49 protein-coding genes (1 of these 49 only partly in view) are annotated in these 47,522 nt (G+C 64.9%); 17 read left to right on the top strand and 32 right to left on the bottom strand.

From position 1 onward, the window contains the following. Window positions 1-2 precede the first annotated feature (2 nt). A complete protein-coding gene (locus IQ24_RS18365; RefSeq protein WP_145399737.1) occupies window positions 3-1,211 on the bottom strand; it encodes an acyl-CoA dehydrogenase in 1,209 nt (402 codons plus the stop codon). Window positions 1,212-1,416: 205 nt separating this feature from the next. Beyond that, window positions 1,417-2,046, bottom strand: a complete 630-nt coding sequence (locus tag IQ24_RS20450) for a hypothetical protein (RefSeq protein WP_242008326.1) — start codon at window positions 2,044-2,046, stop codon at window positions 1,417-1,419. 54 nt (window positions 2,047-2,100) lie between these two features. Between IQ24_RS20450 and IQ24_RS18360 the strand changes: the two genes are divergently transcribed. Next, window positions 2,101-3,858 carry an OmpA family protein gene (locus IQ24_RS18360; protein WP_242008325.1) on the top strand — a complete coding sequence of 586 codons (1,758 nt, stop codon included), beginning with the start codon at window positions 2,101-2,103 and terminating at the stop codon, window positions 3,856-3,858. A gap of 79 nt (window positions 3,859-3,937) precedes the next feature. On the opposite strand, the gene phoB is transcribed toward IQ24_RS18360, so the two are convergent. The 8 genes from phoB to IQ24_RS18320 all read right to left on the bottom strand — a co-directional run bounded on the left by phoB (window position 3,938) and on the right by IQ24_RS18320 (window position 12,502). Continuing rightward, a complete protein-coding gene (gene phoB / locus IQ24_RS18355) occupies window positions 3,938-4,630 on the bottom strand; it encodes a phosphate regulon transcriptional regulator PhoB (RefSeq protein WP_145399735.1) in 693 nt (230 codons plus the stop codon). Window positions 4,631-4,634: 4 nt separating this feature from the next. After that, on the bottom strand, window positions 4,635-5,357 hold the full coding sequence (gene phoU / locus IQ24_RS18350) for a phosphate signaling complex protein PhoU (RefSeq protein WP_145399734.1): 723 nt from the start codon (window positions 5,355-5,357) through the stop codon (window positions 4,635-4,637). A 19-nt stretch (window positions 5,358-5,376) separates the two neighbouring features. Continuing rightward, window positions 5,377-6,174, bottom strand: a complete 798-nt coding sequence (pstB, locus tag IQ24_RS18345) for a phosphate ABC transporter ATP-binding protein PstB (RefSeq protein WP_145399733.1) — start codon at window positions 6,172-6,174, stop codon at window positions 5,377-5,379. Window positions 6,175-6,194: 20 nt separating this feature from the next. Beyond that, a complete protein-coding gene (gene pstA, locus IQ24_RS18340) occupies window positions 6,195-7,565 on the bottom strand; it encodes a phosphate ABC transporter permease PstA (RefSeq protein WP_145399732.1) in 1,371 nt (456 codons plus the stop codon). After that, window positions 7,562-9,022, bottom strand: coding sequence for a phosphate ABC transporter permease subunit PstC (gene pstC / locus IQ24_RS18335; protein WP_145399731.1), 1,461 nt, complete (start codon window positions 9,020-9,022; stop codon window positions 7,562-7,564). Before pstC ends, pstA begins: the two co-directional genes overlap by 4 nt. Window positions 9,023-9,091: 69 nt before the next feature. Further along, the gene (locus tag IQ24_RS18330) at window positions 9,092-10,105 is read right to left on the bottom strand and encodes a substrate-binding domain-containing protein (RefSeq protein ID WP_145399730.1); all 1,014 of its coding nucleotides are present in this window, start codon (window positions 10,103-10,105) and stop codon (window positions 9,092-9,094) included. A 151-nt stretch (window positions 10,106-10,256) separates the two neighbouring features. Beyond that, entirely contained in the window at window positions 10,257-11,357 is a 1,101-nt protein-coding gene (aroC, locus tag IQ24_RS18325) for a chorismate synthase (RefSeq protein ID WP_145399729.1), read from the bottom strand. Between the two features lie 74 nt (window positions 11,358-11,431). Continuing rightward, window positions 11,432-12,502 carry an NAD(P)/FAD-dependent oxidoreductase gene (locus IQ24_RS18320; protein WP_145399728.1) on the bottom strand — a complete coding sequence of 357 codons (1,071 nt, stop codon included), beginning with the start codon at window positions 12,500-12,502 and terminating at the stop codon, window positions 11,432-11,434. A 192-nt stretch (window positions 12,503-12,694) separates the two neighbouring features. Between IQ24_RS18320 and IQ24_RS18315 the strand changes: the two genes are divergently transcribed. Continuing rightward, complete coding sequence (locus IQ24_RS18315; protein ID WP_145399727.1) at window positions 12,695-14,545, top strand: calcium-binding protein; 1,851 nt, start codon at window positions 12,695-12,697, stop codon at window positions 14,543-14,545. A 148-nt stretch (window positions 14,546-14,693) separates the two neighbouring features. Here IQ24_RS18315 and carB read toward each other — a convergent pair whose 3' ends face one another. After that, window positions 14,694-18,026: a carbamoyl-phosphate synthase large subunit gene (gene carB / locus IQ24_RS18310; protein ID WP_145399726.1), complete on the bottom strand. Its 3,333-nt coding sequence runs from the start codon at window positions 18,024-18,026 to the stop codon at window positions 14,694-14,696. 314 nt (window positions 18,027-18,340) lie between these two features. Here carB and IQ24_RS18305 point away from each other — a divergent pair, with 314 nt between their 5' ends. Next, complete coding sequence (locus tag IQ24_RS18305) at window positions 18,341-18,988, top strand: TetR/AcrR family transcriptional regulator (RefSeq protein WP_145399725.1); 648 nt, start codon at window positions 18,341-18,343, stop codon at window positions 18,986-18,988. Window positions 18,989-18,991: 3 nt separating this feature from the next. Here IQ24_RS18305 and IQ24_RS18300 read toward each other — a convergent pair whose 3' ends face one another. From IQ24_RS18300 to IQ24_RS18275, 6 genes are all read right to left on the bottom strand, one after another. After that, window positions 18,992-19,711 (bottom strand): sulfate/molybdate ABC transporter ATP-binding protein, encoded by a 720-nt coding sequence (locus tag IQ24_RS18300; RefSeq protein ID WP_145399724.1) that lies wholly within the window; start codon window positions 19,709-19,711, stop codon window positions 18,992-18,994. Between the two features lie 18 nt (window positions 19,712-19,729). Next, window positions 19,730-20,629, bottom strand: a complete 900-nt coding sequence (gene cysW, locus IQ24_RS18295) for a sulfate ABC transporter permease subunit CysW (RefSeq protein ID WP_242008323.1) — start codon at window positions 20,627-20,629, stop codon at window positions 19,730-19,732. Beyond that, window positions 20,622-21,455, bottom strand: a complete 834-nt coding sequence (gene cysT, locus IQ24_RS18290) for a sulfate ABC transporter permease subunit CysT (protein ID WP_145399723.1) — start codon at window positions 21,453-21,455, stop codon at window positions 20,622-20,624. The genes cysW and cysT overlap by 8 nt, the downstream gene beginning before the upstream one ends. Before the next feature lie 3 nt (window positions 21,456-21,458). Continuing rightward, window positions 21,459-22,601 (bottom strand): sulfate ABC transporter substrate-binding protein, encoded by a 1,143-nt coding sequence (locus IQ24_RS18285; RefSeq protein ID WP_242008321.1) that lies wholly within the window; start codon window positions 22,599-22,601, stop codon window positions 21,459-21,461. A 280-nt stretch (window positions 22,602-22,881) separates the two neighbouring features. Continuing rightward, window positions 22,882-23,244, bottom strand: coding sequence for a cell division protein ZapA (locus IQ24_RS18280; RefSeq protein WP_145399722.1), 363 nt, complete (start codon window positions 23,242-23,244; stop codon window positions 22,882-22,884). A 3-nt stretch (window positions 23,245-23,247) separates the two neighbouring features. Continuing rightward, complete coding sequence (locus IQ24_RS18275) at window positions 23,248-23,829, bottom strand: hypothetical protein (protein ID WP_199756636.1); 582 nt, start codon at window positions 23,827-23,829, stop codon at window positions 23,248-23,250. A 207-nt stretch (window positions 23,830-24,036) separates the two neighbouring features. Here IQ24_RS18275 and hisB point away from each other — a divergent pair, with 207 nt between their 5' ends. Further along, window positions 24,037-24,624, top strand: a complete 588-nt coding sequence (gene hisB / locus IQ24_RS18270) for an imidazoleglycerol-phosphate dehydratase HisB (RefSeq protein ID WP_145399721.1) — start codon at window positions 24,037-24,039, stop codon at window positions 24,622-24,624. Then, window positions 24,624-25,253: an imidazole glycerol phosphate synthase subunit HisH gene (gene hisH, locus IQ24_RS18265; protein ID WP_145399720.1), complete on the top strand. Its 630-nt coding sequence runs from the start codon at window positions 24,624-24,626 to the stop codon at window positions 25,251-25,253. The genes hisB and hisH overlap by 1 nt, the downstream gene beginning before the upstream one ends. 60 nt (window positions 25,254-25,313) lie before the next feature. On the opposite strand, the gene IQ24_RS18260 is transcribed toward hisH, so the two are convergent. Continuing rightward, complete coding sequence (locus IQ24_RS18260; protein ID WP_145399719.1) at window positions 25,314-25,700, bottom strand: DUF2147 domain-containing protein; 387 nt, start codon at window positions 25,698-25,700, stop codon at window positions 25,314-25,316. 181 nt (window positions 25,701-25,881) lie between these two features. On the opposite strand from IQ24_RS18260, the gene hisA reads away from it, so the two are divergent. From hisA to IQ24_RS18240, 4 genes are all read left to right on the top strand, one after another. Beyond that, window positions 25,882-26,598, top strand: coding sequence for a 1-(5-phosphoribosyl)-5-[(5-phosphoribosylamino)methylideneamino]imidazole-4-carboxamide isomerase (gene hisA / locus IQ24_RS18255; protein WP_145399718.1), 717 nt, complete (start codon window positions 25,882-25,884; stop codon window positions 26,596-26,598). 250 nt (window positions 26,599-26,848) lie between these two features. Next, the gene (locus IQ24_RS18250; RefSeq protein WP_145399717.1) at window positions 26,849-27,214 is read left to right on the top strand and encodes a hypothetical protein; all 366 of its coding nucleotides are present in this window, start codon (window positions 26,849-26,851) and stop codon (window positions 27,212-27,214) included. Between the two features lie 230 nt (window positions 27,215-27,444). After that, window positions 27,445-28,206 carry an imidazole glycerol phosphate synthase subunit HisF gene (gene hisF / locus IQ24_RS18245; protein ID WP_145399716.1) on the top strand — a complete coding sequence of 254 codons (762 nt, stop codon included), beginning with the start codon at window positions 27,445-27,447 and terminating at the stop codon, window positions 28,204-28,206. Beyond that, complete coding sequence (locus IQ24_RS18240; RefSeq protein ID WP_145399715.1) at window positions 28,203-28,517, top strand: phosphoribosyl-ATP diphosphatase; 315 nt, start codon at window positions 28,203-28,205, stop codon at window positions 28,515-28,517. Before hisF ends, IQ24_RS18240 begins: the two co-directional genes overlap by 4 nt. Here IQ24_RS18240 and IQ24_RS18235 read toward each other — a convergent pair. The 4 genes from IQ24_RS18235 to IQ24_RS18220 form a co-directional block, all read right to left on the bottom strand. Further along, window positions 28,511-29,470: a GNAT family N-acetyltransferase gene (locus IQ24_RS18235; RefSeq protein WP_158637568.1), complete on the bottom strand. Its 960-nt coding sequence runs from the start codon at window positions 29,468-29,470 to the stop codon at window positions 28,511-28,513. The two genes, IQ24_RS18240 and IQ24_RS18235, sit on opposite strands and share 7 nt — an antisense overlap. Before the next feature lies 1 nt (window position 29,471). Further along, the gene (gene rnd, locus IQ24_RS18230) at window positions 29,472-30,644 is read right to left on the bottom strand and encodes a ribonuclease D (RefSeq protein WP_199756639.1); all 1,173 of its coding nucleotides are present in this window, start codon (window positions 30,642-30,644) and stop codon (window positions 29,472-29,474) included. Between the two features lie 139 nt (window positions 30,645-30,783). Then, complete coding sequence (tgt, locus tag IQ24_RS18225; RefSeq protein ID WP_145399712.1) at window positions 30,784-31,914, bottom strand: tRNA guanosine(34) transglycosylase Tgt; 1,131 nt, start codon at window positions 31,912-31,914, stop codon at window positions 30,784-30,786. A gap of 43 nt (window positions 31,915-31,957) precedes the next feature. Beyond that, window positions 31,958-32,716 (bottom strand): GNAT family N-acetyltransferase, encoded by a 759-nt coding sequence (locus IQ24_RS18220; RefSeq protein WP_145399711.1) that lies wholly within the window; start codon window positions 32,714-32,716, stop codon window positions 31,958-31,960. 113 nt (window positions 32,717-32,829) lie between these two features. Between IQ24_RS18220 and msrB the strand changes: the two genes are divergently transcribed. Next, window positions 32,830-33,222: a peptide-methionine (R)-S-oxide reductase MsrB gene (gene msrB, locus IQ24_RS18215; protein ID WP_145399710.1), complete on the top strand. Its 393-nt coding sequence runs from the start codon at window positions 32,830-32,832 to the stop codon at window positions 33,220-33,222. Continuing rightward, window positions 33,219-34,220 carry a P1 family peptidase gene (locus IQ24_RS18210; RefSeq protein WP_145399709.1) on the top strand — a complete coding sequence of 334 codons (1,002 nt, stop codon included), beginning with the start codon at window positions 33,219-33,221 and terminating at the stop codon, window positions 34,218-34,220. Before msrB ends, IQ24_RS18210 begins: the two co-directional genes overlap by 4 nt. On the opposite strand, the gene IQ24_RS18205 is transcribed toward IQ24_RS18210, so the two are convergent. Further along, window positions 34,193-34,648: an outer membrane protein assembly factor BamE gene (locus IQ24_RS18205; RefSeq protein WP_145399708.1), complete on the bottom strand. Its 456-nt coding sequence runs from the start codon at window positions 34,646-34,648 to the stop codon at window positions 34,193-34,195. The genes IQ24_RS18210 and IQ24_RS18205 overlap by 28 nt on opposite strands. A gap of 117 nt (window positions 34,649-34,765) precedes the next feature. On the opposite strand from IQ24_RS18205, the gene IQ24_RS18200 reads away from it, so the two are divergent. Next, on the top strand, window positions 34,766-35,281 hold the full coding sequence (locus IQ24_RS18200; RefSeq protein ID WP_145399707.1) for a YceD family protein: 516 nt from the start codon (window positions 34,766-34,768) through the stop codon (window positions 35,279-35,281). 21 nt (window positions 35,282-35,302) lie between these two features. On the opposite strand, the gene betA is transcribed toward IQ24_RS18200, so the two are convergent. From betA to betI, 3 genes are all read right to left on the bottom strand, one after another. Continuing rightward, a complete protein-coding gene (gene betA, locus IQ24_RS18195; RefSeq protein ID WP_145399741.1) occupies window positions 35,303-36,955 on the bottom strand; it encodes a choline dehydrogenase in 1,653 nt (550 codons plus the stop codon). A gap of 78 nt (window positions 36,956-37,033) precedes the next feature. Beyond that, entirely contained in the window at window positions 37,034-38,473 is a 1,440-nt protein-coding gene (gene betB / locus IQ24_RS18190; protein WP_199756638.1) for a betaine-aldehyde dehydrogenase, read from the bottom strand. Window positions 38,474-38,475: 2 nt separating this feature from the next. Further along, complete coding sequence (betI, locus tag IQ24_RS18185; protein WP_145399705.1) at window positions 38,476-39,045, bottom strand: choline-binding transcriptional repressor BetI; 570 nt, start codon at window positions 39,043-39,045, stop codon at window positions 38,476-38,478. Between the two features lie 117 nt (window positions 39,046-39,162). On the opposite strand from betI, the gene choX reads away from it, so the two are divergent. Genes choX through choV form a run of 4 tightly spaced genes read left to right on the top strand, consistent with a single transcriptional unit; the run spans window position 39,163 to window position 42,970 of the window. Then, entirely contained in the window at window positions 39,163-40,116 is a 954-nt protein-coding gene (gene choX / locus IQ24_RS18180; protein WP_145399704.1) for a choline ABC transporter substrate-binding protein, read from the top strand. After that, the gene (locus tag IQ24_RS18175) at window positions 40,113-41,048 is read left to right on the top strand and encodes an alpha/beta fold hydrolase (protein ID WP_158637567.1); all 936 of its coding nucleotides are present in this window, start codon (window positions 40,113-40,115) and stop codon (window positions 41,046-41,048) included. The genes choX and IQ24_RS18175 overlap by 4 nt, the downstream gene beginning before the upstream one ends. A 58-nt stretch (window positions 41,049-41,106) precedes the next feature. After that, window positions 41,107-41,958 (top strand): choline ABC transporter permease subunit, encoded by an 852-nt coding sequence (choW, locus tag IQ24_RS18170; RefSeq protein WP_145399702.1) that lies wholly within the window; start codon window positions 41,107-41,109, stop codon window positions 41,956-41,958. Then, window positions 41,951-42,970, top strand: a complete 1,020-nt coding sequence (gene choV / locus IQ24_RS18165; RefSeq protein WP_145399701.1) for a choline ABC transporter ATP-binding protein — start codon at window positions 41,951-41,953, stop codon at window positions 42,968-42,970. Before choW ends, choV begins: the two co-directional genes overlap by 8 nt. A gap of 12 nt (window positions 42,971-42,982) precedes the next feature. On the opposite strand, the gene IQ24_RS18160 is transcribed toward choV, so the two are convergent. Next, the gene (locus IQ24_RS18160; RefSeq protein ID WP_242008319.1) at window positions 42,983-43,909 is read right to left on the bottom strand and encodes a DMT family transporter; all 927 of its coding nucleotides are present in this window, start codon (window positions 43,907-43,909) and stop codon (window positions 42,983-42,985) included. A 36-nt stretch (window positions 43,910-43,945) separates the two neighbouring features. Further along, window positions 43,946-44,545, bottom strand: a complete 600-nt coding sequence (locus IQ24_RS18155) for a LysE/ArgO family amino acid transporter (protein ID WP_145399700.1) — start codon at window positions 44,543-44,545, stop codon at window positions 43,946-43,948. 87 nt (window positions 44,546-44,632) lie between these two features. On the opposite strand from IQ24_RS18155, the gene IQ24_RS18150 reads away from it, so the two are divergent. Beyond that, window positions 44,633-45,496, top strand: a complete 864-nt coding sequence (locus IQ24_RS18150) for a LysR family transcriptional regulator ArgP (protein ID WP_145399699.1) — start codon at window positions 44,633-44,635, stop codon at window positions 45,494-45,496. A gap of 40 nt (window positions 45,497-45,536) precedes the next feature. On the opposite strand, the gene IQ24_RS18145 is transcribed toward IQ24_RS18150, so the two are convergent. The 4 genes from IQ24_RS18145 to fumC all read right to left on the bottom strand — a co-directional run. Beyond that, window positions 45,537-46,277, bottom strand: a complete 741-nt coding sequence (locus tag IQ24_RS18145) for a YebC/PmpR family DNA-binding transcriptional regulator (RefSeq protein ID WP_145399698.1) — start codon at window positions 46,275-46,277, stop codon at window positions 45,537-45,539. Between the two features lie 38 nt (window positions 46,278-46,315). After that, a complete protein-coding gene (locus tag IQ24_RS18140; RefSeq protein WP_145399697.1) occupies window positions 46,316-46,579 on the bottom strand; it encodes a ribbon-helix-helix domain-containing protein in 264 nt (87 codons plus the stop codon). Then, complete coding sequence (locus IQ24_RS18135) at window positions 46,572-46,751, bottom strand: DUF4169 family protein (RefSeq protein WP_145399696.1); 180 nt, start codon at window positions 46,749-46,751, stop codon at window positions 46,572-46,574. Before IQ24_RS18135 ends, IQ24_RS18140 begins: the two co-directional genes overlap by 8 nt. Window positions 46,752-47,064: 313 nt before the next feature. Beyond that, window positions 47,065-47,522, bottom strand: partial view of a class II fumarate hydratase gene (gene fumC, locus IQ24_RS18130; RefSeq protein ID WP_145399695.1) — the final stretch only. Its footprint extends 940 nt past the window's final position; 458 of the gene's 1,398 nt are visible here — the last part of the coding sequence; the start codon falls outside the window, past its right edge; it ends in the stop codon at window positions 47,065-47,067.

Raw genomic sequence — 47,522 nt, 5'->3', positions numbered from 1 at the left:
CCTCAGAAGAACGCCTGCAGCCCGGTGATGGCGCGTCCCAGGATCAGCGCATGGACGTCATGCGTGCCCTCATAGGTGTTCACCGTCTCGAGGTTCGCCGCATGCCGCATCACCTGGAACTCCTCCGAGATCCCGTTGCCGCCATGCATGTCCCGCGCCACCCGCGCGATCTCCAGCGCCTTGCCGCAGTTGTTGCGCTTGATGATCGAGATCATCTCGGGCGCCGCCTCCGCCGCATCCAGAAGCCGACCCACCCGCAGGCTGGCCTGAAGGCCAAGCGCGATCTCGGTCGCCATATTCGCCAGCTTCAGCTGGAACAGCTGCGTATTGGCCAGCGGCCGCCCGAACTGGTGCCGGTCCAGCCCATATTGGCGCGCGGCATGCAGGCAGAACTCGGCCGCCCCCAGCACGCCCCAGCTGATGCCGTAGCGCGCCCGGTTCAGACAGCCGAACGGGCCCTTCAGCCCCTCGACGCCGGGCAGCAGCGCGTCCTCGCCAACCTCGACATCCTGCAGCACGATCTCGCCGGTGATCGAGGCGCGCAGGCTCAGCTTGCCGCCGATCTTCGGCGCCGAAAGCCCCTTCAGCCCCTTCTCCAGCACGAAGCCGCGGATCTTGCCGCCATGCGCCTCGGACTTGGCCCAGACCACGAAGACATCCGCGATCGGCGCGTTCGAGATCCACATCTTCGAGCCGTTCAGCACATAGCCCCCGGCGGTCTTCTTCGCCACGGTCTTCATGCCGGCGGGGTCCGAGCCCGCGTCCGGCTCGGTCAGGCCGAAACAGCCGATGAACTCGCCCGAGGCCAGTTTCGGCAGGTATTTCTGCCGCTGTTCCTCGCTGCCATAGGCATAGATCGGGTACATCACCAGCGAGGATTGCACCGACATCATGCTGCGATAGCCCGAATCGACGCGCTCGACCTCGCGCGCGATCAGGCCGTAGGCGACGTAAGAGGCGCCGATGCCGCCGTATTCCTCAGGCACGGTGACGCCCAGCAGGCCCATCGCACCCATCTCGCGGAAGATTTCCGGGTCGGTCAGCTCCTCGCGATAGGCGTCGATGATGCGCGGCTGCAGCCGGTCCTGCGCGTAAGACCGCGCCGCGTCCCGCAGCATCCGCTCTTCCTCGCTCAGCTGATCCGAAAGCCGGAAAGGGTCCTCCCAGTCAAAGCGGCCAAGATCAGGGGCGTCTTTCGCGGTAAGGGCCATTCTGTCCTCCTTTGTTGCTTTCCGGATAGGGCATCGGCGGGCCCCTGCGCAATCCCGCCAGCATCACAGGGCGCTCACGGTCTTGTTCCGGAACCGGCGCCATGACGAGCGGGTTTCTGATCCAATCCAACACGCATTCTTCGGAAAAGGAACCGGTATGCGCAGAATTTACAAAACCACGACGGCACTCGCGGCCTGTCTGACCCTAATCGTGCCGCAGATCGCAGCCGTCCCCGCAATGGCCCAGAATGATGAGAGCCCCCTGCCCCTGCGCCGCAATCAGCAGCAGCAGAACGGTGGCGATCAGGGCGGCCAGTTGGGTGATGAGAGCGCGGTGCGCGCGCCTCAGGGCAAGAAAGAGCAGCAGGCCGAGCAGCCGCAGCCACGTCGCCAGCAGCAACAGCAGCAGGCCCAGCCGCAGGTCGAACAGCCGCAGCCGCGCCGCCAGCAGCAACAGCAGCAGGCCCAGCCGCAGGTCGAGCAACCGCAGCCGCGCCGCCAGCAGCAACAGCAGCAGGCTCAGCCGCAGGTCGAACAGCCGCAGCCGCGCCGCCAGCAGCAACAGCAGCAGGCCCAGCCGCAGGTCGAGCAACCGCAGCCGCGCCGTCAGCAGCAACAGCAGCAGGCCCAGCCGCAGGTCGAGCAACCGCAGCCGCGCCGTCAGCAGCAACAGCAGCAGGCCCAGCCGCAGGTCGAGCAACCGCAGCCGCGTCGCCAACAGCAACAGCAGCAGCAGGCTCAGCCGCAGGTTGAACAGCCGCAGCCGCGTCGTCAGCAGCAACAGCAGCAGGCCCAACCGCAGGTCGAGCAGCCGCAGCCGCGTCGCCAGCAGCAACAGCAGCAGGCTCAGCCGCAGGTCGAGCAGGCTCCCGCCGCGCGTGAGACGGCCGTGACGCCGCCCGCCGCGCCGAAACCGCGCGCCCAGCAGCCGGTTGTCGAGGCCGAGCGTCCGCAGGTCGCTCCGCGCCCCGATGCGGAAGCGCCCAATCCGCGTCCGGCTCAGGCCGCCGATGATGCCGCACGCGCTGCGGCCCAGCAGGAGGCCGGGACGCCGCCTGCCGCGCGCCCGGCCACCGACGAATCCGCCATCCGTCGCGCGCTGGAAGAGAATGCGCAAGAGCAACCGGCGCCGCGCCCGCAGGTTCAGGGCCAGCAAGCCCAAGGCCAAGGTCAGGCTCCCGCTGTCGAGCCCTCGCAGCGACCGATCCCGACGCCGGGTCAGCCTCAGGGTCAGCAGGCGCAGGGTCAGGCCCCGGCCGTGGAAATCACCCCCGGCCAGCAGGCTGGCGGTGGCGCACCCGCGCCGCGCCCGGTGCTGCCGAACCCGCGCGGTGAGCCCGGTCCAGCTGCCGCCGCGCAGCAAGAGGTCACGCCCGGCAACGGGAATGGCAACGGCAACCGTCCCGGCAACGGTCCGGTGGTCGAGACCGCCGACCCGACCAACCCTGAGGACATGCGCCGCATCCTTGAAGAGCAGGCCCAGGGTGGCCAACGCAGTCAGGGTGCCCCTGCGGTCGTTCAGGAGGTCGCGCCCGAAACCCGCGTCAAACCCAATGACGTCGCAATCCGTGCGGCGGAAGAAGTGTCGCCGGTGACGGCGGCTGCGCTTGAGGCAGGGGCGGCAGCAACCGGCCAGATGCAGGAAACCGCAATCACGCCCGAGAACATCCGCACCTCGGATGAGGATTTCCGCAACCGCGTCGGCCAGCCCGTCGTCGAGGCGCCGGGCCAGCAGGAATATCGCGACAACAATGATGACGATGACGACGATCATCTGGGCGATATCGCCAAGCTGCTGCTGTCGGGTGCCGCGGGCATGGCCGTCGGCTCGATGCTGGGCAACAACCGTCAGGTCGCGCTGAACACCGGCGACCGGGTGGTCGTCTCGCTGCCCGATGGCAGCCAGCAGGTCATCCGCGACGACAACGCGCTGCTGTATCAGCCCGGCTCGAACGTGCAGACCGAGACCTTCGACGATGGCTCGACCCGCACGACCGTGCTGCGCGAGGATGGCAGCCGCGTGGTCACCATCCGCGACGCGAATATGAACGTGTTGCGCCGGACGCTGATCAGCCCCAACGGGCAGGAGACGCGCCTGATCAACGACACCGAGGCGCAGCCGGTCCAGATTTCGACCCTGCCTGCCCCGCCGCCGGTGCAGATCTATGACCGCCCGCTGAACGAAGAGGAGTTGCGCGCCGCGCTGAACCGCGAATCCGCCGTCGACCGTCGCTTCTCGCTGAGCCAGATCCGCGACATCCCCGAGGTGCGTTCGCTGGTGGCGCCGGTCGACATCCCGTCGATCACCTTCGACACCGGCTCGGCCGCGATCACGCCGGATCAGGCGAAGCAGCTGTCGACGCTGGGCAATGTCATCAAGGAGGCGGTGGCCTCGAACCCGGGCGAGATCTACATGATCGAGGGCTATACCGACGCGATCGGGACGGGTGCCGCAAACCTTGCGCTGTCGGATCGCCGGGCCGAGTCGGTGGCGCTGGCGCTGACCGAATACTTCGATGTGCCGCCCGAAAACCTTGTGGTGCAGGGCTATGGCGAACAGTTCCTGCTGGTCCCGACCGATCAGGCCGAGCGGATGAACCGCCGCGTCGCCGTGCGCCGGATCACCCAGCTGATCGCCCAGAACTGATCGGGCATCGACGGACAAAGGAAAACCGCGGGGGCGACCCCGCGGTTTTTTCATCTCATACGGCCCGTTCGCCCGTGGCCTAGCCCAGCGAATAGCCGGTGCCGCGCACCGTGCGGACCGGGTTTTCCCCGCCATTCGTCATCAGCGCCTTGCGCAGGCGGCCGACATGGACGTCGATGGTGCGGGTGTCGACGTAGATGTCGCGGCCCCAGACGCGGTCCAGAAGCTGCTCGCGCGTCCAGACCCGGCCGGGCTTCTCCATCAGCGTCGAGAGCAGCCGAAACTCGGTCGGCCCCAGATGCAGCGGATGGCCACCCCGGAAGACGCGGTGCTCGGCGGCATCAAGGATGATGTCGCCATGGGTCAGCCGCTCGCCCATCGAGGCTGGGCGCGTGCGGCGCAGCTGCGTGCGCAGGCGCGCCATCAGCTCGACCACCGAATAGGGTTTGACCACATAGTCATCCGCGCCGGTTTCCAGCCCGCGCACGCGGTCGCCTTCTTCGGAGCGGGCCGACAGCATGATGATCGGGATCTGGCGGGTAGCCGGGTCGGCCTTGACCCGGCGGCAGATCTCGATGCCGCTGACATTGGGCAGCATCCAGTCCAGCACGATCAGATCGGGCTGTTCCTCGGCCACCAGAAGCATCGCCTCGTCGCCGTTCTCGGCCATCACGACCTGAAATCCTTCGGCTTCGAGGTTGTATTTCAAAACCTCGCGCTGCGCGCCTTCGTCCTCGACCACGAGCACGCAAGGTTGCTGCTGAGATGCCATGGCGTCAGTCCTCTCCTTCGTTCAGTCCGGCCCGGGTGACGCTGTCACTTTTCGGGCGCGCGTCATCGGGCATTTCGCCGGTCGCCAGATAGATGACCTGCTCGGCGATGCCGGTCGCATGGTCGCCCATGCGTTCGATGTTCTTGGCGATGAAATGCAGATGCATGCAGGCGGTGATGTTGCGCGGGTCTTCCATCATATGGGTCAGGAATTCGCGGAACAAAGCGTTGTACATCTGGTCGACTTCAAGGTCGCGCTGGCGCACGTCAGCGGCCAGGGCGGCGTCGCGCTGGATATAGCTGTCCAGCGCATCCTTCATCATCGTCTCGACCGTCGCCGACATGCGGCGCAGCGCAATGCCCGCGCCGTCGATGGCGGGCATATGGACCAGCACATGGCTGCGCTTGGCGATGTTCTTGGCGTAATCGCCCACGCGCTCCAGAATGGCCGAGACCTTGATCACGGTCAGCGCGGTGCGCAGGTCGGTCGCGGTCGGGGCACGCAGCGCGATCAGCCGCGCGGCCTCTTCGTTGACCTGAGCCTCCAGCGCATCGATGGCCTTGTCGCGGCGGCGCACCTCTTCGGCAAGCTCTTCATCGCGGGTATCAAGGGCGATGGCGGCGTCGTGGATCGCGCTTTCGACCATGCCGCCCATCTTGACGACCAGCGCCTGGACGGTTTCCAGATCGCGGTCGAAGGCGGAAGAAATATGGCGTTCGTTGTTCATGGTTTCCTGCTCCTCGAGGTCAGCCGATCCGGCCGCTGATGTAGCTTTCCGTGCGCGGATCGCGGGGCCGGGTGAAGATCTCGTCGGTGTTGCCGTATTCGACCAGGTTGCCCAGGTGGAAAAAGGCGGTCTTTTGGCTGACGCGGGCCGCCTGCTGCATCGAGTGCGTGACGATCACCACCGAATAATCCGAGCGCAGCTGGTCGATCAACTCCTCGACCTGGCTGGTGGCGATCGGGTCGAGGGCCGAGCAGGGCTCGTCCATCAGCAGGACCTCGGGCTGGGTCGCCACCGCGCGTGCGATGCACAGACGCTGCTGCTGGCCGCCCGAAAGCCCGGTGCCGGGTTCGTGCAGACGGTCCTTGACCTCATTCCAAAGCGCGGCGCCGCGCAGCGACTTCTCGACGATCTCATCGAGTTCGGCGCGGGTGCGGGCCAGACCGTGGATGCGCGGGCCATAGGCCACGTTGTCAAAGATCGACTTCGGGAACGGGTTCGGCTTCTGGAACACCATGCCCACCTTGGCGCGAAGCTGCACCGGGTCAACGCGGCGGTCATAGATATCCTCGCCGTCCAGCTCGATCCGGCCTTCGATGCGGGCGATGTCGATGGTGTCGTTCATGCGGTTGATGCAGCGCAGGAAGGTCGACTTGCCGCAGCCCGACGGACCGATGAAGGCGGTGACGGTCTTGTCCAGGATCTCGACGTTGACGTCCTTGATGGCGTGTTTGTCGCCATAATAGACCTGCACGTCCTTGGCCGAGATCTTGATGTCCTTCTGGTCCACGGCGCGCTCCACAATACTCATGTCGTTCATTTCGGTTTTCCTCGTGGTCCTTACCAGCGGCGCTCGAATTTGCGGCGCAGATACACGGCAAGAAGGTTCATACACAGCAGGAACACGAGCAGGACGATGATCGCCCCGGATGCACGTTCCATGAAAGCAGGGTCGGCGCGCTGCGTCCAGTTATAGACCTGCACCGGCAGCGCCGAGGCGGGTTGCTCCAGCCCGGCGCCGACCGGCCAGGGAGCCTCGGGGAAGTTCTTGACGAAGGCCACCATGCCGATCAGCAGCAGCGGCGCGGTCTCGCCCAGAGCCTGCGCAAGGCCGATGATCGTGCCCGTCAGGATGCCCGGCAGCGCCAGCGGCAGGACGTGGTGAAAGACCGACTGCATCTTCGACGCGCCCACCCCAAGTGCCGCATCGCGGATCGAGGGCGGCACGGCCTTCAGCGCCGCGCGGGTCGAGATGATGATCGTCGGCAGCGTCATCAGCGTCAGCACCAGACCGCCCACCAGCGGTGCCGATTGCGGCAGGCCCATGAAGTTGATGAAGGCCGCCAGACCCAGGATACCGAAGACGATCGAGGGCACCGCCGCGAGGTTCGAGATGTTCACCTCGATCACATCGGTCAGCCGGTTCTTCGGCGCGAATTCCTCAAGATAGATCGAGGCGGCAACCCCAATCGGCACGGCCAGAACCAGCACGATCAGCATCATGTAAAGCGATCCCAGGATCGCGATGCCGACGCCCGCCGCTTCCGGACGCTGGTCCGAGGCGTCGGGGCTGGTCAGGAAGCCCCAGTTCCATTCGGTGGCCAGCAGGCCCCGCTGCTTCAGCGCATCGGCCAGTTGCAGCTGCTGGGGCGAGGTATTGGCGTCGCGCGCCGCACTCTCCATGCTCACGCGGCCCTTGTAATAGCCGTCGACGCGGCCATTCACCAACACGCGGGCGTCGATGGTCTGGCCGACCAGTTCGGGATCGGCCAGCACGCGATTGCGCAGCTGCGCCGAGGCCTCTTTCGAGATCAGGTTGCTGACGTCCTTGGCCGAGATATCGGCAATGGCGATGCCCTTGTCCGCAATGGCCGTTTCCAGCGATTGCTGCAGGATCTTGCCATAGGTCAGGGTCAGGACGGATTTCATCTGCTCGGGGTCGCGGTTGCCCTGCTTGTCAAGCTGCGCGGCGTCCAGCGTCACCGGGATTTCCAGATAGGTCTGGCGGAAGGCGCCCAGACCGTCCGACAGGATGGTGAACAGCAGGACGATCAGCGCGATCACCGCGATGCCGATGGCGGTCAGGCCATAGGCGCGGAAGCGGGCCTCGGCGGCGTTGCGCGCACGGGTGCGCCCATCGGCCTTCATCAGCGAGCCCGAGCGTGCGGGGGCTTTGTCCGAGCCTTGGCCGGGGAAGGTTGCGTCACTCATTCATACTGCTCCCGGTACTTGCGCACGACATAGAGCGCGACGATGTTCAGCCCCAGCGTCACCACGAACAGCGTCAGGCCAAGGGCGAAGGCGACCAGCGTTTCGGGTGCGGCGAAATCGGTGTCGCCGGTCAGCTGGCTGACGATCTTGACGGTGATTGTCGTCATCGCCTCGAACGGGTTCAGATCCAGCTTCGCGGCGGCCCCTGCCCCCATGACCACGATCATCGTCTCGCCGATGGCGCGGGACGCGGCCAGAAGGATGGCGCCGACGATGCCCGGAAGGGCGGCGGGCAGCACGACCTTGCGCACGGTCTCAGAGGGCGTCGAGCCAAGGCCAAGCGCGCCGTCGCGCAGGCTTTGGGGCACGGCGTTGATGATGTCATCCGAGAGCGAGCTGACGAAGGGGATCAGCATGATGCCCATGACCAGACCGGCCGTCATCACCGAGGAACCCGAGTTCCCGAGGCCCAGAGGTTGCGCAAAGTAATCGCGCAGCATCGGGCCGACGGTGATCAGCGCGAAGAGGCCGTAAACGATGGTCGGGATGCCCGCGAGGATCTCGATCAGGGGCTTGGCGACCGAGCGCAGACGGGGCGAGGCGTATTCCGACATATAGATCGCCGCGAACAGCCCGATCGGAACCGCCACCGCCAGCGCGATGAACGAGATATAGAGCGTGCCCCAGACCAGCGGCAGGATGCCCAGCTGCGAGCCGCCGCCGAATTTCGGCGACCAGGTGGTGCCGAAGAAGAAGTCCTGCCAGGGATACTGGCTGAAGAAGTTGCCGCTTTCGAACAGCATCGACAGCACGATGCCCAGCGTCGTGAAGATCGCGATGCTGGCCGAAGCGATCAGCATGCCCTTGACGAAGCTCTCGACCACATTGCGGGCGCGGAAGGCGGGGTTGATGCGCAGATAGGCGAAGGCGAAGCCGCCCAGACCCAGCACCAGCGCGGCGATGCCAAGGATCGTGTTGCCCATGCGCGAGGTCGCCACATAGTCCTGCGCGGCCGTAAGCACGGTCGCGTTGACGCTGGTCGCCAGCGGCAGCTGCGCCGCCGTCATCTTGGCCAGCGCGTCCTTGTTTTCCAGCGTGAGGCCGGTGACCTCATCCGCCGTCAGGACCTTGCGCGAGATGGCGCGGTCCAGCGAATTCGCCGTCCGCAGCACGTCCGAGACGAAGAGGCTCTGGTTCGAGACCTCGGCGCTGGCGGCTTCCGGCACTTTTCCAAGCGCCGATTGCAGCACCAGCGGAGGCTGCACGAATTGCCAGATCAGAATAAGCACAAGGGCTGGAATCGCCGTGAAAAGGGCGACATTCCAGCCGTAATAATTGGTACGCGAATGAAGGCGCCGCGTATCACCGCCAGCCTGCGAGACAGCTCGCATGCGACCAATGATATACCCCACCACCGCAAGAGCGATGACGCATGACGCGATCCAGCTAACGGGCATGATGGCCTCGGATCTTTGGGTTCGGATGGGTGGAACGGGCGAGGCCTCTGGCCCCGCCCGAAGAAGTGCTTACTGCATCGTGACTTCGTCAGCGACCGCCTGCTGGACGGTGGCCAGCTCGGGGTCCGACACGAGGCCATAGGCGGCCAGCGGGCCCTCGGGGCCAGCGATCTCGTCCGAGACGAAGAATTCAGCGAATTCTTTCAGGCCCGGGACAGTGCCGATATGGGCTTTCTTGACGTAGAAGAACAGCGGGCGCGAGACCGGGTATTCGCCCGAGGCGATGCTCTCGGTCGAGGGCGTGACGCCCGACATGGTCGCCACTTTCAGCTTGTCGGTGTTGTTCTCATAGAAGGACAGGCCGAAGACGCCGATGCCGTTCTTCGCCGAGGCGATGCGGGCCAGGGTCTCGGTATAGTCGCCGTCGATGTCGACCGACTTGCCATCGGTGCGCAGCGCGACGCAGGCTTCCTTGGCTTTTTCTTCGCCGAAGACTTCGGCGGCGCCAGCTTCTTCACAGCCCGCGTGGATCACCTTCTCTTCGAAGACTTCACGGGTGCCGTGCTTGGTGCCCGGCACGAAGGCCAGGATTTCCTGGTCGGGCAGCTCGGCGCGGATTTCGTTCCACTTGGTGTAGGGGTTCTTGACGACCTGACCGTCCTTGACGACCTCGGCGGCCAGCGCGTTGAACCAGTCAGCCGGGGTGAAGGCGAAGTCGTTCGAGCTGGTGTCGCTGGCGAAGACGATGCCGTCATAGCCGATGCGGACTTCCATGATGTCGGCGACACCGGCGGCGGCGCAGGCCTCGCGCTCGGAGTCCTTGATCGGGCGCGAAGAGTTCGCGATGTCGATGGTGTTTTCGCCCACGCCTTCGCAGAACTTCTTCAGACCTGCCGACGACCCGCCCGATTCGACCACGGGGGTCGGAAAGTCGGTGTTCTCGCCGAAGGCTTCGGCGACGATGGTCGAATACGGCAGCACCGTCGACGAGCCGGCGACCTGGATCTGATCACGGGCGGCAGCGGCCGTTGCCGATGCAGCAATGACGGCAAGGGCAGAGACGGTGAATTTCACGGATTTCATAGGATCTCTCCTGACAGCTTCGTTGGGCTTGGTTCAGCCTGTCAGACCCCTAAAGGCCCGCTGCGACGCTTATGCGAAGAAATTGTAACAGCTATGCGACAATTCACGATTCGCTAAGATTTTCCACAGCGGTCCGTTTTCTCCCGGCGTTTCAGCCGATTTCACCGCGATTTCCGCCGGTCTGGGCACGGTCCAGCATCAGGTGATCCAGAATGACGCAGGCCGCCATCGCCTCGGCGATCGGCACGGCGCGAATCCCCACGCAGGGATCGTGACGGCCCTTGGTGATCAGGTCGATCTCATCGCCCTTCGAGTTGATCGTCTGGCGCGGCGTCAGGATCGAGCTGGTCGGCTTGACCGAGAATCGCACCACAATGTCCTGCCCGGTCGAGATGCCGCCCAGAATGCCACCCGCATGATTCGACAGGAAGCGCGGGCCGTCATTGCCCATGCGGATCTCATCGGCATTCTCGGTCCCGGTCAGGGCGGCGGCCCCCATGCCCTCGCCGATCTCGACGCCTTTGACGGCATTGATCGACATCATCGCGGCGGCCAGATCGGTGTCGAGCTTGGCATAGATCGGCGCGCCAAGGCCGGGCGGGCAGTGCCTGACCAGCACCTCGATGGCGGCACCGACGCTGTTCTGCGCCTTGCGGATGCCGTCCAGATAGCTTTCCCATTCCGGGACTGCGGCGGCATCGGGCAGGAAGAACGGGTTCTGGCCGATCTGGCCTGCGTCAAAGCGGCTGCGATCCAGATGCAGCGTGCCCATCTGGACCATATAGCCGATGATCTGCAGGTCGGGCAGCAGGTCGCGCAGCACGGCCTGCGCCACGCCGCCCGCCGCCACCCGCGCCGCCGTCTCGCGCGCACTGGATCGCCCGCCGCCGCGATAATCGCGGATGCCGTATTTCAACTGATAGGCAATATCGGCATGCCCGGGCCGGTAGGCCTGCGCGATGTCGCCGTAATCCTTGCTGCGCTGGTCGGTGTTCTCGATCATCAGCTGGATCGGCGTGCCGGTGGTGCGGCCTTCAAACACGCCCGACAGAATCCGGACCTGATCGGGTTCCTTGCGCTGCGTGGTGAAGCGCGAGGTGCCGGGTTTGCGCCGGTCAAGGAACTGCTGGATGAACGCCTCGTCCAGCTCGATCCCGGGAGGGCAGCCGTCGACCGTCGCGCCAAGCGCGGGCCCGTGGCTTTCGCCCCAGGTGGTGAAGCGGAAAACGCGACCGAATGTGTTGAAGCTCATATTACCCTGCCCTTTCGCCCCTGCGATAGCCGCCACGGGGCGAAGGGGCAACGGTTATCCTTGGAGGGCCGGCCTCAGCGGAAGCGGGCCGGGTCCAGCCGCCGCGCCAGTGTCGCATCGGTCGGACGGCCCAGCACGGTATCGGCGATGAAGCTGGCCGCCGCCGCCGAGGACTGGAACCCATAGCCGCCCTGCCCCGCGAACCAGATGAAATCGGGCTGATCCGGGTCACGCCCATAGGCCGGGCTGCCGTCAGGCGCGAAGCTGCGCAGACCCGCCCAGCTGGCGATCATCCGCGTGACGGGGAAGCGCATCATCGCCTCATAGCGCGCGAGCCCCTCGGCCAGCACCATGTCATCGGGCCAGGCATCATGCGGCTCGGCCGGGTCGGCCTCGCTGGGCGAGACGATCATCGCACCCGCGTCGGGCTTGGCATACCAGCCCTCGTTCATGCCCAGAAGCATCGGCCAGCCCGAGACATCAAGCCCGCCCGGTGCCGGAATGCGCGCCATCGAGCGGCGCTTGGGCTGGATGCCCAGCGGGGCAACCCCGGCCATGCGGGCGATCACATCCGCCCAGGCGCCCGCCGCATTCACCAGCACCCTGGCCGAAAATTCGCCCTGCCCGCTCGTGACCTGCCAGCGCCCGCCCTGCCGCATCACGGCGGCTACCGGCGCGCCGGTCAGGATCTCAGCCCCGTGGCTGCGGGCGGTCTTGCGATGGGTCTGGATCAACAGGTCGGTGTCGATATCCTGCGCGTGATCGGCCTTTGCCGCCCGCGCCACGCGGGCCGGGTCCAGCGCCGGAAAGGCGGCGACCGCAGCCTCTGGGTCGATCAGGGGCATGTTCATCTGATCGGCCTCGGCATCGAAGGCCTCGATTTCCTCCGGTGCGGCCACCAGCATCACGCCGCGCGGCGACAGCACCCCCATCGCCCCAAGCTCAGCTCCCGAGGCAAGGCTGAGTTCCACGATGGCGGGCGGGCCGTAATGCGGCTCATAAAGCGCGGCCGAGCGGCCCGAGGCGTGATAGGCAAGGCTGGTTTCCGCCTCAAGCAGCGCGGTTGTGCCATGAGGGGCCAGTCGGGCGGCCGCCGAGACACCCGCGATGCCGCCACCGATGATCAGAAAGTCGACGTTTTTCATGGCGACAGCCTGCCTTGGACGCAGGCGTCGTCAAGGGAAAAGCGCGCGTCTTGGGTGATTTGGCCGACATAGACGCAGGCACTGATTTTTCGCGGAAACGCCGTTCGGCTTTCACGCCCGATTCACGGGGCATGTGTCAGCGTCATCCGCGTTCGGGACACGTCATCTGCAGTTTAAACGGTGGAGGAGAAGATGGGACTGTTTCCCATTACCATTTTAACCAACGGCAACGACACCTATCACGGCAACGACAACAACAATACCGTCTGGGCACTGGAGGGGAACGACTGGGTCGATGGCCATGCCGGGAACGATATTCTGTCCGGGGCCGCGGGGAATGACACGCTTTGGGGCGATAGCGGCAATGACACGCTGACCGGCGGCACGGGTCGAGACACGCTCTATGGCGGGTTGGACAACGACTCCCTCGACGGAGGAGAGGACAGCGACTACCTGGACGGCGGCAGCGGCAATGACATCCTGCGCGCCGGACCGTCCTCGTGGTTCACCTCGGATACAATCTATGGCGGCGCCGGGAACGACACGATCTATTCCTCGGGCCGTGGCTATTACAACGGCGACGCAGGCAATGACTACATCTATGCGGGCGATGGCCTTGCCGAGACTTTGATCGGCGGCAGCGGTTACGACTGGCTCAACACCAGCCTGGTGAGTGCCAATTACCGGGTCGATCTGGCAACCGGGGCCACGAATTTCTTGGGTGAATACTTCATCGAGTTCGAAAGCCTCTCTACCGGCACGGGCAATGACACGCTTCGTGGCACCACGGACGCCAACTACCTTAATTCCAGCGATGGCAACGACTACCTCGACGGCATGGGCGGGCACGACACGCTGTCGGGTGGCGCGGGCAACGATCTTCTGCGCGTCCGAGACGACGGCTATTACTTTGGCTCGGACGGGAACGACACGATGCAGGTCGTCACGATGGGTTCGGCCTATCTGAATGGCGGTGACGGAGTCGACTGGCTGGACACCCGCTCCTACAGCGGCAATTATTCCATCAACCTTGAAACCGGTGCGACCAATCAGGGCAACTCGGCCGATAATCTGGAAAATCTGTTGCTGGGCAATGGCGACAACTCGGTCGAAGGATCGTCGGCCGACAATCGGATCATGGGGGCCAGTGGTGACGACTACATCCACGGCAGGGCTGGCAATGACTATCTTGTCGGCGCTGCGGGCAATGACACCATTCATGGCGGCGGCGGCGATGACTTCATCGCGGGCGGTGACGGCGACGACCAGTTGTTTAGCTGGGGCGGCACCGACACGATCAACGGCTTCACCGGCAACGACCTGATCGGCTCGGCCGGGTTCGGGGTCTTCGACGGTGGCGCGGGCAACGACACCATTCGCGCAGGCGGCGGCCTGACCGAGACGCTGATCGGCGGCGCCGGGATCGACCTTGTCGACATCAGCAGCGCGGTTGGCAACTACGTCCTGAACATGGCCACCGGGGCCACACAATATGCCACCGAATTCTTCACCGGGTTCGAGAATGCACGCATGGGCGCGGGCAACGACCGCGTCACCGGAACAGCCGTCGCCAATGTCATCGAGGGCGGAGCGGGTGCCGACACGCTCTCGGGCCTGTCCGGGCTGGATACGCTGCGGGGCGATGCCGGGAATGACCGGCTGATCGGCGGTCTTGGGCAGGATGTGCTGACCGGCGGCGCAGGAAATGATGTCTTTGCGTTCACGATGGTCGCGGATAGTCCGGTCGGAGGCTTTGATACGATCCTGGACTTCCAGGGGGCCGGAGACCAGCCCGCAGGCATGGCCGAAGATCGCATCGACCTCTCGGGGATCGATGCCAATGCGCTGGTCGCAGGCAATCAGGCCTTCGTCTTCAACGGGACGAGCGCGGGCGGAGCCGGGCGGATGTGGCTGGAAAACGTGGGCACCGACACCTGGCTCAGGGCGAATGTCGACGGCACCCCGGGCTATGAGATCTCGATCCGGATCGCTGATGGCAGCGTGCTGGCGGGCTATTACGACGCAGGAGACTTCATCCTGTGATCGGTACTGTCGTCAAACCTGTAGGTTTGAATGCGATGTTTGCTGAGTAAACCGTTTCCGGTTCGTGTTTGGTTAAATGGTCACATGGTAGAAGGGGCGCGGCGGTTTCCCGTTGCGCCCCTTTCTTGTTCCATCCCGGCGAAAAGCCTCAGGCTTGCAGCGCGCGGACGCCCACCTCGCCTTCGCCACGCGACTTGATGGCGGCGACGGCCGCGATACTGCCTGCGGCGGTGGTGAAATAGGGGATCTTGTCATAAAGCGCGACCGCGCGGATTTCGCGCGAATCCGCGATGGCCTGCGCGCCCTCGGTGGTGTTCAGGACCATGGCGATATCGTCGTTCTTCATGCGGTCGACGATGTTCGGACGGCCCTCATAGACCTTGTTGACCTGCTCGGAGGCGACGCCCTGCGCGTTCAGGAAGGTCGCGGTGCCGCCGGTCGCAACCAGCGTGAAGCCCATGGCGACCAGATCGCGGGCGGCATTGGCCAGATCCTCGGTCTTGTCGGCATCCTTCACGGAAATGAAGACGCGGCCCGCATCGGGAAGCTGCACCCCTGCCCCCATCTGCGCCTTCAGGAAGGCTCGGGCGAAGGTGCGGTCCCAGCCCATGACCTCGCCGGTCGAACGCATTTCCGGCCCCAAGAGCGTGTCGACGCCGGGGAAGCGGGCGAACGGCAGCACGGCCTCTTTCACCGAATACCAGGGGGTGTTCGGGTCAGCCAGCGTCATCGGATCGGCGAAGGGCAGCGGATCGTCGGGGCCGACGCCTGCCGGATAGGGCGCGCGTGCCGGGAAAGCCTGCATCGGCTCACCCGCCATCAGGCGCGCGGCGATCGACGCAATCGCGCTGTCGGTGGCCTTGGCGACGAAGGGCACGGTGCGCGATGCGCGCGGGTTCACTTCAAGGACATAAATCGTGTCGTCCTTGATCGCGAATTGCACGTTCATCAGGCCCACGACGTTCAGCGCCTTCGCCATTTCGACGGTCTGCCGCTTCAGCTCGGTGATGATCTCGGGGCTGAGCGTATGAGGCGGCAGCGAGCAGGCCGAGTCGCCCGAATGGACGCCCGCTTCCTCGATATGCTCCATGATGCCCGCGACGTGGACAGTCTTGCCGTCCGAGAGCGCATCGACATCGACCTCGATCGCACCCGACAGATAGCTGTCGAGCAGCACCGGGCTGTCACCCGAGACCTGCACGGCCTCGCGAATGTAGCGGTTCAGGTGATCCATATCGCGCACGATCTCCATCCCGCGCCCGCCAAGGACGTAGGAGGGGCGGATGACCAGCGGGAAGCCCACATCGGCGGCGATGGCCAGAGCCTCGGCGTCGGTGCTGGCGATGCCGTTGATCGGCTGCTTGAGGTTCAGGTCGTTCAGCAGCTTCTGGAAACGCTCACGGTCCTCGGCCAGGTCGATGGCGTCGGGCGTGGTGCCGAGGATCGGGATACCCTCGGCCTCCAGCGCATTGGCGAGCTTCAGCGGCGTCTGGCCGCCGAACTGGACGATGACGCCGTGCAGCGTGCCATTCTCCTGCTCGATGCGCAGGATTTCCAGCACATGCTCCAGCGTCAGCGGCTCGAAATACAGGCGATCCGAGGTGTCGTAATCGGTCGACACGGTCTCGGGGTTGCAGTTGATCATGATCGTCTCGTAGCCGATGTTCGACAGCGAGAAGCAGGCGTGGCAGCAGCAATAGTCGAACTCGATCCCCTGCCCGATCCGGTTCGGACCGCCGCCAAGGATGACGACCTTCTTGCGATCCGAGGGGCGCGCCTCGTTTTCGACATCGCCCATCGCGGGGGCTTCATAGGTCGAATACATATAGGGCGTCTGCGCCTCGAATTCGGCGGCGCAGGTGTCGATGCGCTTGAAGACCGGATGCAGGCCCTGCGTGCGGCGGGCCTTGCGGACCTCGGTTTCGGATTTGCCGACAAGCTTGGCCAGACGGGCATCGGTGAAGCCCATCATCTTCAGGTGACGCATGCCCTCGACATCGCTCGGAAGGCCGCCCGCGATCACGGCTGCCTCGGCCTCGATGATCTCGCGCAGGCGCGACAGGAACCACGGATCGAAGCTGGTCGCGTGCTGGATTTCCTCATCGGTCAGCCCGTGGCGCATCGCCTGCGCGATCAGGCGCAGCCGGTCGGGGGTCTGGGCCGAGATGGCCTTGATGATCGCCGATTTCTCGGGCGCGCCGGGGATCTCGATGTCGTCGAGGCCGGTCAGGCCGTTCTCCATCGAGGTCAGGGCCTTTTGCAGCGACTCGTGGAAGGTGCGGCCAATCGCCATGACCTCGCCCACCGATTTCATCGCGGTGGTCAGTTCGGGCTTGGAGCCCGGGAATTTCTCGAACGCGAAACGCGGGATTTTGGTCACGACATAGTCGATGGAGGGCTCGAACGACGCGGGCGTCACGCGGGTGATGTCGTTGTCCAGCTCATCCAGCGTATAGCCGACGGCCAGCTTCGCGGCGATCTTGGCAATCGGGAAGCCGGTGGCCTTGGACGCCAGCGCCGAGGAGCGGCTGACGCGGGGGTTCATCTCGATCACGACCATGCGGCCGTCTTTCGGATTGATCGCCCATTGCACGTTCGAGCCGCCGGTTTCGACGCCGATCTCGCGCAGCACGGCAATCGAGCCGTTCCGCATGCGCTGGTATTCGCGGTCGGTCAGGGTCAGCGCCGGGGCGACCGTGATCGAGTCGCCCGTGTGCACGCCCATCGGGTCGACGTTTTCAATCGAGCAGACGATGATGGCGTTGTCGTTGCGGTCGCGCACGACCTCCATCTCGTATTCTTTCCAGCCCAGCAGGCTTTCGTCGACCAGCACCTGCGCGACCGGCGAGGCATCAAGGCCCGAGCGGATGATCGCCTCATAGTCGTCGCGGTTATAGGCGACGCCGCCGCCCGTGCCGCCCAGCGTGAAGGCGGGGCGGATAATCGCGGGCAGGCCGATGTGGTCGAGCGATTTCATCGCCTCGGCCACGCCTGCGGAAATGTCGAACTTGCCGTTCGGCAGTTTCGGGGCCGAGATGATGTCGGCCTTGGGGTTTTCCAGCCCGATGCGGTCCATCGCCTCGCGGAAGAGCTTCCGGTCTTCGGCCATCTCGATGGCGGCGCGCTGCGCCCCGATCAGCTCGACCCCATAGCGGTTGAGCACGCCCATATCCGCCAGCGCCAGCGCCGTGTTGAGGCCGGTCTGCCCGCCCATCGTCGGCAAAAGCGCGTCGGGGCGTTCCTTGGCGATGATCTTCTCGACCATTTCGGGGGTGATCGGCTCGATATAGGTGGCGTCGGCCATCTCGGGGTCGGTCATGATGGTCGCCGGGTTCGAGTTCACCAGGATGACCCGGTAGCCCTCTTCCCGCAGCGCCTTGCACGCCTGAGCGCCCGAATAGTCGAATTCGCAGGCCTGCCCGATGACGATGGGCCCGGCGCCGATGATCATGATGGATTTGATATCGGTTCTTTTGGGCATGGCGTAGTCCTCGGGCTGGCGGCTGACAAATCGTCCGGGGTTATAGCCATGACAGGGCCGCGCGCAAGGGTTGACCACGAGGTACGGCCCGGAAATCGGCAGGCAGGAAAGGGGATGAAGGGCAAGGCCGCGCGCCCGGAAAGGCGCCGGCGCGGTCGTGATCTAGATCGCCGACCGCGCCCCTGCCAGAATTATCGGCAGCCCTCGTGAGAAAAGGAATCGCTAACCATACTCAATCGCTGTAGATATCTCACATGTAATCACTAATTACATTGTTCTGTTTTCGTCAACCTGACATCGTCACCCGCATCACCATGAACGAGTTTTCATCCGCCCCCGGCCCGACCGAAAACGCGCGCCCCTATCATCATGGGAGCCTGCGCGCCGCGCTGCTGACCGCGACCGTCGACTTCATCCGCCAGCACGGGCTGGAGAACCTGTCGATCCGAGAGATCGCCAAGCAATTGGGCGTGTCTCCGGCGGCCCCCTTCCGGCATTTTGCCTCGCGTTCTGCGTTGCTTACGGCCGTGGCCGAAGAGGCGATCCTGCTGCTGCGCAAAAGCTATGAGGCGCAGATCGCCGCCTGTGACAGCGACAACCCGCTGGTCCATTTCATGGCTTTGGGTCACGGTTATCTGATCTGGGCGACCAGCCATCCCACACATTTTCTGGTGCTGAACTCGCGCAATCTGATCGACGTGGGCGGCTCGGCGCTGCTCAAGCAGGAAAACGCTCATCTGCAGAACCTGATGGCCGGGCTTCTGCATCAGGCCGAGGCACAGGGCCTCCTGCCACCCGAGGCCCGCCCCCGCGACCTGATCCTGGGCGGGCGGGCACTGGTCTATGGTCTGGCGCGCATGGTCACCGACGGCCATATGCGCGGCGTCCCCGAAGAGACGCTGCTACCCATGCTTGAGGCAGCGATGCGCGCCTATGTCTCGCGCGTGCAAAGGTCGGCCTGAGCCTCAGACCTCGATGAATTCGCGCACGAAGGGGGTCGCAGGGGCCGAGCGGATGTCCTGCGGTCGCCCGATCTGCTCGATCTTGCCCATGGACATCACCACGACCAGATCGGCCAGTTCCATCGCCTCTTCCTGATCATGCGTCACGAAGACCGAGGTCAGGCCGGTCGAATCGTGGATATGCCGCAGACCGGCGCGCAGCTCTTTGCGCACCCGCGCATCCAGCGCCCCGAAGGGTTCGTCCAGCAGCAGCATCCGCGGCTCGATCGCCAGCGCCCGCGCCAAAGCGACGCGCTGACGCTGGCCGCCCGACAGCTGCGAGGGGTAACGCTTGCCGATGTCGGGCAGCTGGATCAGGTCGAGCAGCTTGTGGACGCGGCGGTCGATCTCGGCCCCGGTGGGGCGGCTTTGGCGCGGACGGGCGCGCAGACCATAGGCGATGTTTTCGAAGACCGTCATATGCCGGAACAGGGCATAGGACTGGAAGACGAAGCCCGCGCGACGCTCTTGCACGGAGAGCCCGGTCGCGTCCTGCCCGTCAAACAGCACCCGCCCCGAGGTCGGGTATTCCAGCCCGCCCAGAATGCGCAGAAGCGTCGTCTTGCCCGAGCCCGAGGGGCCCAGCAGCGCCACCAGCGCGCCCGAGGGGATTTGCAGGCTGACCGGGTGCAGGGCCGCAGTTGCCCCGAAGGTCTTGGCGATTTCTTCGATTTCAATATGCATCATTAACCTCACTTCGGCTCAGTGGCGGTGGGTTGTGGCAAGCTGGTCGGCATAGCGCCATTCCAGCACGGTTTTCAGGCCCAGCGTGACCAGCGCCAGCATCGCCAGCAGGCCCGCCATGCTGAAGGCCGCGATCGAAAGATATTCATTATAGGCCATCTCGATGGCGATCGGCATGGTGGCGGTCTGTCCCCGGATCTTGCCCGAGACGACGGCCACGGCACCGAATTCCCCCATGGCGCGGGCGTTGCACAGCAGGACGCCGTAAAGCAGCGCCCATTTGATATTGGGCAGCGTCACCGTCAGGAAGGTTCGCCAGCCCGAGGCGCCCAGCGTCAGCGCGGCCTCTTCCTCCTGACGTCCCTGCTCGATCATGATCGGGATCAGCTCGCGCGCGACGAAGGGGAAGGTCACGAAAACCGAGGCCAGCACGATGCCCGGCAGCGCGAAGATGATCGGATAGCCCTGCCCCACGAACCAGCCGCCGATCAGGCTGTTCGCCCCGAAGAGCAGCACCAGCGCCAGACCCGCCACCACAGGCGAGACCGAGAACGGTAGGTCGATCAGCGTGATCAGGAAGGCCTTGCCGCGAAACTCGAACTTGGTGATCGCCCAGGCGGCCGCAACGCCGGTCACCGCGTTCAGCGGCACCGCAATGGCCGCGACCACCAGCGTCAGCCAGATCGCCGCCCGTGCATCCGGGTTCGCCAGTGAACTGAGCGAGGCACCGACACCCTTGCTGAGCGCCTCGGCGAAGACGATGCCCAGCGGGGCCAGAACCAGCACGGTCAGGAAGCCAACGGCGAGCGTGATCAGGATCACCCGGACGACCGGCGATTCCTGCGTGACGGGACGCCAGACGGGGGCGCTGCGGCTGTCGATATCAGTAACCATGGGATGCATCGTCGACTCATACATATCCGATTCTCCGTCGGCTCCAGATCTGGATCAGGTTGATGATCAGCAGCATCGCGAACGAGATCGCCAGCATGGCGATGCCGATGGCGGCCGCGCCGTTATAGTCGAACTCTTCCAGCCGGATGACGATCAGCAGGGGCGCGATCTCGGTCTTCATGGGCAGGTTGCCCGCGATGAAGATGACCGAGCCGTATTCGCCGACCGCACGGGCCAGCGACAGCGCAAAGCCCGTCAGCGCGGCAGGCATCAGCATGGGCAGGATGACCCGGCGCAGCGTATAGGCGCGGCTTGCGCCCAGCGTGGCCGAGGCTTCCTCGACCTCGCGCTCGATCTCGGCGATGACCGGCTGGACGGTGCGGGTCACGAAGGGAAGCCCCACGAAAACCAGCGCGATCAGGATGCCCCATTGGGTATAGGCGATCTTGATGCCGAAATCCTTGGCGATGCTGCCGAAGATGCCGTTCGGCGCGTAAAGCGCGGTCAGCGCGATCCCGGCCACGGCGGTGGGCAGGGCGAAGGGAAGATCGACCACCGCGTCGATCAGCCTGCGACCCGGGAACTCATAACGCGCCAGCACCCAGGCCAGAAGCGTGCCGAAGACCAGATTGAACAGCGCCGCATAGACCGCGATCTTGAAGGACAGAAACAGCGCGGCCAGCACGCGCGGCTGCGTCACGACCCCCCAGACCTGCGCCGGGCCAAAGCTGATGCCTTTGAACAGCAGCGCGCCGACCGGCAGGATCACGACCAAGGACAGCATAGTCAGCGTGATGCCCATACCCAGCGCAAAGCCGGGCATGGGGGATTTTTGCACAAGGCCGCGCATGGCTCACGAACCCGAATAGATCTGGTCGAAGATGCCGCCGTCGCCGAAATGCTCGGGCTGCGCCTTCCGCCAGCCGCCGAAGTCATTGATCGTCACCAGATCAAGCTTGGGGAAGCGGGCCACGTCCTCGGGGTTGGCAGCACTCTCGTCCCAGGCACGGTAGTAGTGCTTGAAGGCCAGCGCCTGCCCTTCGGGCGAATAGAGGAAGTCCAGATAGGCATTGGCCAGCGTGCGCTGCTCATCATCGGCAATGTTCTTTTCGACGATGGCGACCGGAGGCTCGGCCAGGATCGAGACCGAGGGCACGACGATGTCGAAATTGTCCTCGCCCAGTTCATTCAGCGCCAGATAGGCCTCGTTTTCCCAGGCCAGCAGGACGTCGCCGATCTCGCGCTGGGCGAAGGTCGTGGTCGAGCCGCGCGCGCCGGTGTCCAGAACCGGAACATGCTTGAACAGCTCACCCACGAATTCCTTGGGGTCCTTGCCGTTCTTTTCGGCCCAGGCCCAGGCGGCCAGATAGTTCCAGCGCGCCCCGCCCGAGGTTTTCGGGTTCGGCGTGATGACCTCGACGCCCTCTTTGACCAGATCGCCCCAGTCTTTGATGTCCTTCGGGTTGCCGTTGCGCACGAGGAACACGATGGTCGAGGTATAGGGCGACGAGTTGTGCGGCAGGCGCGACTGCCAATCCTCGGGCAGCAGCCCGGCATCGGCGACCCGGTCGATGTCCGAGCCCAGCGCCAGCGTGACGACCTGAGCCTTCAGCCCCTCGACCACGGCCCGCGCCTGAGCGCCCGAGCCGCCATGCGAGGCCTCGATGACCGGTGCCTCATGGCCCTCATCGGTCCATTTCTTGGCGAAGGCCGCGTTCACGTCGCGGTAAAGCTCTCGCGTCGGGTCGTAGCTGACGTTCAGCAGCCGGTTTTCGGCATGCACCTGCCCGGCCAGCGCGACACCGGCAAGGGTCACGAAGGCGGCGACGAAGCGGCGCGTCTGCGGAAAGACAAGACGCTCGAACAGGCCCGGACGCAGCGGGAAACCGGTCGCCTGACCGGCGCCGCTGTCCACGGTCAGCTGACCGTCCTTGTGGCGGCGGATGACGCGACCATGTGCCAGGTGGCTGCTGCTAACTCGAATGGTACGGATCATATCGCACACTCCCTTCCGTTTTTCTGCGGGCGCAGCCGGTCCGTGGCTGCGGTCAATCCCATGGCGCTAATTACGACAGGGTTTGTCGTTAATTGCAAGAAAAGACGATAATGGCGATGGATATTTATTATTTAATTTTTCCAGTCACTTAAGAAGATTGTTCTCTTTCGTGGCGAAATCCGGCCGTTCGGCAGTAAGAATTTCCCAAGTTCAGAACAGCAGAAGGGCCCGGACGCATTGCGCGCCCGGGCCCTTCTGGAATCACCTCGGATGGGTCTTGTCAGCTGGTCAGGCTGTCCTCGGCTTTCTGCGCCAAAGCTTCGGCGCGGGCGGCAAGCTCGGCCAGGGCTTCCGACACGCTGTCGGGAATGACCGGAACCTCGACCCGCTGCGGGTTCGTCTTCAGCCGCGCAAGCTCGCGTTCCGCCGAGGCGGCCCGGTCCTCAAGCGCAGAGGTGCGGTCCGCCAGCATCAGCCCGGCCAGCAACAGAAGCCGCGCCTCGGGCATGCGTCCGGCCTGCTGCAGGATCTGCTGCGCCTCGCCATCCAGCAGGGCGGCCGCGCGCTTCAGCAGCCGCTCCTCCCCCTCCTGACAGGCCAGGGTATAGTCCTTGTGACCGATGTTGAAATCGACCTGAGCCATGGTTTAACCCCTCTCCCCTTCCGCCACCTCGGCACCCTGATCGTCTTCGACCACGGCGTCAGGATCGGCTTTGGCCGCGCGCGCGGCCTTGGCCGTGTTACGACCAGTGTCCAGCGGGGGCGTGTCCAGCATGCGGTCCAGCGCATCGACGATCTCGCCCATCTGCGAAATCTCGGCCCCGCGAGCCGCCCGCAGCGCGTCGATCTCGGCCTGAAGGGCGGCGCTGGCGTCATCGCCGGAAATGCTGCCGCCGGCATCCAGAAGCTTGCGATTGGCCTTGGCCAGCGTCTCATTGGCCGCAGACATGGCGACGGCCTGCCGCCCGGCCTCGGTCAACTGGCGCTGCGCCTCTTCCAGACGGGTCTCAAGCTCGGCCATGGCGGAGGCGTGGCGCTGTTCGGTGACAGCCAGGCGATGCGCCAGACGGCGCGCGTCCTCGCGGGCCTCGGATTCAGTTCCGGGGGCACTGCCCTCCGTGTCCGTGGCCGCCGCATCCGTGCCCTGGGCTCTGCGGTCAAGATAGGCGTCGATCCGCTCCAGCGCCGCGAACAGGCGCTTCTCGCTGGCGTTCAGGTCGTTTCTCATCGGCCTGCATCCTTTGGGTTCATTTGAGACTTTGTGACACCGCAAGCTTGATATGACAAGGACGCGGAAAGCGGCGCATGCCCGATCGGCGATCTTGCGGAGCTGCTGGATGCAGGCTGGAACGCCCCAAGCCCGAGGCGAATCGCGGCTTTCCTATGAGCTGACCGACACTTATAAGGCTGCGAGAGTTCAAACGGAGGACCACGCATGCGCCGCGCCACGATCACCCGCTCCACGGCCGAAACCAGCATCGAGGTCACCCTGGATCTGGACGGCACCGGCCGTTACGAGAACCACACCGGCATCGGCTTCTTCGACCATATGCTGGATCAGCTGGCCCGCCATTCGCTGATCGACCTGACCATTTCCGCGAAGGGCGATCTGCACATCGACGATCACCACACGGTCGAGGACACCGGCATCACCATCGGGCAGGCGCTGGTCAAGGCACTGGGCGACAAGAAGGGGATCCGGCGCTACGGCTCGTTCCATCTGGCCATGGATGACACGCTGGTGCGGGCGGCGCTGGACCTCTCGGCCCGGCCCTTCCTGGTCTGGAATGTCGATTTCCCGACGCAGAAGATCGGCAGCTTTGACACGGAACTGGTGCGCGAGTTTTTCCAGGCTCTGTCGACGCATGGCGGCATCACGCTGCATGTGGACCGCCTGCACGGCTTCAACTCGCACCACATCGCCGAAGCCGCCTTCAAGGCCGTCGCCCGCGCGCTGCGTGAGGCCGTCGAGCCTGATCCGCGCATGGCGGGCGTGCTGCCCTCGACCAAGGGTGCGCTTTGATGCGGGTGGCGCTGATCGATTACGACAGCGGCAACCTGCATTCCGCCGCCAAGGCCTTTGCCCTGATGGGCCGCGAGGCGGGGGCCGAGGTTCTGGTCACCAGTGACCCCGATCTGGTGCGAAAGGCCGACCGTGTCGTCCTGCCGGGCGATGGAGCCTTCCCCGCCTGCCGGGCCGCACTTGATGCCGTGCCCGGCATGGTCGAGGCGCTGCGCGAGACCGTCCTTCAGCGCGGCACGCCCTTTCTGGGCATCTGCGTCGGCATGCAGATGCTGGCCGATCTGGGGCATGAATATCATGACACCGAAGGACTGGGCTGGATCGGTGGCGAGATCGACGCGATTGAGGCCCCCGGCCTGAAGGTGCCGCATATGGGTTGGAACGATCTGAAAGTTCTGTGCCCGCATCCGGTGCTGGACGGGATCACGACCGGCGATCATGCCTATTTCGTGCACAGCTGGCAGTTTCGCGTGCGCGACTCTGCGCATCTTCTGGCGACGGTCGATTATGGCGCGCCGGTGACGGCGATCGTCGGGCGCGACAATATTGTCGGCATGCAGTTCCATCCGGAAAAATCACAGGCAGTCGGGCTGCGGTTGATCGCGAACTTCCTGCGTTGGGCCCCTTGAGGCGCACCGGGGGCTGACTGCCCCCGGACCCCCGTGGATATTTTCACATGAAAGAAGGCGCTACTGGACCTTGATCCAGTTCTGCGTGCGGCAGATGATCGCGACGCAGCCGGACACCGCGAGGTTCGCGCCTTTCAGCTCCATCTTCGAGCGATAGGTCTTGTCGGCACCCGGGTCCCAGATCGTGCCGCCCGAGAATTTGCCGCCGCCGTCATCGCTCATATTGGCGACGATGTTCTTGCCGGTATGGGGCGAGGAGATCTCATTTCCGGCAGCGTCGAAGGATTTGACCAGCTTGCCGCAGAATTTGCCGCCGCAGTCATAGAACTGGACCATGCCGATGTTGCCCTCATCATTGGCCTGGGTCTGGAAAATGCCGCTGATGCCATCGGCATGAGCCATCGTACCCGCCAGCAGGGCCAGGGTGGCGAAAGCGATCGTCTTCATTGCAGTCCTCCCTTGGGTCGTCCACCGACCCGATTGCGGAGATTTCCTCTCCCTTCCCGGAGCATGCGAGGGCGGGATTGCGCCGATCAAGTCTGACGTCAGGTCGCCACTTTGCCGGTCGGGGACTTTCCCATTCGGGCCTGCTGTGGCAAAGGGGCGCGACTGTTGCAGGAGAGACCCGATGATCCTTTACCCCGCCATCGACCTCAAGGACGGAAACTGCGTGCGACTGCTGCGTGGCGACATGGAGGCGGCGACCGTCTTCGGCAGCGATCCCGCCGCGCAGGCCCAGGCGTTTCAGGATGCCGGCGCGCAATGGCTGCATCTGGTGGACCTGAACGGCGCCTTCGAGGGCAAGCCGGTGAATGACGGCGCGGTTCAGGCGATCATCGCCGCGACCGAAATCCCGGTACAGCTGGGCGGCGGCATTCGCGACATGGAGACCATTGACTATTGGCTGGAGCGCGGTGTGGCCCGGGTCATCCTTGGGACCGTGGCCGTCGAGCGTCCGGCATTGGTGCGCGAGGCTGCCCTTGCCCATCCGGGGCGCATCGCCGTGGGCATCGACGCCCGTCAGGGGCGCGTCGCGACGCGCGGCTGGGCGGAAGAGACCGATGTCATGGCGACCGATTTGGCGCGGGACTTCCAGGACGCAGGCGTGGCCGCGATCATCTATACCGACATCGACCGGGATGGTGCCATGCAGGGGCCGAACATCGCGGCGACCGAGGCGCTGGCGCGGGCGGTCTCGATCCCGGTGATCGCGTCAGGCGGCGTGTCCTCGATGGAGGATCTTTTTGCGCTGCGCCAGACGGGGGTGATTGCCGGGGCGATCTCGGGCCGGGCGCTTTACGATGGTGCGATTGATCTGGAAGCGGCGCTGCGCGCGCTGGACTGAAACGCCCTTTCAATGTCATGAAATTGAAGCCGGCGTCATCGCGCCGGCTTTTTGATTCGCGCCCGGGCTGAGCGCTGGCGTTGCGAGGCAGGATTCGGGGCTGATTCCCTGCCTTCCCCGGCCCTTTCGGCACCAGAAACCGACAATTTCTTCAATAAATGAACGATGTTAAATAATTTTTCAGAAAGATATTGAACACCGTTTATTAACTGCTATTCTGAATTCATCGGGAAGCAGAAAGGAGAAGGGCATGGTACTGATTTCACTGTTTTTAGTTGCTCTGACCCTGATCTGGGCGACGCGTTTCATGGCGTCACCAGCCGGGCGCTGCGCGCTGCGTTGGGTCCTGCTTCCCGGGCCGATCTGTCTGGTGATGGCATGGCTTCTCAGCCTCGATTGCGGAGCGGCCATCATGATCGGCGGGAATGGCGGGAACTGTGGCATCGTTCCGGCGCTTCTGGCGCATGCCATCTACCCCGTCCTGGGTCTTGGCCTGCTGATCCTGTCCTTCGTCAGCCTCCCGATTGTGGTGTTCGGGATGCTGGCCGAGGTGATCGAGCGCTGGCTGGAGCCCCCGTCGGGCGGGTCTGTCAAGAACGAGTGTCTGGGTCTGTAGCGTAACAAGTGCCGGTTTCTTCTTCTGTGCATCGGCATATGGTTGTTGGTTAACGAGTGTATTGTTTCAATGCGGCGGGTTTGTGGTGGGCCCAATGCATTGTCGCGGGCGGCGCTTTCTGATCCGGGCCGGGATCGAATGCGTCGCCCGCCCTGTTTCGTACCCCGCAGGCGCAACGCTCTTTCGCCCCGACGCCGAACCCGGTAATCAGGCGCAGTCAGGAGGCCCGCATGCTGAAAACCCGCGTTATCCCTTGTCTGGACGTTGCCGATGGGCGCGTCGTCAAAGGCGTCAACTTCGTCGATCTGGTTGATGCCGGAGACCCGGTCGAGGCTGCGCGGGCCTATGACGCCGCAGGCGCGGATGAGATCTGCTTTCTGGACATCCATGCGACGCATGAAAATCGCGGCACGATGTATGATCTGGTGCGCCGCACCGCCGAGGAATGCTTCGTGCCCCTGACCGTTGGCGGCGGCGTGCGCAGCCACACGGACGTGCGCGACCTGCTGCTGGCGGGGGCCGACAAGGTCAGCTTCAACTCGGCCGCTGTCGCCAACCCCGACGTGATCGCCGAGGCAGCGGACCGTTTCGGCAGCCAATGCATCGTCTGCGCCATCGACGCCAAGACCGTCGCGCCCGGAAAATGGGAGATTTTCACCCATGGCGGCCGCAAGCCCACCGGCATCGACGCCGTCGAATTCGCCCGGCTGATCGCCGAAAAGGGTGCCGGAGAGATCCTGCTGACCAGTATGGACCGCGATGGCACCAAGGCCGGGTTCAACATTCCGCTGACCCGCGCCGTGGCCGATGCAGTGAGTATTCCGGTCATCGCCTCGGGCGGGGTCGGCACGCTCGACCATCTGGCCGAGGGCGTGCTGGAAGGGCATGCCAGCGCCGTGCTGGCAGCCTCGATCTTCCATTTCGGCACCTTCACCATCCGCGAGGCCAAAGAGCATATGGCCGCCGCAGGCATCCCCGTGAGGCTGACATGAACGCACTCGAACGCCTGGCCGCGACCATCCAGTCGCGCAAGGGTACCGATCCCGACACCAGCTGGACCGCCAAGCTTTTGTCGAAGGGCCCCGAGAAATGTGCCGAGAAATTCGGCGAAGAGGCCGTCGAAGCGATCATCGAGGCGGTGAGAGGCGACCCTGAGCGTCTGGTATCGGAAGCGGCAGACACGCTTTATCACCTGCTGGTCATGCTGGCCGCGCGTGATCTGACGCTCACCGATGTGCTGGCCGAGCTGGAGCGGCGCGAGGGCCGCTCGGGGATCGAGGAAAAGGCGGCGCGCGGTCAGTAATCGCGCTGGTAAAGCCAGCCGGGCGCGGGGCCTTCGCGGCCCTTGCTGAGCATCGTGATCGCTTCGACTTTGGAAAACCCGGCCTTTTCCAGCACGCGGGCCGAGCCGGGATTGTCGGCCATCACCTCGGCCGTGAGGCCCTGCAGACCATAGCGCAGCGCAAGCTCATCACAAAAGGCGGGGACGATTTCCGAGGCGATGCCCTTGCCCGCCTGATCCGCCGCCAGAAAATAGAAGATCGGCGGGGTCTCTCCCTTGCCGACGCCGATCGAGCCGATGGTGCGGTCCCCCAGCCGGACCGCCGCGCGAAACGGCGGACGACCAGCAAAGGGCGTCATCAGCGCGTTGAACGCGATTTGCTCCATCCCCGGACGAAAGATCAGCAGCATGCGCGCGGCCTCGGGCGCGGTGGCAATGCCGTGCAGAATGGGCAGGTCGTCGGCGGTGAAGGGCAGGATCTCGGTGCGCGGGGTCTGGACCCGGAAGGGCACGGCGCGGGCGAAATCGGCGCGTGTCAGGGCCAATATCTGCCCCGGAACCTCATCGCCCACGGCCTGAGAGTACAGCCGGATCGGGCCGTTCGGCGTGAAACCCAGCCGCGTCAGCACGGCCAGCGAGGCGCCATTTCCGTCGCGCGTGGTGGCGAAGGCGCGCTCATGCCCGGTGGCGAAATGGCGTGACAGCGCCAGAATGCCCGCCCGCTGCGCGATCCCCCTGCCCTGCAATTCGGGCACGACCCAGAAGCCGAACTCGGGCTGGCAGCGGATCAGACCAGCGAACTGCCCATCGACGCGGATCGCATATTCGCTGTCCGAGGCCTCATTCAGCACCTCTTTGGCGATCTGTTCCGGGTTGTCGGGCCAGTTCAGCCAGCGCTTCAGGTCAGGATGCGACAGCGCCCGAACGAGGGACGCGACATCTTCCGGCCGCGTCCGTTCCAGCGCCACCCGCATGCTAGTGCGGTGCCACGACCACGCGGACCGCCCCGTCACGGGCAGAAAGCGCGATCTCTCCGGCGGCAAGACGCAGCGCGTCATGGCCAAAGACCTCGGCCCGCCACCCGGTCAGCGAGGGCAGGTCGCGATGGCCCGAGGCTATCGCATCAAGTTCCGAGGCCGAGGCGATCAGCTTGGGCGCGACCCCGGTTTCGTCGGATTTCGCCTTCAGAAGCACGCGCAGCAATTCCGCGAGCGCGGCATTGCCCGGACGGCCCGGCTCATCCGAGGAGGGCTTGGGAAGCTCTTTCGTCTCCAGCCCGTCCTTGACCGCCGCCAGAATGCCCTGCGCGATGTCGCCGCGCCGCGCGTCGCGCAGCAACAGGCGCGACTTGCCCAGATCGCCTTCATTCAGCGGCTTGGTCGAGGCCAGCTCGATCAGCGCATCATCCTTGAAGACGCGCGTGCGCGGAATGTCGCGTTCTTGCGCATAAGTCTCGCGGAAGCGGGCCAGTTCGCGCACGATGGCCAAGAACCGGGGCGAGCCGGTGCGGGTGCGCACCCGCTCCCACGCATCCTCGGGCCGGGTCACATAGGTCTCGGGGTTCAGCAGAACGCCAACCTCTTCCTTCAGCCAGGGCGCGCGGCCGGTCTTTTCCAGCTGTTCGGACAGGAACTCATAGATGGCGCGCAGATGGGTCACATCCGCCAGCGCATAGGCCGCCTGCGCATCCGACAGGGGCCGGTGCGACCAGTCGGTAAAGCGCGAGGATTTGTCCAAGGGCTGGCGCGCGATCTTCTTGACCAGCGTCTCATACCCCGCCTGTTCGCCAAAGCCGCAGACCATCGCGGCGATCTGGGTGTCAAACAGCGGATCGGGCAGCACGCCCGCGTCGTGGAAGAATATCTCCAGATCCTGACGCGCGGCGTGGAACACCTTGACCGTGGCCTTGTGGCGGAAGAGGTCATAAAGCGGTTCCAGCGACAGATCACCCGCCAAGGGGTCGATCAGCACCGCCGGACCGCCCACCGATTTCGGACCAGAGGCCGGCGGCAGGGCGGCCTGAATCAGGCACAGGCGCGAATAATAGGTGCGTTCGCGGAGGAATTCGGTGTCGAGGGTGACATAGGGCTGGGCCTTCGCAAGCTCACAGAATTCCGCCAGTTCTGCGGTCGTCGTAATGGTGCGAATATCGTTGCGGCTGCGTCTGTTCTCGGTCGCTGCGTCAGCTGACATGCGGGTCTTTCAATCTGTTTCTGGGCGGTGCGTCCGCCGGTGATTCCTTCTGGAATATTCAGATTTCGCCGCAGATCAAGATTTTACCGAATCTTTACAGCGGTTCGATGTCGCCCTGTGCTCTCATGGCCTCAAACTCGGCCACGAAGGCATCCAGATGCCCTTCGGCGATTGCCGCGCGCAGACCTGCCATCAATTCCTGGAAGTAATGCAGGTTGTGCCAGGTCAGCAGCATGCCCGAGATCATCTCTCCGGCGCGGAAGACATGGTGCAGATAGGCGCGCGAATAGCCGGTGCAGGCCGGGCAGGTGCAATGTTCGTCCAAGGGGCGCGGGTCATCGGCGTGGCGCGCGTTCTTGATGTTGACCTGACCGCGCCGCGTCCAGGCCTGTCCCGTCCGCCCCGAGCGCGAGGGCAGCACGCAATCCATCATGTCGACGCCACGCACAACCGCGCCCACGATGTCATCGGGCTTGCCCACGCCCATCAGATAGCGCGGCTTGTCTTCGGGCAAATACCCGGGCGCATAGTCGAGGACGCCGAACATCGCCTCTTGCCCCTCGCCCACGGCCAGACCGCCGATGGCATAGCCCTCAAAACCGATGGCCTTCAGCGCCTCGGCCGATTCCTCGCGCAACTCAGGCGTGACGCCGCCCTGCATGATGCCGAACAGCGCGTGCCCCGGCCGGTCGCCAAAGGCATCGCGCGAACGCTGCGCCCACCGCATGGACATGCGCATGGACTGCGCCACTTCGGCCTCGGTCGCGGGCAGCGCCGGGCATTCGTCGAAACACATCACGATGTCCGAGCCAAGCTGGCGTTGGATCTGCATGCTGGTCTCGGGCGACAGGAAATGCTTCGAGCCGTCGACATGGCTTGAGAAGGTCACGCCCTCTTCGGTCAGCTTGCGCAGGCTCGAAAGGCTCATCACCTGAAACCCGCCCGAGTCGGTCAGGATCGGCCGCTCCCAGTTCATGAAGCGATGCAGGCCCCCTAGCCGCTCGACCCGTTCGGCACCGGGGCGCAGCATCAGGTGATAGGTGTTGCCCAGCAGGATATCCGCCCCCGTCGCGCGGACGGATTCGGGCATCATCGCCTTGACGGTCGCGGCAGTGCCGACCGGCATGAAGGCGGGGGTGCGGATATCGCCGCGCGGGGTCGAGATGACGCCGGTGCGGGCGCGGCCATCGGTCGCCGAAACCTGGAATGAGAATCTGTCGGTCATGCCCCGGCACATAGTCAATGCCGTAGCCAATGCAAAGCCCCGCCTAGCCGCCCGCCAGCCGCAAAAGCCGTGCCCGCCCGGGTGGGATCGTCCGGATCTCGAGCCCGGTGAAGACATGCAGCGTGTTCAGGTGCCGGTCGACCACCGCATGATCGCTGACCCAGCCGCCCATCATCAGATAGGTGCGCAACAGCGGCGGCAGCTCGGCCATGGCACGTTTGGGGTCGGGCTTGCGCAGACGCAGCGCGCGCGCGAAACGAAAGACCTGCGGCGCCTTGACCCGAGGCAGCCAGCGTTTCGGTGCCAGATGACGCTCGCGCAGCATGGCGAAAGCGTCCTCATAGCCGACCGTATCGGTGCCCATGAAGCTTGAGCAGCCAAACAGCATCTCGACCCGTTCCTCATCGACATGGCTGGCCAGCGCGCCCCAGGCAAGGCGCAGGATATCGGGGTCGTGCCATTCGGGATGAATACAGAAGCGCCCGATCTCCAGCATGCGGCCGGTGAAGCCGTTGAGCCGCGACAGATCGTAATAGCGCGCTGAATAGCTGCGCCCGATCTCGGCCCCGCCCGACAGCATCATCATGCGGAAACAGGCGACCAGCTGACCCGATGCGATCTCATGGATCAGCACATGCAGGCAGGACTGATCGTAATCGTCGATGTCCAGCGCATCATCCATCTGCGCCGCGCCCATCTGCGTGCTGCAAAAGCACAGCCAGCGCAGGCGCTGCGCGGCCCGGATCTCGGCGTCGGTGGTGGCAATGCCGATTCGATACCGGCCTTTGCACAGAATCTTCATGACACCTCGGCGCGATCTCAGAACATGCAAAGCAGGTCGATCGCGAACCCACTTGCTCCTCGATACCCTGAACCTATCTTGTAACAGCAGCATGAGAGGATTGAAGAGCGAAGATGTCTGAAAAGATCATCAAGAGCGATGCCGAATGGCGCGCCGAGCTGGACCCCGAGACCTATCGCGTCACCCGGCAGGCCGGAACCGAGCGCCCCTTCTCGCATCAGGGCTTCCCCGAGGGGCCGGGCCATTACGTCTGCGTCTGTTGCGGCGCACGGCTGTTTGACGGTGATATGAAGTTCGAAAGCCATTGCGGCTGGCCCAGCTTTTCGCGCGCGGGCGGCGCGATCGACGAACATCACGACAGCAGCCACGGCATGATCCGGACCGAGGTCAGATGCCAACAATGTGACGCCCATCTGGGCCATGTCTTCCCCGACGGGCCGCCTCCGACGGGATTGCGCTACTGCATCAACGGCGTCGCCTTGCGATTCGTGCCGGACGCCGAATGACGCCGCTTCTTCCGCCCGAGGGCTGGTATTCGCTGCCAGCGGGCCCCGAGAATTCGATCACCGACGTGCCGGGCGTGGCCGTGGGCCAGGTCACCGTGAATCGGGGCCAGACGATCAGTGGCGTGACCGCCGTCCTGCCGCATGGCGGCGATCTTTACCGCGACCCGGTGCCTGCCGGGGCGGCGATCCTGAACGGCTTTGGCAAAAGCCTTGGGCTGGTGCAGCTGATGGAGCTGGGAGAGATCTCGACCCCGATCCTGCTGAGCAACACGTTCGCCGTGCCGGTCTGCGCCAATGCGCTGATCCGCGCCGCCTGCCTGGCCAATCCGCGAATCGGCAACGCGCTGCCCACGGTGAACCCGCTGGTGCTGGAATGTAACGACGGCGGGGTGAACTGCATCGAAGGGCTGGGCCTGACCGAGGATGACGCCAACGCCGCACTGGCCGCCGCACTGCCCCAACCGCCCCAGCAGGGCACCGTCGGCGCTGGTCAGGGCATGCGCAGCTTCGGCCTGTCGGGCGGGATCGGCACGGCCTCACGCCGGGTTGAGGGCTGGGCGCTGGGCACGCTGGTGCTGTCGAACTTCGGCAAGGCCGGAGAGTTGCGCGTCTTTGGCCAGCGCATCCTGCCCGCCGCTGCTGCAACGCCTGCCGAAAAAGGCTCGATCATCATTCTTTATGCGACGGATGCGCCGCTCGATGCCCGCCAGCTGACCCGGATCGCGCGGCGGGCGGCGGCGGGGCTGGGGCGGCTTGGCAGCTATCTCGGGCATGGCAGCGGCGATATCGCCGTGGCGTTTTCGACCGCGCGGCCCGGTCAGGGGCAGGCCTTGCTGCCGGATGATCGGCTTGATCCGTTCTTTCTGGCCGCCGTGGAAACGCTGGAGCAGGCCGTGCTGAACGCGCTTTGGCACGCCCGGCCGATGCCCACCCGCGACGGGCAGGCTGGCCGCGTGCTGGCCGAGATCTATCAGTCGCCCAGCAGTTCGCCCGCCTGAACCCGGCCGATATTGCCCAAAAGCTGGCGCAGCAGGCCCGAGCTGCGCACGCCACCATCGGTCACCCGACGCGACAGCGCGACGACCCGGCCGTGCTCAAGCCCGAAACGCTCGACATTGCTGACGGTGCCGTTTTCGGTGAACGAGACAGCCACGACCTGCCGTTCGATCTCGCGCGGCTCGCGCGCGCCGAAATACTCCCAGCGGGAGCCAACATAGTACCAGGCCGCACCCGTCAGCACCCCCGCAGCCGATGGACGGCCGACCAGCCCCTCAAGGTCGCTTTGGTTGGTGCGCCCGACCTCGATCAGCGACAGCTGCTCTTCGGGGGGGATGTAGCCGTGGTTGCGATAGGTCGCCGTGCAGGCGGCCGCAAACAAGGGCAACGTCAGGGCAAAGCCCACCACCAGCCGCCGAGAAATCGTCATATTGCCGTCCTGCCCCGTTATGCGCCTGTTGACGCTGCGGCTCAGGCTTAGCAAACTCGGCTCTCACGCTCAAGAATATCCAGACAAGGGGCGGCCTTGCCCGCCAACGGTTTTCATATGTCCCAATCCGAAACCAGCCAGCCGCGCCTGCGGGTCGCCCATCTGAACCCGAACAAACCCACGGGTTTCACGCTGCGCCCCGGCGCGGATGACCGCGCGGCGCTGGCGGCAGAATTCGGCCTGCTGGAACTGCCCAGACTGGTGTTCCAGGGCCAGATCAGCGCCTCTGGCAGCGACAGCTGGGATCTGCGGGGCGATTTGCAGGCCGAGGTCGTGCAGCCCTGCATCGTGACGCTGCAGCCCGTCCGCACCAAAATCGATGAGCCGGTGCACCGCCGCTTTTCCCCCCATGTCGCCCAGCCCGAGGGCGAAGAGGTCGAGATGCCGGACGATGAGCTGGAGCCGCTTGGCCAGTTCATCGACCTCGCGCATGTCATGGCCGAGGAGCTGGCGCTGTCCCTGCCCCTCTATCCCCGCGCCGAGGGCGTCGAGCTGGACGATTCGCCCGAACCCGAGGCCGAGACCCGCCGCCCCTTCGCCGGTCTGGCCGAGATGATGAAGCGCAAGACCTGACGCGATCCGCGCGCGGCGCCCTCAGGCGCTGCGTTGCGAATGCTCCCAATCGCCCGAGCGGTCCGGCCCCAGGTTCAGCGGTGCCAGCATCCCCTGCCCCAGAATATGATCGGCGGCCTTCTCGCCGGTCATGATCGAGGGCGCGTTCAGGTTCCCGTTGGTGATGCGCGGAAAGATCGAGCTGTCGGCCACCCGCAGCCCCTCGACCCCGATCACGCGAAGCTCGGGATCGACGACCGCCATCGGGTCGGACGCCGCCCCCATCCGCGCCGTGCCGCAAGGGTGGAAGGCCGATTCCGCATGCTCGCGGATGAAGGCGTCGATCTGCGCATCCGTTTCGATGCCTTCGCCCGGCTGGATCTCCCAGCCCTTGTACTCAGTGAAGGCGGGCTGCGCGAAAATTTCGCGCGTCAGGCGGACGCAGGCGCGGAACTCCGCCCAGTCGTCGGGATGCGACATATAGTTGAAGCGGATCTCGGGCGCCTCGCGCGGATCGGCCGATTTCAGCCGCACCGAACCGCGCGATTTCGACCGCATCGGCCCGACATGAACCTGAAAACCATGCCCCTCGGCGGCGGCCTTTCCGTCATAGCGCACGGCCAGCGGCAGGAAATGGTACTGGATGTCCGGATAAGGCACCCCTGCGGACGAACGGATAAACCCGCAGCTCTCGAACTGGTTCGAGGCCCCAAGGCCCGTGCCGGTCGCCATCCATTGCGCCCCGATCGAGCCTTTGCCCCACAGGTTCCAATGCTTGTAAAGCGTCACCGGCTGGGTGGCGGTGTATTGCATATAGATCTCAAGATGATCCTGCAGGTTCGCCCCTACACCCGGCCGGTCGACCAGAGGCTCGATGCCATGCGCGCGCAGATGATCCTCCGGGCCGATCCCCGACAGCATCAGCAGCTTCGGCGTGTTGATCGAACTCGCCGACAGGATCACCTCGACCCCGGCCCGCAGCACCGAAACCCCGCGAGTGTTGTAAACCTCGACGCCGACCGCACGCCCATCCTCGAAGACGACCCGATGCGCCAGACCCTTTCTCAACCGCAAGAGCCCGGTCTGCTGGGCGGGACGCAGATAGGCATTCGCCGCCGACCAGCGCCGCCCCTCCCAAATCGTCGCCTCCATCGCGCCAAAACCTTCCTGACGCGCGCCGTTGTAATCCTCGGTCATCCCATAGCCAGCCTCGCGCCCGGCCCGGATGAAGGCGTTGAACAGGGGGTTCTTCCGCATCCCCCGCGTCACATGCAGCGGCCCTTCGGTGCCGCGATAGTCGCTGACCGCCCCGTGCGAGGTCTCCATGCGCTTGAAATAGGGCAATACGCTCGCGTAGCCCCAGCCCTGCGCACCACTTTCCTCCCAATGGTCATAATCGCAGGCATGCCCGCGCACATAGACCATCCCGTTGATCGAGGATGACCCGCCAATCACCTTCCCCCGCGGCGTCACCAGACGCCGGTCGGCCAGATTGGGTTCGGGCTCGGTCGAAAACCCCCAGTCATAGCGGCGCATGTTCATCGGATAGCTCAACGCCGCAGGCATTTGAATGAAGGGCCCGATGTCCGAGCCCCCAAACTCGATCAGATCAACCCGCTTCCCGGCCTTCACCAGCCGATAGGCCAGCGCACAGCCCGCCGATCCCGCACCCACAATGACGTAATCCGCGATCATGCCCATCCCCCCAAGGCTCCGTGTTTCTCCGTTGCCCAAATACCCAAACCGGCCAGACCGCCGACCCGACCTCGCATCTCAGTAAGGCGCATCGACGCCTCCCATCCCGACATAGACGGATTTCACCTGCGAATAATGCTCGATCGCCGCGGCCGAGTTCTCACGCCCCACACCCGACAGCTTCACGCCTCCGAAGGGCGCTTCGACCGGCGTCAGGTTATAGGCGTTGATCCAGGTGGTGCCCGCCTGCAGCGCAGCGGCGACCCGATGCCCCCGCGCCAGATCGCGGGTGAAAACCCCCGCCGCCAGCCCATAGGGCGTGGCATTGGCGCGCCGGATTGCTTCATCTTCGCTCGCGAATCCCAGCACCGTCATCACTGGCCCGAAGATCTCCTCGCGGGCGATCTGCATGCCGTCCTCGGCATCGGCAAAGACGGTCGGAGGCACGAAGGCCCCCTCGCCCGGACCGCCACAGACCAGCCGCGCGCCCTCGGCCAGCCCCGAGGCGATGGCGGCGCGGATCTTCCCTGCCTGCACCGGGTTGATGATCGGCCCGTGCTGGGTCTCCTCATCCATCGGATCGCCCATACGCACCCGCCCCACGCGCTCGGCCAGCCGCGCCAGAAACGCCTCGCGGATGCCGTCTTGCACGAAGACGCGCGTGCCGTTCGAACATATCTGCCCGGTCGAATAGAAATTCGCGAGCATGGCCGCGCTGACGGCGTCCTCAAGATCGGCGTCGTCAAAGATGACCAGCGGCGACTTGCCGCCCAGCTCCATCGTCACATGACGCATGCCCTCGGCCGCCGCCGCATAGACCCGCTGCCCGGTCGCGACCGAGCCGGTCAGCGACACCTTGGCCACGCGCGGATCGGTCACCAGCGCCGCGCCCACCGCGCCGCGCCCCTGCACCACGTTGAAGATGCCCGCAGGCAGCCCCGCCTCGGTCAGGATCGCGGCCAGTTGCAGCGCCCCCAGCGGGGTCTCTTCGGACGGTTTGAAGACCATCGCATTGCCCATGACCAGCGCAGGCGCGGCCTTCCAGCAGGCGATCTGGCTGGGATAGTTCCAGGCCCCGATGCCCGCGCAAACCCCCAGAGGTTCACGAATCGTATAGACGAAATCGCCGCCCAGCGGGATCGCCTGCCCGGTCAGCGTGGCGGCCAGCCCGCCGAAATACTCCAGCGCATCCGCGCCCGAGGGCCAGTCGGCCACGCGCGTTTCCTGCAGCGGCTTGCCGGTGTCCAGCGTCTCAAGCCGGGCCAGTTCCTCGGCGCGCTCGCGGATGATCTGAGCCGCGCGCAGCAAGACCCGGCCCCGCTCGACGGGACGCAAGGCGGCCCAGGCGGGTTGCGCGGCTTCGGCCACCGCCGTCGCCTCGGCCACCTGCGCCACCGAGGCCTCATGCAGTTCGGCAATCACCTCGCCGGTGAAGGGATAGCGCACGGGCAGCGCATCGCCCTGCCCTTCGACAAAGGCGCCATTGATGTAAAGGCTGGCCGCAGGCTGGGCGATCAGGGTCATTTCAGGCAGTTCTCCAGATAATCTTCGACCAGTCGGACGGCGGCCTGGGCATCGGCCTCATCGGCCAGCGCCGCGCGCAGATAGACGCCGTCGATCAGCGCGCCCAGGGTGCGGGCCATCCCCTCGGCCTTGGGGCCAACAAGCTGGCGCAGCGCGACCAGCAGGTTTGAGCGCAGGCGGCGGTGATAAACGCGCAACAGCCGCGCCGCCTCGGGTTCGATCAGCGCCAGCGCATAGAAGTTCAGCCAGGCCGCGATGGTCTCTCGCTCGAAGTTCGGGCGCGCGAAACTGGCGCTGATGATGCCGTCCAGCCGCGCACGCGGCGTCTCAGCCCCGGCCAGCGCGCTGCGAATCGCCGTGCTGTAATTCGACAGGATGTGCCGCATCGCCGCCAGAAAGATCTGGTGCTTCGAGCCGAAGTAATGATGCGCCAGCGCCGAGGACATTCCCGCCTCGCGCGCGATCTGCGCCACCGTCACATCCAGCGTCCCCGCCCGGCCGATCGAGGTGATCGCGGCGTTGATTAATGCGGCTTTTCGGATAGGCTCCGCGCCTATCTTGGGCATGACGCATCCTCCAGTTTGGGTCGGCTCAAATAATTCGGGGCGGTCTTTCAAATTGATTGACTCGCCAATCAATAAAATACTTTGATTGACTCGACAGTCAACAACGGGAGAAGAAAGATGACAGATCGTCGCACCGGCCCCCTTCTTGCACTGGGCCTTGCCGCAGCCACCCTCAGCGCGGGAACTGCGGTCGCGGCTGAACCCGACAGCTGCAAGAAGGTGATCTTCTCGGATGTGGGCTGGACCGATATCAGCGCGACGACGGCTCTGGCCTCGGCCGTGCTTCAGGCGCTTGGCTATGAGCCCGAGACGAAGATCCTGTCGCTTCCCGTGACCTATACCGCGATGGCCAAGGATGACGTCGACATCTTCCTGGGCAACTGGATGCCCACCCAGGAAAACGACATCAAGCCCTACCGCGATTCGGGCACGGTCGAGGTGCTGCGCACCAACCTGACCGGCGCCAAATACACGCTGGCCACGAACCAGGCGGGCGCGGATCTGGGCATCACCGATTACGCCAATCTGGCCGAGCATCAGAAGGATCTGGACGGCAAGATCTATGCCATCGAACCGGGCAATGACGGCAACCGCCTGATCCTCGACATGGTGGCCGAGAACAAGCACGGCACCGGCACGTTCGAGGTCGTCGAAAGCTCGGAACAGGGGATGCTGGCGCAGGTCGCGCGTGCCGACAGCGCAGGCCAGCCCGTCGTCTTTCTGGGCTGGGCACCGCATCCGATGAACGAGCAGTTCAAGATCACCTATCTCAGCGGTGGCGATGACATTTTCGGGCCGGATTTCGGTGGCGCGCGCGTCGATACCAACGTCCGCGCGGGCTATGCGACGGATTGCCCGAACGTGGGCAAGTTCCTGCAGAACCTCGAATTCACCCTGCCCATGGAAAACGAGGTCATGGGCAAGATCCTGAACGACGGCGACGATCCGGCCACGGCCGCATCGAAATGGCTGAAGGACAACCCGGATGCCGCCAAACCCTGGATCGCCGGGGTCACCGCCTTCGACGGCAGCGACGCTCAAGCCGCGCTGGACGGGGCGCTGAACGGATGATCCGTCGTCACCGGCCCATCCTGCTTGCGCTGGCCCTTGCGGCCACGCTGGCCAATGCCGGGCCGGTGGCGGCCAATCAGGTCGATCTGCCCGATCAGGCGGGATGGGACGCCACGCGCCGAATGGCGGTGACGCCCGACGGCGTGCACCTGACCTATCTTGAGCTTGGGCAGGAACCGGGGATGGAGAAGGGCGCGCCCATCATCCTGATCCACGGCTATACCGACAACAGCCGCAGCTGGTCTCTGCTGGCCCCGACGCTGCGGCAAGAGATGCCGGACCGCCGCATCATCGCCGTCGATCTGCGCGGTCATGGCAGTTCGGACGCGCCGGGCTGTTGCTATGGGCCCGACAGTCTGGCCAGCGACGTCGCGGGGCTGATGCAGGCGCTGCAGATCTCGCAGGCGGATGTCGTCGGGCATTCGCTGGGCTCGATGACGGCGGCCTATCTGGCCGCCACCCGCCCCGCCAGCGTCCGCAGGCTGGTGCTGCTGAGCAGCGCCACCCACCTGCCCGCGTCCTCGCGCGACTGGCTGTGGCAGAAGGTCCCGGACCTCGCCCAGCCCATCGACCCCGACGGCGCCTTCATGAAAGAATGGTTCGCCAACCCCACCCCCGTCGCCGAGGATTTCCTGAAACGAGAGCGTGCGGATGCCGCCGCCGTGCCTCTGCATGTCTGGAACGGTGTCCTGCAAACGCTAAGCGCATGGGACTGGGCCCCGCTGGCCCCGCGCATTCAGGCGCGCACGATGATCGCATGGGGCGATCAGGACACGCTTTTCGACGCGAAGGCCCAGACGGTCTTGCAGGCGGCTTTGCCTGCGGCGCAGTATGTGCAGTTCGATGGACTCGGTCACAACTTCTTCTGGGAACAGCCGGAAAAGGTAGGAAAAACCATCTCCGGGTTTCTGACGGAAGCGCCGTCCCCCTAGTGCGAGGCAATCTTGTCCGCAGCGATCCAACGCCTTCTGAGGCAGAAAGAAAGGACGCATGGAACAACTGACCAAGCTACTGACCGAAACCAAGATCCCGGTCGGCAAAACCGCCAAACAGGTCTTTGACTGGTTGAACGTGCATGCCGGTTTCATCTTCAACGCCATCGCTGACGCGCTGAATGCGATGATCAACGGCATTCTGGCGGTGCTGGAATATCCCCATCCGCTGATCTTCATCCTGATCACGATGGTCATCGCCTGGGTGCTGCAGCGAAGCTGGAAAACCTGCCTGCTGGTCTGCCTTGGCTTTCTGTTCGTGCTCAATCAGGGCTATTGGACGCCGACCATGCAGTCGCTGACGCTGATTCTGGCCGCCTGCCTTGTCTGCATGCTGGTGGGCGTGCCCATCGGCATCGCCGCGGCGCACCGCCCCCGGCTTTACGCCTGGATGCGGCCGGTGCTGGACCTGATGCAGACGCTGCCAACCTTCGTCTATCTGATCCCGGCCATCGTCTTTTTCGGCGTCGGCATGGTGCCCGGCCTGATCGCCACGGTGATCTTCGTGCTGCCCGCGCCCATCCGCCTGACCCATCTGGGCATCAGCAGCACCCCCCGCACGCTGGTCGAGGCCGCGACCGCCTTTGGCGCCACGCCCCGCCAGCTTCTGTGGAAGGTCGAGCTGCCCAGTGCCATGCCCCAGATCATGGCGGGCATGACCCAGACCATCATGCTGTCGCTCTCGATGGTGGTCATCGCGGCGCTGGTCGGCGCGGCCGGTCTTGGCGTTCCCGTCGTCCGCGCACTCAACAGCGTCAACACCTCGGTGGGCTTTGAAAGCGGCATGGTCATCGTGGTCGTCGCCATCATGCTGGACCGCGTGCTGCGGCTGAGGAAATCCGATGACTGACAGAAACGCGGTTGAATTCGACAAGGTGAACATCGTCTTCGGCGGCGCCCCCGAAACGGCGCTTCCGATGATGGACAAGGGCATGGAGCGGGCCGCGATCAAGGCCGAAACCGGGCAGATTCTGGGCGTGCATGAATGCTCGTTGACCGTCCGCGAGGGCGAGATTCTGGTGCTGATGGGCCTGTCCGGTTCGGGCAAATCGACGCTTCTGCGCGCGGTGAACGGCCTCAACCCCGTCTGCCGGGGCGAGGTGCGGATCCGCGACGGCGAGAAGATGATCTCGGTCACCAAAGCCTCGCAGCCCGATCTTCGCCGCCTGCGCCGTCACCGCGTCGCCATGGTCTTTCAGCAATTCGGCCTGCTGCCCTGGCGTACGGTGCGCGACAACGTGGCCCTGGGGCTGGAGCTTGCGGGCCTGCAGAAGGACGAAATCCGCACGCGCGTCGATGCACAGCTTCAGACCGTCGGGCTGGCCGACTGGGCCGACCGCAAGGTGGGCGATCTGTCAGGCGGCATGCAGCAGCGCGTGGGTCTGGCCCGCGCCTTCGCCACGCAGGCCCCGATCCTGCTGATGGACGAGCCCTTCTCGGCGCTGGACCCGCTGATCCGCACGCGCCTGCAGGATGAGCTGCTGGAGCTGCAGGCCAAGACGCAGCGCACCATCATCTTCGTCAGCCACGACCTCGACGAGGCCTTCCGTCTTGGCAACCGCGTTGCCCTGATGGAGGGCGGGCGCATCGTTCAGATCGGCACCGCGCGCGAGATCATCGCCAATCCGATCAACGATTACGTGCAGGATTTCGTTGCGCATATGAACCCGCTCAGCGTCCTGACGGCCGAGGATCTTGCCGAACAGGGCGAGGCTTTCGGCCCGCCCCTGCCCCGCGACATGCCCGTGCGCGAGGTCATGCGCACCTTCGGCGCCACCGATGCCGAGGCCCTGCCGCTGACCGGCGGCGGTCGCATCACCCGCAGCGGGATCATGGCGCGGCTCAGCGGCCCCACGGGCTAAGCCAGCCGCGCGTCACGCTTCGCGCGGCACATCGGCAGGCGGGGTGATCGCGCCCCGCCGCAGCCGCGCCTCGCGCCAGGTGATATAGCTGATCGCCCCGATCATCAGCGCACCGCCAACCAGCACCCAGATGTCCATCGGCTCGTGAAAGACCAGCGCGCCCAGCAGGCTGGCCCAGATCAGCTGCAGAAAGACCACCGGCTGCGTCACCGTCAGCGGTGCGGCGGTGAAAGCCCGCGTCATGGCGTAATGCCCCAGCGTGGCAAATGCGGCAGTTGAGCACAGCACCAGCACCTGCGTCAGGTTCGGCGGCACCCAGACCGCCGCCGCAACCGGTGCAAGGCCGACGCTGACGACCAGCGACATCATCGCCACCACGACGGCGGCGGGCACCTCTTCCGACAGGCGCTTCGCGACCAGATAGGAGGTGCCGAAAATGATCGAGGCCGCGATCTGCGACAGATGCCCCGGCTCCAGCGTGCGCAGCCCGGGACGCAGCACGATCATCGCCCCCAGCAGGGCCACGACGATCGCCAGCGTGCGGCGCCAGGACAGCCGCTCGCCCATCAGCAGCGCCGCGCCCAGCGTTACCACGATGGGGTTCAGGTAACCGATGGCCGTCACCTCGGCCACGGTGATATTGGCCATGGCATAGAACCACAGGATCACCGCGACGATGTGCAGGCCGCCGCGCAGCACGAAAAGCCCCCAGATCCGCCGTGAAAATCCCGCCTTCAGCGCCGGCAACAGCACGGGCAGCAGGAACGCCAGCCCGAAGATGAAGCGCAGGAAGGCCCCTTCGGCCGCGGGCAGCGAGGTCCCGACCCATCGCACCGTTCCGTTGACCCCGACAAAGGACAGGCCCGCCAGCAGCATCCAGCCGATGCCGATCAGATCGCCCCGGCTGCGCGAGACGGTAGGTGTCGAGGTCAAGGTCATTCTTCTTGCTTTGCCGTTTGCGCAAGATTGGCAATCTCAGCCCGCGAAGACCAGACCCAATGCTATGCTCCACATGATCAATCCGACCAGAACGTCCAGCAGCCGCCAGGCGACCGGGCGGGCAAACAGCGGCGCCAGCAGCCGTGCGCCATAGCCCAGCGTCAGGAAGAACAGAAACGAGCCCGTCATCGCGCCCATCGCGAAGGCCCGCTTGTCCTCCCACGCGGCCGAGACCGAGCCCAGCAGCACCACCGTATCCAGCCAGACATGCGGGTTCAGCCAGGTCAGCGCCGCCAGCGTCATCAACGTCGCCGCCAGCCCCGGAGAAGCCTTCCCCCGCGCCTCCAGCGTCTCACCGCCCCGCCAAGCGGCCAGGAACGAGCGCGCGCCATAGACCAGCAGAAACAGCGCCCCGCCCCACCGCATCACCACCAGAAACCAGGGCGCTCGCGCCGCCAGCGTTCCAGCCCCCGCCACGCCCGCCGCGATCAGAAGCCCATCCGAGATCGCACAGAACAGGCACACCGCCAGCACATACTGCCTGAGCAGCCCCTGCTTCAGCACGAAGGCATTCTGCGCCCCAATGGCGACGATCAGCGAAAGTCCGGTGCCCAGACCGGCCAGATAGGCATGCATCAAAGGCCCTCCTTTGGACGCCTTCCTCTTGCCTCACGCGTCACCTTCAATCAAATTAATTATAGTAACTGCAATGAAGCAAAACTAATGCTCGACTATCCGGCCCTCGCCGCCCTTGCCCAGATCATCCGACGCGGCTCCTTCGATGCAGCGGCGGCGGCGCTTGGCGTCACGCCCTCGGCGGTCTCGCAACGCATCAAATCGCTCGAAGAGCGGCTGGGTCAGGTCCTGATCCACCGCGGCCCACCCGCGACGGGCACCGAGACCGGCCTGCAATTGCTGCGCCATTACGATCAGGTGACCTTGCTGGAACAGGGACTGGCGCAGAAGCTGCGCCCCGATGACGGCCCCCCCGCCCTGCGCATCGCGGTGAACGCCGACAGCCTCGCAACATGGTTTCCCCCGGCAATGCAGGCGCTGCCCGTCCTCTATGATCTGGTGATCGACGATCAGGATCACGCACGGGAATGGCTGCGCAAGGGTCAGGTCTCGGCGGCCATCACCTCCGACCCCTCGCCGGTCGCAGGTTGCGACGCGTTCCATCTGGGTGCCATGCGCTACCGCGCGCTCGCCACGCCCACCTTCATCGCCCGCCACTTCCCGAATGGCATCGATACCGACAGCCTCTCCCGCGCCCCTGCCGTCATCTTCAACGCCAAGGACGCGCTGCAATCCCGCTGGGCAGAACTCGCGACAGGACGAAAGCTGCACCTCCACGGCCACCTCATCCCGGCCTCCGAGCCTTTCGCCCATGCCGTCCGCCTCGGCCTCGGCTGGGGCATGATACCCGAAGCGATGGCCCCGGCCGAAGACGCCACCCTCACCCCGCTCAATCCCGACCTCCCGCTCGACGTCCCCCTCTACTGGCACGTCCAGCGCGCCATGGCCCCAACCCTCTCCCCCTTGACGGCCGAGACACGAAAAAGGGCCGCAGACGCGCTGCGACCCTGATTTCTCTGTTGTCCAAATACCCCCGCCGGAGGCACCGGCCTCACAATTGCGCGGCCACGTCCTCGGGGATATCGAAATTGCCCGTCACGTTCTGAACGTCGTCATCATCCTCAAGCACGTCGATCAGCTTCATCAGCTTCTGCGCGGTCTCAAGGTCGATCAGCGTCGGCGCCTGCGGTTTCCAGATCAGCTTGGCATGCTCGGATTCGCCCAGCGAGGCCTCCAGCGCCGCGTTCACCTCGGCGAGGTTGGTGTCACCGGTATAGATCCAGTGCCCTTCCTCGTCGCTTTCGACGTCGTCGGCTCCGGCCTCCAGCGCGGCCATCATCACCGTGTCGGCGTCACCGACCTCGGCCTTGTACATGATCTCGCCCTTGCGATCGAACATGAAGTTCACGCTGCCGGTCTGGCCCAGATCGCCGCCATGCTTGGTAAAATACGACCGCACGTTCGACGCGGTGCGATTGCGGTTGTCCGTCATCGCCTCGACGATGATCGCAATACCATTGGGGCCATAGCCCTCATAGCGGATCTCGTCATAGTTCTCGGCATCGCCGCCGATCGCCTTCTTGATCGCGCGGTCGATCACATCCTTCGGAACCGAGCTGGACTTGGCCTCCTTGACGGCCAGCCGCAGACGCGGGTTCTTTTCGGGATCGGGGTCGCCCATCTTTGCGGCAACCGTGATTTCTTTCGCCAGTTTCGAGAACAGCTTCGACCGGATGGCGTCCTGACGCCCCTTCCGGTGCTGGATGTTCGCCCATTTGGAATGGCCTGCCATTGGTTTTTCAGGTCCTGTGTTTTCTCTCGCGGGCGTTTTTAGTCAGGCACGGCCCGCGCTGCAAGGGTTCTGGCGGTCTGCACCTCCGAGAGGACGTAAAGGCGCAAGGCCGTGGCCAGCCCAACCTCGGGCGGGCGCTGGTGATCGACCAGTGAAATCACCGAGGCCAGCGTCGCGCCGCTGTGGCGCGCGATATGGCGCAATTCGATCCAGAAGGCCTCTTCCAGACTGACCGAGGTGCGGTGCCCGTCGATGGTCACCGACCGCTTGATCGGGGGTGTCATGACCGGATGATCAACCATCGTCGCGCCGGTGGGCGTCAAGTTTCCTTGCCGCCGATTCCGCCTCTGTCAGATCGGCCAGTTTCTGTGCCTTGCTGCGGCCGTATTTCGCCGCGTTTTCGTCGCCCTGACGGCGTGCGCTTGCACGGGCCAGTTCTTTGCGGACCTGCCGCAGATTGATTACCTTAGTCACATTACGACCACGACCAGTTCAACTACGCCGAAAATATCGGCCACTCAGTTAAAACGCACATATTAGACATTAAATGTTCTGTCTCTGATCCTATTGGCCGCAATCCGCCCGTTCCGCTTGAATTTCTTGCCCGGATTAAAACAGACGGTTGAAAAACCTTTCTTGATCCTTGGGTTAGATCATCGCGACTGGCAAGTGCAAAAGCAAGCGGAAGGATTGAGGTCGCAATATGAACAGTGCTTCCGCATCTCTGCGGAAGCACTTTATCCTATACCCGAATCACCTTGCGGCGATATGGAAATCAATCCGGGTTTCAGTCCTCGGGGCCGACCATCTGCTCGGGCCGGACAACGCGGTCAAAGGTCTCGCCATCGACGAAGCCAAGCGCAATCGCCTCTTCGCGAAGGGTCGTGCCGTTCTTATGCGCGGTCTTGGCGACCTTGGTGGCATTGTCATAGCCGATGGTCGGCGCCAGCGCCGTCACCAGCATCAGCGATTCCTTCATCAGCTTGTCGATGCGCGGCAGGTTCGCCTGCGTGCCCACCACCATATTGTCGGTGAACGAGCTCGCCGCGTCGCCCAGAAGCTGCATCGACTGCAGCACGTTATAGGACATCATCGGGTTATAGACGTTCAGCTCGAAATGCCCCTGCGAGCCGGCAAAGCCGATGGCCGCGTCATTGCCCATGACATGGGCACAGACCATGGTCAGCGCCTCGGCCTGCGTCGGGTTGACCTTGCCCGGCATGATCGACGAGCCAGGCTCGTTCT

The sequence above is a fragment of the Paracoccus sulfuroxidans genome (assembly GCF_007830335.1).
Taxonomy (GTDB): domain Bacteria; phylum Pseudomonadota; class Alphaproteobacteria; order Rhodobacterales; family Rhodobacteraceae; genus Paracoccus; species Paracoccus sulfuroxidans.
Note: the sequence above shows the minus strand (reverse complement) of the source record. Positions and strands in the feature narration are given on the sequence as shown.

Excerpts from the sequence above, each read along its gene's own strand:
- IQ24_RS18365 (WP_145399737.1), bottom strand. The coding sequence starts at position 1,211 with ATGGCCCTTACCGCGAAAGACGCCCCTGATCTTGGCCGCTTTGACTGG.
- phoB (WP_145399735.1), bottom strand. The coding sequence starts at position 4,630 with ATGGCATCTCAGCAGCAACCTTGCGTGCTCGTGGTCGAGGACGAAGGC.
- phoU (WP_145399734.1), bottom strand. The coding sequence starts at position 5,357 with ATGAACAACGAACGCCATATTTCTTCCGCCTTCGACCGCGATCTGGAA.
- pstB (WP_145399733.1), bottom strand. The coding sequence starts at position 6,174 with ATGAACGACATGAGTATTGTGGAGCGCGCCGTGGACCAGAAGGACATC.
- pstA (WP_145399732.1), bottom strand. The coding sequence starts at position 7,565 with ATGAGTGACGCAACCTTCCCCGGCCAAGGCTCGGACAAAGCCCCCGCA.
- pstC (WP_145399731.1), bottom strand. The coding sequence starts at position 9,022 with ATGCCCGTTAGCTGGATCGCGTCATGCGTCATCGCTCTTGCGGTGGTG.
- IQ24_RS18330 (WP_145399730.1), bottom strand. The coding sequence starts at position 10,105 with ATGAAATCCGTGAAATTCACCGTCTCTGCCCTTGCCGTCATTGCTGCA.
- aroC (WP_145399729.1), bottom strand. The coding sequence starts at position 11,357 with ATGAGCTTCAACACATTCGGTCGCGTTTTCCGCTTCACCACCTGGGGC.
- IQ24_RS18320 (WP_145399728.1), bottom strand. The coding sequence starts at position 12,502 with ATGAAAAACGTCGACTTTCTGATCATCGGTGGCGGCATCGCGGGTGTC.
- IQ24_RS18315 (WP_145399727.1), top strand. The coding sequence starts at position 12,695 with ATGGGACTGTTTCCCATTACCATTTTAACCAACGGCAACGACACCTAT.
- carB (WP_145399726.1), bottom strand. The coding sequence starts at position 18,026 with ATGCCCAAAAGAACCGATATCAAATCCATCATGATCATCGGCGCCGGG.
- IQ24_RS18305 (WP_145399725.1), top strand. The coding sequence starts at position 18,341 with ATGAACGAGTTTTCATCCGCCCCCGGCCCGACCGAAAACGCGCGCCCC.
- IQ24_RS18300 (WP_145399724.1), bottom strand. The coding sequence starts at position 19,711 with ATGCATATTGAAATCGAAGAAATCGCCAAGACCTTCGGGGCAACTGCG.
- cysW (WP_242008323.1), bottom strand. The coding sequence starts at position 20,629 with ATGTATGAGTCGACGATGCATCCCATGGTTACTGATATCGACAGCCGC.
- cysT (WP_145399723.1), bottom strand. The coding sequence starts at position 21,455 with ATGCGCGGCCTTGTGCAAAAATCCCCCATGCCCGGCTTTGCGCTGGGT.
- IQ24_RS18285 (WP_242008321.1), bottom strand. The coding sequence starts at position 22,601 with ATGATCCGTACCATTCGAGTTAGCAGCAGCCACCTGGCACATGGTCGC.
- IQ24_RS18280 (WP_145399722.1), bottom strand. The coding sequence starts at position 23,244 with ATGGCTCAGGTCGATTTCAACATCGGTCACAAGGACTATACCCTGGCC.
- IQ24_RS18275 (WP_199756636.1), bottom strand. The coding sequence starts at position 23,829 with ATGAGAAACGACCTGAACGCCAGCGAGAAGCGCCTGTTCGCGGCGCTG.
- hisB (WP_145399721.1), top strand. The coding sequence starts at position 24,037 with ATGCGCCGCGCCACGATCACCCGCTCCACGGCCGAAACCAGCATCGAG.
- hisH (WP_145399720.1), top strand. The coding sequence starts at position 24,624 with ATGCGGGTGGCGCTGATCGATTACGACAGCGGCAACCTGCATTCCGCC.
- IQ24_RS18260 (WP_145399719.1), bottom strand. The coding sequence starts at position 25,700 with ATGAAGACGATCGCTTTCGCCACCCTGGCCCTGCTGGCGGGTACGATG.
- hisA (WP_145399718.1), top strand. The coding sequence starts at position 25,882 with ATGATCCTTTACCCCGCCATCGACCTCAAGGACGGAAACTGCGTGCGA.
- IQ24_RS18250 (WP_145399717.1), top strand. The coding sequence starts at position 26,849 with ATGGTACTGATTTCACTGTTTTTAGTTGCTCTGACCCTGATCTGGGCG.
- hisF (WP_145399716.1), top strand. The coding sequence starts at position 27,445 with ATGCTGAAAACCCGCGTTATCCCTTGTCTGGACGTTGCCGATGGGCGC.
- IQ24_RS18240 (WP_145399715.1), top strand. The coding sequence starts at position 28,203 with ATGAACGCACTCGAACGCCTGGCCGCGACCATCCAGTCGCGCAAGGGT.
- IQ24_RS18235 (WP_158637568.1), bottom strand. The coding sequence starts at position 29,470 with ATGCGGGTGGCGCTGGAACGGACGCGGCCGGAAGATGTCGCGTCCCTC.
- tgt (WP_145399712.1), bottom strand. The coding sequence starts at position 31,914 with ATGACCGACAGATTCTCATTCCAGGTTTCGGCGACCGATGGCCGCGCC.
- IQ24_RS18220 (WP_145399711.1), bottom strand. The coding sequence starts at position 32,716 with ATGAAGATTCTGTGCAAAGGCCGGTATCGAATCGGCATTGCCACCACC.
- msrB (WP_145399710.1), top strand. The coding sequence starts at position 32,830 with ATGTCTGAAAAGATCATCAAGAGCGATGCCGAATGGCGCGCCGAGCTG.
- IQ24_RS18210 (WP_145399709.1), top strand. The coding sequence starts at position 33,219 with ATGACGCCGCTTCTTCCGCCCGAGGGCTGGTATTCGCTGCCAGCGGGC.
- IQ24_RS18205 (WP_145399708.1), bottom strand. The coding sequence starts at position 34,648 with ATGACGATTTCTCGGCGGCTGGTGGTGGGCTTTGCCCTGACGTTGCCC.
- IQ24_RS18200 (WP_145399707.1), top strand. The coding sequence starts at position 34,766 with ATGTCCCAATCCGAAACCAGCCAGCCGCGCCTGCGGGTCGCCCATCTG.
- betA (WP_145399741.1), bottom strand. The coding sequence starts at position 36,955 with ATGATCGCGGATTACGTCATTGTGGGTGCGGGATCGGCGGGCTGTGCG.
- betI (WP_145399705.1), bottom strand. The coding sequence starts at position 39,045 with ATGCCCAAGATAGGCGCGGAGCCTATCCGAAAAGCCGCATTAATCAAC.
- choX (WP_145399704.1), top strand. The coding sequence starts at position 39,163 with ATGACAGATCGTCGCACCGGCCCCCTTCTTGCACTGGGCCTTGCCGCA.
- IQ24_RS18175 (WP_158637567.1), top strand. The coding sequence starts at position 40,113 with ATGATCCGTCGTCACCGGCCCATCCTGCTTGCGCTGGCCCTTGCGGCC.
- choW (WP_145399702.1), top strand. The coding sequence starts at position 41,107 with ATGGAACAACTGACCAAGCTACTGACCGAAACCAAGATCCCGGTCGGC.
- choV (WP_145399701.1), top strand. The coding sequence starts at position 41,951 with ATGACTGACAGAAACGCGGTTGAATTCGACAAGGTGAACATCGTCTTC.
- IQ24_RS18160 (WP_242008319.1), bottom strand. The coding sequence starts at position 43,909 with ATGACCTTGACCTCGACACCTACCGTCTCGCGCAGCCGGGGCGATCTG.
- IQ24_RS18155 (WP_145399700.1), bottom strand. The coding sequence starts at position 44,545 with ATGCATGCCTATCTGGCCGGTCTGGGCACCGGACTTTCGCTGATCGTC.
- IQ24_RS18150 (WP_145399699.1), top strand. The coding sequence starts at position 44,633 with ATGCTCGACTATCCGGCCCTCGCCGCCCTTGCCCAGATCATCCGACGC.
- IQ24_RS18145 (WP_145399698.1), bottom strand. The coding sequence starts at position 46,277 with ATGGCAGGCCATTCCAAATGGGCGAACATCCAGCACCGGAAGGGGCGT.
- IQ24_RS18140 (WP_145399697.1), bottom strand. The coding sequence starts at position 46,579 with ATGGTTGATCATCCGGTCATGACACCCCCGATCAAGCGGTCGGTGACC.